Origin of the sequence: Leptospira terpstrae serovar Hualin str. LT 11-33 = ATCC 700639 (assembly GCF_000332495.1) — a bacterium.
GTDB classification, from domain to species: Bacteria; Spirochaetota; Leptospiria; order Leptospirales; family Leptospiraceae; genus Leptospira_A; species Leptospira_A terpstrae.
In genome coordinates, this window is sequence record NZ_AOGW02000006.1 from 686,301 (window position 1) to 727,616 (window position 41,316).

A 41,316-nucleotide genomic window follows, 5' to 3' on the forward strand; every position below is an offset into this window, starting at 1 on the left:
TTGGGAACGACAATCGATGAGGAAGTCACCAGGTTCTATTTCGGTTTTAAGAAAGTTCCAGTTCAAAAAAGTATTCTCCTATTTCTTACATTACTTTTCCCCCCCATGAATTTTTGAAAGTCTGAAAACCAAAAAAAAAGTTCATCCGAGGTTCGAGACATAATGAGAAAAGAAATCAATGGGAAGCCAGTTGATTCTACGGGGTAGATAAGCCGATAATCACCATAATCGGTAATCCATGATTAGGCAGTTATACATACACTTCGCATTGATTTTGTTTCTTTTTCTGTCTGGTCTCGTTTTTGCGGACCGCACAAAGACAAACCTGTCGTTACAAACGCTCGCGACGGAAATGGAAGCTTGGAAAGAGAGAAAACCATCTTCACTAATCCGAAAACAGATCCAAAGCAACCAAAGTTTTCCCATTGATGATGGGAATTGCCATTTAGAACCTGCCTCTCGCATTTCCTCTGTCACATACTTTCGATTTAGTTGCCAGAGAGATTCGGAACCGATGTTGATTCAATTCCAATCTCATCAAAAAAAGAAGTTAGATTCAGATAAGTTTCGATTAAGGGCTGTTCATCGAATTGGAAAAAAACAATACTTAGAAATTGAAACTGGTATCGGTATGGCTGAAACAAAACCGGTTTCAAAAGTGAGTACGGACGATACGGACTTAGACTATCCAATCAAAAAACCTACCACGGTTGTTCCCGAAGGAAGATCTGTAGTAAAAACATACAAACCCATTCAAAATCCGAACTTGTTCTATTTTAAGTCGATTACGGAAAACCCACGCCGAAGAAAAGAAGTTCCTGGTAACATTGAAGTGTTTTTTGATTCCTCTTGTCCTTTGGAGTTTATCGAAAAAGATGAGAGTTTTTATTGGGACCAAACGGTATCATTTGTTTTTCGCATAACGTGCATTCGTGATTCGGCTTATAGTTTGATCCGAGTGCCGTCCTCTTCTTCGGGGGAATTGGTCGCATCAAATACTATATGGAAAAATCCAAAACCTGGGGACCGAGTTTTAGGAAATGCAGTCCTAAAAAAAATCACAGAAACTCAAACCTTTTGGGAGAAAATCGTTATCTATTATGAATAAATTATTTAAAACATACATTTTATTTTTTGTATTGAGTCAGTCTTTACTTGCTCAAGTGGATACTGAGCCGGCTGTGGATTCTATTTTTCGATCTGTGGTTCTCATTCGAAATGAAGGATTTAATACTGAAAACAAAACTCAACCATGGATGAAAAAAAACTTGTACACAGGATTTGGATCGGGACTTGTTTTATCCAACCAAACTATATTAACAAATGCTCATGTGGTGCGTGATGCCAAAAGAATCCTGGTTAAAAGTAGTTTTACTAAGAAGGAATATTTAGCCGACGTTAAGTTTATTGGATATGATTGTGATTTGGCATTATTACAAGTTACAGATCCCGATTTTTCAGAACAAACTACATCGTTATCGTTTTTGGAGGGAATTCCGAATTTAGGTTCTGATTTATTGCTTCTTGGTTTTCCCAATGGAAACGATAGTCTTTCTGTTGAAAAAGGTTCCGTCCTTCGGTTTGAAAAAAATCGTTACACCTATTCCGGGTTAGATTATAGAAATGTATTAAAAATCACAGCCAATATCCAACCGGGAAACTCTGGCGGACCTGCTGTACAAAACGGAAAAGTAGTGGGTCTAGTGTTTCAAATTAGTACTTTAGAACAAGGGATTGCCTATTTGATATCGAATGATATCATTCGTCATTTTTTAGAAGATATAAATGACGGAAAGTATGATGGGTTTCCCAATATAGGATTTACATTTCAAAACGGAAATCCCAAGAGTTTGAAACAAGCAATGAAGGTTCCATCGGACCAGACAGGAATTTTTGTGAATCGAATTTATCCTTCATCGACATTTTCAAAAGTATTAAAAGAAAAAGATTTTGTAACAGCAGTAGATAGTTTACCTCTCACTAATGATGGAGAAATTTCTCAGTCCAATAAAAAAGAATTTATCATCGATTGGATTGAAAACAAACAACTCAACTCCAAAGTGACTATAAGCTATTACCGAGCCGGAAAACGATACGATGCAGAAGTAAATCTTCAAAAAAATTATGCATTGGATTTGTATAGAGATTCTACAGAAGACTATTTTTTACAGGCAGGGTTTGTATTCCAACCAATCACTCGGTCATTTTTTCATTCCGAAGATGGAGACTTGGATAGTTCTTTAAAATACCATTATAGTTACTTTATTCAAGATCTCTTGTATCGATATACAACTCGGGACATTGTTTTGAGTTATACGTTTAATGATCCCGAAACATCTAAATACAAAAAGTATAAATACAAAGTAGTAGAATCGATTAATGGCCGTGTACCGAAAGATTTAAATGAATTTAAAACCATTTGGAAAGATGGAAAAAAGGGATTTATTGTTCTCAGGTTTCGAGGGATGGACTTACCGATTGTACTAAGGCCTGAATCTGTTTACCAGATGAACCAACGTGTTAAAAAAAGATATGGTGCAAATTATGAAGAGTTTTAAATTTATTTTAGTAATTTTCTTAGTATTTGCCACCTTATTTCCGATTGGTGCTGAAGACTTCGAAGACAAACGAGTTATCGAATCTAGAATTACATTTCAAAAAACAAGTCACCAAAATCCTTGGCTTGTGGGAGAACCATTCTCTCGTAAGTTAAATTTGATTTATTTAGGCAAAGGTCTTTTTTTTGGAGTTACACTTCCCAAACAAAATCCTGTATTTGCTGAATTTGAATCTTTTGATTATTCCGTTCCCAAACTAGGAATTAAATCTTATGATGAAGAAACGGGTTTTCTGCTTTTGGAAACAAAAGAGATGCCAAAACTTCCGAAACCAGTTGTTTTGGATGCTAAAACTTCAAATAAACATTGTCCAAGCGGGAAGTCACGTTATGTATTTCTTCCTTTTTCTAAAACGCCAATCAAAGTTTTTCTTCTTGAAAAAAAAGGTTCCGAAGAATCTGATTTTTCCTTCAAAAATCAACTGTTATGTGGGGTTACCATTTCTGAGTATTTAATTCCAACAGATTATGTGGAAACCTTCTTTAAAACAGGAGGAAAACCATTTCCACATCCTGGTTTGGTTTTTGATATCAACCTAACCCCTTCGGAACGTGAGTATTATTCAAAAAGTATTTCCAATCCACTTCTTGTGACTGAAGTGATTCCTGGAGTTGGACCAGCATACAATTTGTTTCCTGGAGATTTAATCACGGAGATTAATTCTATTCCTCTCACTAAAATCGACGATTGGGATCGTACGGACAAAGTTTATGACTTAATTTTGCGAAAATCAGATGGTAGCTTACGTGAGTTAGGTGAAACAATCAAATTGAAGTTACATCGGAATTTTCAAAACCAAGATGTAGGTTACGATTTAAGAGCATATGACTCCAATGATTTTTTAATACCGGAAGAAGCTAAAAAACGAAAGCCCCTTTATTTGATTGTTGGCGGTTTTTTCTTTACTGAACTTACCAATGCGTATTTGAAAGAGTTTGGTTCGGAATACCGGGTCAAATCTGAAAAGAAGTTAGTTTATCTTTCGGATTACTATCAGAAAAAAGTGCACCCAGTTCGTGAAAAGATCGTGATCTTGAGTCGTGTTTTTCCCCTAGAAGGGAACCTAGGATACCAGGAATTCCAGGATTTAGTATTAGAGAAGGTAAACGGAACACGGGTCACATCCCTCAGTCAATTGAAAACTCTATTACAGTCTGAGGACACCACCTATTATGCGTTTGAGCTTTCTGGTGGAAAGATCGCTTTTTTTACGCGTAGAGAGATTTTGGACCTCCAACAAGAGTTACAACTGACTTATAAATTGGGCCGTTCTTACAACTTAGAAGACTAAATTTCAAAAATAGATTTACAATTGTTATAGATTGGAGTTCCCTTTACTCTAAGACTCCACTCTATGAAAATCCTTTTTGTTGATGACGAAGAGACAATCCGCGAATTGTTCTGGGAATACTTCAAAGATGAATTTAATGTCACTCTTGCTTCTGATGGACTAGAAGCACTCACGATCTCAAATCAAAATACATTCGATCTCATTATTTCTGACATCAGCTTACCAAAATTAAATGGAATCCAATTTATACAAAAACTAAGAGCCGATGGAAACCAAACTCCGTTTTTGGTGATTACCGGCGATAGTGACATTCAAATTGCCATTGATGTTTTTCGAATGGGTGCTGTTGATTTTTTTCTTAAACCATTTCGAATGGAAGCCCTCCGTTCTCGCATTAAAAAATTTGAAAATGCAGATGTAGATTTAACTCTCCTCTTTAATAGCGGTGAGATCATTCAGTTTAGTGCAGATTGTAAAATTAAACTTCGTCCCCAAATCAAAAAATTAAATTCTTATATTGCATTTATAGTGAAACAAATCTTGAACTCTCCATTGGCGACTCAGGAAGATTTAATTTCCATTAAGATTGTATTGTATGAACTTTTAGCTAATGCCATTGAACATGGTGTTGCTGGTGTGAGTTATACGGAAAAACAAGAATGTTTAGAAGCAAATGAAGATTATTTTAAGTTAGTTGATTCTCGTTGTGCAGAGAATAACACTTCTGTGTTCGTGGAAATTTCCATGGATGATGTTGGAATTACAATTGTCATTCGTGACGAAGGAAGTGGATTTGCCGTAAGCCAAATTCCTAATCCAGTGGTGAACCCTGCTGCCAACTTAGTAAGTGGAAGAGGGATATTTCTTGCTAAGATGAATATTGATTCCATTGTTTTTAATGAAAAAGGCAACGAAGTTCGATTTTTCAAAACTTGGCATAAGTTGATGTAGTCTTAAAATTGAACTCCTAAGGAAATATAAAAACGAATGTATTCTTTTTTGGGTTCTGATTCTGTGAAAGGTTCTGTGATCCAAACACGTGTTTTGTTTGGGTCCATCAGAGTGTAAGATGCACTCAATTGGGCAAATAATTTACCGTAATCATTGGTTGAAAAACTAAGTTTCCCAATCACTTCGTTTCCTTTTCCGAGTAAAGAATCCGACCGATTGAAAAAGAGATCAGTTCGAAAAAAAGGAAACCAATCCCAGCCCATTTGAATTCCAAACATACGATTCCCTTTGTTTTCAAAGTTAGGAATGTCTTTAGAGGGAACATCTCGAAATTGTGGTGGATACACCAAATCTAACGATTGGTATAAAAGAAAAGAAGAATATCCTCCTAAAACTCGAGGTTCTGCAAAATTAGACGCATAACCATTGCTATTTGAATCTAACCGATCTTTTGTATCTTTTTTAGTCACAAGACCTGCTAAAGCAAAACTAAATTTTTCCCCTTGAGAATGAAGGGATAAATATCCCAAGTAGGAATTGGTTGCAATTTTTTCTTCTGACCACGGATTGGAGGAAGATTTGGATTCTCCCAAAAGTCGAATTCCGACGAGATCAATGGCCCAGGTGTCCCAAAATTTACGTGATTGGAATTCCATTCCGCTATAAGAATAACGCCCAGACCTCCTTTGGCCTGAAAGGATTTGCCCATTGGAATTGTGATTCGGGTCGGAATATAAATAATGGAAAAATCGAAACTCTTCCCAGAATAATGTTTTTTCGGAACTAATGAGCCCTCCATAAATTTCTCTACGGTAGCCACTCCAAGGAGGCCCAAACCAGTTTTCTAATTCTGGTTTTGCGTTTAACTGAATTCCTGTTATGCGAAAGCCCGAAGAATGGGAAATTGATACAGATCCATAATTGGCCATCCCGACAAAGAAAAAACCATACCGATCCAACCTGTTGAAACCACGGCCTACTTCGAATGCCACTTTGATTCCGGAAATTTCTTTGGAAAGAAGTGCTGTAGCTTCGGAATCATAAACAGTGCGAACTTCCTTATTCACCACTTGGGCTTCCGAGAGAACCACCCTGGGTGCCAAAAGGAATCCTAAATTCCAACCTTGGCCTGCGTAGTAAAAGAGAGTGGGGGTGGTTAAAATGCCTTGTGTGTAATGACGATTGGCTTTTTCAGAATCCAATCCTCCTTTTTGTGATTGGAACCTACCTCCACTGATGAGCTCTGTTTGAACGCCAAAACCCGTATTTTCAGAAGCCTTCGGTATCTTTTGAATCCGTTCTCCCACAACCACTCGGCCAAAATTACGATTGGCACGGTCGTCATCCATTACGGAGTCAGAATAAGACTGGGAGGAAAGAGCAGAAAAAAAAGAAAGAAAGAGAAGAGAAACTATCCCGATACTTGTAGGGATGAAGAAAATACTTTTGAAATACAGACATGGATTTCTTCTCATTTTCCCTCTTCTGTTGGTTATTTTTTCTTATCAGGAAGCTGACACTCGTTTTTCTCAGGATTTGAGTCGGTTTTTTGAAAAGACGGACCATAGCAAAGAAGAAGCCGTAATTTATGTTTATTTAACAGAAGTTGAAAAAACGAATTTTTCTGTTCGTCGAAGAAAAGAACTCTCCAGAGCGATCGTTCGATTTTCGCAAAAGTTACAATTCCCTGATGGAAATTTGTTAGGTGGATACACACCTAATCCTTCTTTGTTTTTACTCGCTTGGGCAAAAACAAGATCAGAGTTTCAAAACAATCATGGAGAGGGTTATGGAATTTTACGATTGCCAGAAATTTTTGTTCGGGAATTTGAAATGTCTTCTGGAACTAAAATCAATCGAGACTACGATATACAAAACGATTCGATCCAATTGAAAATGGTCATCCTCAAACTAAAGGAATTTCTTGCGGAAGGGAAAACAGTTAAGGATGCTTATTTAAAATTATATGGAAACAATGTTTCTCCTCGTGAATGGGAAACATTGGAAACAAACTATAAAAAAATGTATGAGTTTGTCACTTCCGAAAGTAAGCCATAAAATAACCGGTCAAGAGTAACCAAGAAACAATCTGACCAAGAAATAATGAGATCGCGGCACCATTGGCACCCCAATCGGGAATGATCCAATAATCAAAAATAGCTCCGAACATGAGTCGGAGTAGTGCAAGTCCCGCCAAAAGCCTTGGTAATCCAAGGGCAAAGAGAGCTGTTCCCAAGGGAGCAAATACCAATTGTAATAAAAAGTTTGGGTATAGGATTTTGAATACCGAAATGGAATTGGTATATTTTGTCCCAAATAACAATGTTAAGATGGGTTCTGCGAGTAGAATTCCTGGTGATAAGGCAACGGCTATCATGCCACCTAAAAAAACTGATTTTTTTAGGACTGTAGGAAATTCTTCAGTGTCAGCAAGTCGAGCTAATTTTGGATAAATGATGGAATTAAAAGTAGCTAGAATGATAATGAATCCACTAAACAACTGCAATGCGGTACCATAGTCAGCAACAATTTCCGGAGGATGGAATTGGTTTAAAAAGAAAATCTCCAACCGATCAGAAAGGATAGCAAATATAGAAGCGCCAAAAGCCCAAAGATTAAAGAGTAAAAGTTTTTTTTCGTTTGTCCGAATCTCCGACGATTCTGCGGTGAAAGAAATCTCTTCTTTGCCAAAAAAGAAAAAGAATAAAAATAAAACAAAGATTGGTGCGATACAAAAAATAGCAAGAATGTCCATGTATGTCAATGGATGGACACTCGACTCAGACAAATAAATTAATAATAAAAGTCTTACTACGTTTGGAAGTGGATTCCATAGAGACAAAGATTTGTATTTACGATAAGAGACAAAAAGACTTTCGAAGTAGGAGATAAACGAAATTATTATCCCACCGAATAACAAAAGTAATAAAACAAAATAGTTTTCATCACCAGTAATGTAAGCGACCAAACATACTAATGATAAAAATACGAAGGAATAAAATTTGATCCTGAGAGATGCATTGAGTATGGCTCCTGGATTTTCCTTTCTTTCAGCCATGGGAGAGATGTATTTAATGAGAGCATTCGGCAGTCCAAATTCTGCGACTGCCAAAACAACAGGTAAAAAACCTAAAAAGTATTGGAGTTTTCCGTTCTCTGCTTTGCTTAGCAAATTCACGGAATAAATCATAAACACCAAATTGGTGATAGCGGATAAAGCTTTAGAAGTACTGACAAAGAAGGAGTTTTTGAGGACTCCTTCTTTCATCAGCTCTACTTTTAGAATCTGAAATATTTTTTTTAATTTTTGCATGTATTAGTTTTGCAAAAACTTACCTTTTTGGATTTTTTGCAAAACCAAAGGAACGAAGAAAACAAGGCCAAATCCTACAACTAAGTAACGGATATATCTCAAAAACAAATCATCTTTCCAAATAGATTTTTTGATAAGAATCCCTGGCAGTACATAGAGGAACGAGATCACTATGACTAATACTAACGAACGAACAAGAACCGTATTCCAAAAAATGCGGAATTCCTTCGTGCCATAGGAGAAACTGAATGGAGGAAGAGACCAATCCAAAAACTCCGGTTTGCTAAATCTTGGATAAAAAAGAATGCCAAGCCAAAAGCCGGCAAGAGCACCGCTCGCCATAAGCACACCAGACAAACTATGGTGGTGTTCCACAGAAAGAAAAGGGGAATCTAAAACAATTGGGGACAGAGTGATTACAATTCCAAATAGACTCAAAGTGCGATAGTTTTCTGTATGTAGGAAAGTTTTTATGGATTCCTTAGGATAGAATCGGTTCAGCAAAAGTAAAAGGATTGTTAAATGAATCACACCCAAGGCAAAACCTAAACTGACATCTCCTAAATAATGAACTTTAAGATACATTCTGGAAAATGGCATAAAGACAATGATAAGAATGGATAAAATCCGAAACCAAAGTTTTGGAATTCGAAAAGCTAACAATCCCCAAACGACAACTGCAGAATAAACATGTCCAGAGGGTAAACCAAATGCCTTTTCATCAAATGCTTCGGGGTAAGGAAAGGGTCTAGGGCTTTCTAGGTAAAATTTTAAAAAGGAAACCATCACCGCAGATGTCAGAAGCCCTAGCGAAAGTTCAAAGGCGAGTTTGGGTCGAAAGTAAATATAAACAAAAGAAATCAGACCAAGGAAAAAACTACTTCCACCTAAGAAATGGCAGATCGTAGAAATCAAAAGGAAAACTCCACCAAAGGATGGATCCCAAATATGTAGGGAATCTAAGGTTTGGGAGGAGAACCAAAGGGAGTTCTGTGCAAGAAGGAGTTCTTTCATAGGAATTTCCATCTAAGATGAAAATCGAACTTGATTTCATAAAGTTTTATTTTGAAATATGTGATGTTTCTATGGATTCAAACCAAAACGCCTCTGATATATTAGAAAGTCTCTTTGTCATTCCCCGGGAAGTTCCCAAAACCATCCTTCGTAACCTCCTGGAGCTGATTTATGATGTCAAAGTGGCTGGATCAGAAAACATTCCTGAATCCGGTGGGGCCCTCATTATATCCAACCACACAGATTATTTGGACATTCCCGTCCAAGGAGCCTTTGCCGATCGTAAAATTGTCTATTTGGGCAAATATGAACTCTTCCATCCCCAAGAAGAGATCATGGCCATCATCAATCACAAAAACTCTCCCTTCCAATACCCACCCTTAAGCCTGACAAAACCCGTCATTGAGATATTGTTAAATTCTCTTGGGGGAGTGGTGAAAAAAAACCTAATCAATTGGGGAAGTATGCCCATCATTCGTAATGCTGCTAAGGATTCGGAAATGGACAAACGCGCGGCTATGGATTACTACGAAAAATTGGAAACGTATATGGTGGATCTGATGAAAGAAGGTGAACTCCTTTCAATCTATCCAGAAGGTTCGCGTTCGGAAACTGGAGAATTGCAGTCTTTCCGAGCGATGGCAGCAAAACTTGCCATCCGCGCTGGGGTTCCGATCATACCTTCCGGAATCGTTGGGGCGACCAATATGTCCAAACCCAAAGCCTTCTTAACGGGGGATGCATTCAAAACCAAAATTCGCTACCAGATCGGAAAACCTATCCTACCTTCTGAATTTCCCACGGGACCTGAGAAAAAAGCGGCCAAAGAGCTGACAGAAATTCTGGAAAATCGGGTGCGGGAGCTAATGAAACAGGCGGAATCCATACTTTAGTCTCGACCTTTCGGAAAAAATATGGCATAGTTTCAAAAGCTATGTCATTCCCGTCACATTTTACAATTGAATCTCCACCAATCATTCTAGAACGTTGTTCTCTATGACGACCGAAATCCTTGCCTACACTCCCCAAAACAAAATTCGCTTTGTGACGGCGGCCTCTCTCTTTGATGGCCACGATGCTTCGATCAATATTATGCGAAGGATTTTGCAACAGAGTGGGGTGGAAGTGATCCACTTGGGACACAACCGGAGTGTTCAAGAAATTGTCCAGTGTGCCATCCAAGAAGACGTGCAAGGAATTGCTATCACCAGTTATCAAGGTGGGCATGTGGAATACTTTCAATACATGATTGACCTTTTACAAAAGGAAGGGGCGGGTCATATACGCGTGTTTGGTGGTGGTGGTGGAACCATTTTGCCTTCAGAAATTGAAATCCTTCATAAATATGGTGTGGCTCATATTTATTCGCCTGATGAAGGAAGGACTCTCGGCCTGCAAGGCATGATCAATGATGTGGTCAAAAAATCCGATTTTCCTACACCACTATCATTTAACGGAGATTTGGCGTCCCAAATCCAAAAGAAAAATTATTTAGCACTCGGGCAGGCCATCACACAGATGGAATTTTCTCTCCTGCAAGAAAAAACAAACTACTCCATAAATTTAGAATTTCCCTCACCAAAAAAAACCATTCCTGTTCTAGGAATTACCGGAACAGGTGGTGCAGGTAAATCTTCTTTGACAGATGAACTGGTTCGTCGTTATCTGCATGACTTTCCAGACCAAACGATCGCTATTTTATCAGTAGATCCATCCAAACGAAAAACAGGTGGGGCACTCTTGGGTGACCGGATTCGTATGAATTCGATTTTTAATGAAAAAGTGTATATGAGATCCTTTGCGACAAGAGAAGCAAACATTGCCCTCAATCGCAGTGTCAAAGGTGCGATTCAAATTTTAAAGTCGGCAGGTTATGACCTCATTATAGTGGAAACAGCAGGGATTGGACAAAGTGATTCAGAAATTACCGAAGTCGCCGATGTTTCGTTATACGTTATGACACCAGAATATGGTGCAGCCACTCAGTTAGAAAAAATCGATATGATCGATTATGCGGATGTAATTTCCATCAACAAATTTGATAAACGAGGAGCTCTCGATGCTCTCCGCGATGTGAAAAAACAATACCAACGTTCTCGTAATTTATTCAACGATCCGATTGATGTGATGCCAGTATATGGAACCATCGCATCTCAGTTCCAGGATGCCGGGACAGATGAACTCTATGCACATTTGATTGGTGTTGTAATCACAAAATGCCAATTGGATTGGAAATCAAAGTATTTAAAAAACCAAATAGGAAGAGAAGCATCAGTAGTCCTTCCTCCAGACCGTGTTCGGTATTTGACAGAAATCAAAGAAGAAATTGATCGTAATGCAGATTGGATTGCAAAAGAAGCGGAGACGGCAAGATCCGCCTATCAATTGAAAGGTGCGATATCCATTCTTTCTAAAAAAGGAAAACAAACTACAGAATTAGAATCCGAATACCAACTCTTGTGGGATTCCTTATCTGCGGATTCAAGAAACATTCTGGATACCTGGTTAGAAAAAATAGAATCCTTTCGTAAGGAACAGTATTCTTATTTTGTCCGTGGCAAAGAAATCAAAGTAGATAATTATACTGTTTCTTTAAGTCACTTAAAAATTCCAAAAATTGCCACACCCCGTTTTGTAGATTGGGGGGATATTTTACAATGGTCTTACCAAGAAAACTTTCCCGGATTTTTTCCCTATACAGCAGGTGTGTATCCGTACAAACGAAGTGGAGAAGATCCAACTCGAATGTTTGCTGGAGAAGGTGGGCCAGAAAGAACGAACCGTCGTTTCCATTATTTGAGTTCTGGAATGCCTGCAAAACGTTTGTCTACTGCATTCGACTCAGTTACGTTATACGGGGAAGATCCAGATATTCGGCCTGATATTTATGGCAAAATTGGAAACTCCGGTGTGAACGTAGCCACTCTCGATGATGCCAAAAAACTTTACTCTGGATTTGATCTTTGTGATCCATCCACTTCTGTATCGATGACGATCAATGGACCTGCGCCCATGGTTCTTGCCTTCTTTTTGAATGCAGCCATCGATCAGGCATGTGAAAAGTACATTCGAGCCGAAGGCAAAACTGATGAGATAAAAGCAAAAATCAAAAAAATATATGAATCCAAAGGACAATCGGTTCCAAGTTTTGATGGGCCTTTACCGGAAACTAACGATGGTTTGGGGCTACTTTTGCTAGGAGCGACTGGTGATGAAGTTTTACCATTGGAAGTTTATGCAAAACTAAAAAAGGATGCTCTATCGCAAGTACGCGGAACAGTACAAGCAGACATTCTAAAAGAAGACCAAGCCCAAAATACTTGTATTTTCTCCACAGAATTTGCTTTAAAAATGATGGGGGACATCCAACAACATTTCATTCAAAATGCCGTTCGAAATTTTTATTCGGTTTCGATTAGTGGGTATCATATTGCTGAGGCAGGTGCCAATCCTATCACCCAAGTTGCATTTACGCTCGCCAATGGGTTTACATATGTAGAATATTATTTAAGTCGAGGAATGGACATCAATGAGTTTGCTCCAAACCTTTCTTTCTTTTTTTCAAATGGAATCGATCCTGAATATTCTGTGATTGGTCGAGTAGCAAGAAGGATTTGGGCTAAAGCTATGAAGTTCAAATATCGTGCGAATGAACGTTCCCAAATGTTAAAATACCATATCCAAACTTCGGGTCGGTCACTCCACTCACAAGAAATTGATTTTAATGATATTAGAACCACACTACAGGCGTTATATGCAATTTATGACAATTGTAATTCACTACATACCAATGCATATGATGAGGCAATTACGACACCAACGGAAGAATCGGTTCGCCGTGCTGTTGCTATCCAACTGATCATCAATCGTGAGTTAGGTCTTGCTAAAAATGAAAATCCATTACAAGGTGCCTTTATCATTGAAGAACTTACGAACTTAGTGGAAGAGGCTATCTTAACGGAATTCAACCGATTGACGGAAAGGGGCGGAGTGCTTGGTGCGATGGAGAGAATGTACCAAAGGAATAAAATCCAAGAAGAATCCCTTCATTATGAAACTTTAAAACATACGGGTGAATATCCTATCATCGGTGTGAATACATTTTTAAACAGTAAGGGATCGCCCACTGTCATCCCAGGGGAAGTCATTCGTTCGACAGATGAGGAGAAACAACTACAAATTGGAAATTTAAAGGCGTTTCAAAAACGAAATGAAGTCAAAACAGATGATGCCATTACAAAATTAAAACAAGTGGCTCGTGCAAAAGAAAATATCTTTCACGAGTTACTGGAAACAGTGAAAGTGGCGTCCTTAGGGCAGATCTCTCATGCTTTGTATGAAGTGGGAGGTCAGTACCGCCGTAACATGTAAACAGAGGAAAGGGTAGTACGCTACCCTTGGTGACTTTATGATTTCTTGGGATTTGATCAAAAAACACAAACTTGGAATACCTTTACTTTGGGACATAACCATGGTCTTTGTAGTCCTTGGTAACTTGGCTCTCATTGTTTTTGATCTGAGTTATTTGAGCCTGCGGCCATTTTACTTTCACAAGTTTCCAGAAATTTTAGAGTTGTACGACAAACCAATCCTCGGGATTGAAGCTCATCGAACTACAACGGCTTACACTGATTTGGTGGACGATTTAAAATATCTCACACAACTGCGAGATGATAGTTTTAGAGAAAACCAAAGAAAAATCACAAGAGAAGATATTTATAAAATTCTCACTTCTTTAAAATCCCAAGTATCAAATGAAAAATTTGATTCTTTATATGCAAACTTTGAATCAGCGTTACAAATCGAAGATGTTCAACTTCGTAGAAAAAAAGTAGAAGAAACCTTAGTCCAACTGAATGATTTTTTTAGTGTTTTGGAAGAGACAGATGAAATCACAACTCTCAGTGAATTATCTGAAAAATATGCTTTTATCAATCGCTTAAGTGTTGAGTCAAACGAGTCAAAAGAAATTACCTCCATCTTACAAAGGATGGACAAACGGATGTTAGAGATCGTGGAATCAAATCCTTTTGCGATGTCAGGGCAAACTCACTTTTTATCTGAAATTCAAACAAGTATTAAAACGGAATACCAAACACATAAAACAAAAGCCCGTGATATCAAACTTAGACAAGAATTGGATCCGGTGTTAAATCGAGATCGAATTCCTTCGACAGTGGTTGCTTTTGCTTGGTTTTGGCGGGACCAGAATCGCTCTCTAGAACAAAAAATTGATTTTTTTAATTCACACTTTAAAGAGTATTTTGCACTAAATTATTATAGGGCAATATCTTCGGATGGAAGTCCAGTAAATCACTATTTGTTGTTAGATGCCCCGTTTCTCTTTTTCTTTTTGGCAGAATTTATCATTAGTTGGCTCATTGCAATTCGCAATAAAACCTATATCGCTTGGTTTTTGTATCCCATTTACCATTGGTATGATGTTTTAGGACTCATTCCTTTAGTAGAATTTAGATTTTTTCGATTGGTGCGTGTATATAAAATTTATTTAATGTTACAGACCAATCAATTCACTCGCATTTTAGGAAATGATTTGATTAGTAAAACTTTAAGGTATTATTCTAATATCATTAAAGAAGAAATCTCTGACATTGTCACAATCCAAATTCTCACAGAAACACAAAACGAAGTAAAGTCGGGAAACTCACTAGACCAACTGGTGAATGCGATTGATCAAAACAGAGATGAATTAAAAAAAGTAGCTATTAAAAATATAGCTAAATCGGCACAAAACCCCAACTTACAGGCATTAATTCAAAACTTGGTAACTGAAGTCTCGGAACGTGTTTCTGCCAATATGAAACCCATTTCGCTTCTCCCCAAAGAGATGCAGGCAAATTTAACCAAACAAATTAGTTTAACAATTTATTCTGCTATCTCACAAGCGACAGTGGCGATGGCAACAGATCCATCGGGAAAAAAGTCAATCGAAAACTTAATTGATTATCTGATTGATGAGATGATTCTCATTGCTCAAGATCCTGACATGGTAAAACTCAATACCAATATCACAGTGGCTCTCATTGAAAATATGAAAAAGTCAATTGGCGAGAAAAAATGGCTGAAAGCAGAAATTGGGAGTAGTTAGAATTAGAATCATAAGTTTCCATTCATCGTTCGAACACTGTTTTCCCACAAAAAAAGTCTTGTTTTCGTAAGAAAACAAGATGAGATCGATCCACTTTGATTTCGTTCACAAAAGTTTCTATTGTCTTCTGTTTGGTTTTGTTTCCGGGATTTTTGGCTGTGGCAAATCCCAAAACGAAAAAACTCCAAACACATGGATGGAATCTAAAAAATCAAAAAGGGAATTGGAAACCAATGGAACTTGTTTGGGAAGAAAGTTCAGGTGCAGTGGCTCCCGAATTCCGGTTTGGAAAACAATATAAACTGGTTGCAGGACAGAAAAAAGTTTTACTCACACGTAAAATGTTTCGTGCAAACCAACAAATACTGAATGAAACTAAAGAAATTCCAGCTAAAGTTTATGAGTCCTGGATGCAAAAACTATCCAAAACAGGAATTGAAACTTTTCCTTTTGAATCTCCACCCTCAGAAACAATTACAGGTGTGAGTTATAACTTTGTTTCATTTGAGTTAGGTTCCACCAAATCGAAGTTTTATTATCACTTGGAGGAACGTAAAGATCCAAGTTGGAAACAGAAAAATAGTATCATAAATATCATAGAAGGGATGAAGCCATGAATTTAAAACTTAGCAGAATGATTTTCGGAATGTTACTCTTATTTACAACTGCAATTCTTGCAGAAGAATTTGATCCGAGTAGTGTTCGGTCTCCTGGATGCAAACCGGGAACTTTCTCATGTGGTTATATTCCTAGTTCCAAAGAAATTCAAGATAGTATTCCGCTCAAAAGAGATTTTAATTCTTTTGATGAATTGCCGAAGTCTATTGATTTATCCTCAATGATGCCTCCAGTAGGAAATCAAGGAAGACAAAATAGTTGTGTAGCATGGGCTACTGGTTATGCGATCAAGTCCTATCTCTTAAAAAACAAAGGACAAGTTTCAGAATATGATCCACCATTTGCTGGTGGAAAGGGGAATTATGTTTTTTCTCCCGCTTTTATTTACAACCAACAAAATGGGGGAGAAGATAAAGGTTTGTATTATTACAAAACAATGGAGTTTTTAAAAACAAGCGGTGTTGCTCCTTGGAGTAGTATGCCCTATACGGATAAAGATTATTTATCCCAACCTTCTCAAAGTTCTAAAAAAGAAGCCCTTAAATATAAAATCAAATCTTTCTCTCGGTTAAACTTTAAAAATCCTGATGAAATTAAGCGGGTGTTAGCTGGGAAAAACGTAGTTATGGTTGGAATGATCATAGACGATGCGTTTTATAAATTGAAAGGTTCTGCTATTTATGATGAAAATGGTGGCCAAAGTTATGGCGGTCATGCAATGACTATCGTAGGATATGATGACAATAAAAAATCCAAATCTGGAAAAAAGGGTGCGTTTAAATTACAAAACTCCTGGGGAACGAATTGGGGTGATAAAGGTTTTGGTTGGGTTTCCTATTCAATTCTTGCAAAAGTAGGACAAGAAACTTATGCTATCGTAGATGAGCCAGCTTCACAAAACATACCATCGGTGGTAGTACCAGTAAAGAAACCAATTCTTCCACCAACAGAAATCAAAGTTTCCAAAGGAGAATTTGATACAAAAATTCTATTAACATGGAATCAACAAGACTTAGCTGTTGCCTATTTGGTTCAAAGAAAAGAAGAATCCGATTTTTATGATCTTGGATATTCGGATAAACCTAGTTTTACTGATCTAAATGTTTCACCTAACTCTACCTATGTGTATAGAATCATTTCTGTTGGTTCAGAAGAAGTATCCGTTTCCTCATTGGAGGTGGAAGGATTTACTGCTACCGAATCTCAATCAGAGGGAAACATAGGCCAAGTGGCTGGCCTTTTGGGTACGGTTTACGTGAATGGAAATACACCTAACGTGGAACTAAGTTGGTCTGAATTAGAAGGGGCAACAAGTTATACAATTTCTCGTTCTGATTCCTCTCTAAAATGGAAAAATATTGGAACAAGTAAAACTACGAGTTTTATTGATCCTTCTCCCAAATTAGGAGAATCCAATTTTTATAGAGTGAATGCAGCTACACAATCGAAACCATCAGGGGAGTGGAGTGAAACAGTAGCCATCGATGTTGCTGATCAAACCTTGTTACCAAATCAAGTGAGTCATCTTACTGCGACTAGCGGAGACTATGCGAATAAAATAGTTTTAAATTGGAATGCCGCTCCTGGTGCAAAAACTTATTTTTTATATCGATTTGATGAAAGAGCCGAACCGTCTGGGCAGTTTGAAATTTCGGGAACTAGTTATACAGATTCAGATCCAGCCATTCAGAATGGTAACCAATATTTGTATACTATCATTGCTGCCAATGATCTTGGTTATGCGGAGCCTAGTCAGGTAGCCTTTGGAAAAACTGATCCTGGACTTACCAAAAGAGCAGGTGGTGTGACTTTATCTCCCCCAAAACAATTAACTTCCAATCTTGTTGGCAAAGACAAAGTCATCACTCTGAGATGGGATTCTGTGAAAGATAGTTTTGAATATTATATTTACCGAAAACAGATGAAAGGTGGAAAGCCGGGGAAATCGGAATTTGTTTCAAACGTTGATGCGAAGAAAACTACATTCAGCGAAAATTTCCCAGGAAACTCAGGTGATTTGTTTTTATATTCCGTACGCTCTAAATCAGAATTTGGTTCGGAGTCGAAAGACTCAAATTTTGTTTCTGTATTCTGGAATGAACCTAAGGCCCAAGTAAAAAAGAGAGCCATGTCTTTGGAAGAACTTCCTGCTTCTTTTGTGGGAAAATGGTCGTCTATGTATTGGAATCCCAAATCAGGTCCACAATCAGTTTTAGTAGATATTCAAGGTAATGGACAAGATTTTGTCGCAAAATTAAAGTTAAATGATAAAGAAATCCGAGAATTTAAAGGTTCTTGGTCTCCAGGTAGTCATACTTTAAAAACAAAGGGATTTTTGTTTGAGTTGTCAAAATCAATGGAAGGCAACTCATTAGCTCAGTTCCAAACAATCAAAGATTTTAGTGATGGTACGGAACTGAGTTTTACTAAAGAATAAAAAAGTAGAGCTTACTAAAAATGCTATAGAGTCATAATAGTTTATATCGTTTGTAGATACAACCAAAGCGCTTTTAGTTCAGTATCAGTCAATTGGCCTAAACTTTTCCATGGCATAGGGAATTTCATTTCTGAACCATCTGGACGTTTTCCTGTTCTGACGGTTTGGATAAAACTAGATTCTGTGTAATGTGTTAGACCATTTTTGCTGATATCTTGCGCAGGTGGCCATTCAGGAGGAGCTCCTTGGATTGGACCACCTTTCAAACTAAAACCATGGCATCCAGTACATGTAGTGGCAACATACTTACCATATTCTAAAGACACAGTAGGTGTAATGTTTGCTAAGTGTGTAGTTTCATGGTTGATAACTTCTGCTGATAGAAAAACAGGAATTTCTCCAATTAAAAAAAGAAATCTTCCCAGTGGACCTGCTTTGAGGTCTCCTTGAGGTTTATCTACAGAAGGTAAAGATCGGAGGAATGCGATTAATTTTCCGACATCTTCATTTGTCATTCCTTGGAAATCTGTCGATGGCATAAACAACAATGCCCTTCCGTTTTTGCCAACACCATGACGAATCGCAATGGCAAGTTCTTCATCAGTTCTTTCAGTAATGATTCCTCCTTTACCTGATGTTAGGTTAGCGCCAGAAAGTGTCCCGAGGGCAGGATCTTCAATAAATGTCCTACCACTTCCATCGACGTCGTGGCAATCTCCACAACCTCGTGATTGGTAGAGTCTTTTCCCCTCAGCAATGTCTGCATGTTTAGCGAACTTAGGTATGGGAACAGATTTTACTTCGTACGTTTTGTTCATACGTGTTGAACTTAACGCATAAATAGTCGTGACTAACACTACAAGAATGCCCAATAAAGATAGAAAGGTGATCGTAAGAATACGAGAAATTTTTTTCATACGTGGGCAAAGAGATCGGGGAAGTTGATTTTGGTCAAGGGAGAATTGGGTAAAGCTGGTAGTACTGTGGGAACAGATTGGATATTTGTATCCCCGCCCGATTAGGGAGGGGAACTAGGACCGCCACCGATCGCAGTGGAAATCCTTTCCCGGAGGGAAAGATTGGAACGGAGAGCGGGATCGCCTTATGTATAGTAGTCGGATTATCAGTCGAATGCGAGGCGCCCTGATTTACCAACTAAATATTGTTAGGATATGGCATGGTTACAAATCCTTTAAAACCTTCTTGGTATACTGCCAAATATAATTTATCTTTTCCTGGCACGACGACAATAATATGGGAAAACAAACTACCGTCATGCATAGTGAAATATATGGGCTTATTTCCGTTAGGTGAAAGTGCAAGGATTCCTGTTTTTTTGGAAACTGGAAGTAGACTTTCCGGTATGTATAGAACAAGACGTTTTAACGATGGGTGTTTATGCAACCAAGTGATTAATTTAGATCTTTCTACTGGGATTGCGATCCAAATTCTGCCGCTAGAATCTCTATCCATTCCGTCAGGAAAACCGGGAAGTCCTTCGATAACAATTTCATCCTTTCCTTTTTTATCACCAGTTAGGTGTAAGCGAATGAGTCTTGATTTAGATAATTCATTTAAAAGAATGGAAGATTCGATTTCTCCTTGCGAGTATTCTAATAAAATTCCATCTAAATATGTGTATTGATGAGCGATTAAACTTGCGGTGTTATCTTTCAGATCATATTTCCAAAGATGTCCATTACGTCCTAATGTAAGCACTTCATGTTTTGATTGTGAACTCACTCCAAGAATAGAATTGGGGTGGTCATATGGTTCAGTAAAATAAATTCTTTCTCCATCATTACTAATTGTTAAATCATCTGCTTTTTCTACGTTGCGACTGTTGGTATCATTAAGTTGTGAGATAGGAATCTTTGTTTCTTTCCCGAAAGGGTAAAAGACTCCAATTTGATCATCTGACGGTTCTTTGGTTTTATCTGTAATGGGAACACGAGTACCAATTTTACGCAGATGTTTTGTTGATATTGTTAATTCGTAAATTCCAGGTCCATCATTAAGAATTGTATCATGTTGTTTTCCGCGAGATAAACACATATATATGATATCATTATTTTTAGGATGAATTACCATCCCCCCAGGTAAAAGCGGAGTTTTGACAAATGGCTCCGAGGTATTATTTGTTAAATCTACTTTCCAAATCCAACCATCGATCGAAGCAACAAAAGCTCTGCCTAAATCTTCTTGCAGAAGAATTTCATCTTGAGCAGGTAAAGTGGATCCGCCGATTGTCACCATTTGTTTGATGGGATCTCCATCGGATTTAATGGAAGTTATTGTTGGATGGTAAGGAAGTTCGATTGGACCTTTGATTTGATTCTTAAAATATTCTTCTGGTGTTCGACAGGATATTAAAATCAAAAGTAAACTGAAAGCCGGAACTAAAAAGAAATTCGTATGAACTTGAAATGATAGTTGATTGAGTTTTGTTTTCATTGAATTATTCACCTAACTCAAAATTAGCTGCCGGAATCGAATATAATCCTCTAGATGAAGTATCGAATGAAGGAAAATACACCGAATCTAAGTTTGGAACTGCAACGGAGATGTCTTTAATTTTTGATCCATCATGCATAGAGTAGTAGAGTGCTTTTTTACCGGAAGAATCAAGAACCATGATTCCTGTTTTTTTTGCAATCGGTAGGATTCGTTGTGGGAGTGATAAAAGAAATGGTTTGAGCCATGGGTTGTTATGGATAATGTTCACAAGACCAGAGCGAGGTTTGATGATACCAACCCAAATTCTACCTTTTGAATCTCTCTCCAAACCGTCCGCTAGACCAGGAAGGTTTTCAAATAAAACTTCAAAAGTACCTTCTTTTTTTCCATTGATGTTTGCTTTGATAATTCTAAATTTTGTTGTCTCAGTAATAATGACAGATTCTTCTTTTGATTTTGAATGATCTGCAATGATGATTCCATCGACAAAAGTAAATCCACTCATGACTAATGAAATCGTATTTTTTTGTCTGTCAAACATCCAAAGTTTACCATGAGGATAGAGTCCGATTGCTTCTGGCACCGCACCACTTCCCATAGCAGCATCAGACCTTTCAAACGGTTCAGAGATATAGATTCTGTTACCATCGTTGGAAACAGCGAGATCATTGCATAAGGAAAAGACTCTTGAGTTTGTTTCGTTTAAGTTTTTTAATTCAAATGTTGGTCGTTTGGATTCTGAATATACAATTTCAAAATCGGAGATTTCTATTTTTGGTAATGTTAGTACAAGAGGTACAACCGATTTTGATTTTATGTTTACTTCATACAAACCAACTCGTTGTGTTTCTTCGTAAGTTACACCGCCAAGTCGCGATGCGCAAACTAAAATGGATTCGTTCTTTTTGTTTGCAAATTGTAAACCAGCAGGATTCACAGGTGGTTTAACCCAAGCAGTAGCCGAATTTGAATTCAAATCTAATTTCCAAATCCAACCATCCATGCCAGAGGCAAATGCGATTTGGTTTTTATTGTCAAAAATGAGGTCATCGTGACCAGGTAACTCTTGTATGTTGACCTTAAGGTTACTTAAAAATGGATCTGGTTTGCTTACGTCCTGAATAGAGACAGGTACATTACCCAACTTGTAGGCGTTTCCAATTTTGATATTACCAGTATTACATCCAATGGACATTAAAGAGAATAAGACTATATATTGATATTTTTTCGTTTTCATATAAATTCCTTCGTGGTTTTGTATTTTTTTACATGAGGGACATCGTCGTCTAACCAGTAGGCTTTGTTTTCTTCCACAACCAATATTTCTTCGAACTTAAATCCAGTTTTTCCTCTACCTAAATGTGGTTCGATCGCCCATAATCCAACTTTATTTCCTTCGTGATCTGGTGTTAAAAGTTCTGGCAAAACTTTATGGGATAAAAATTCATATGACCCTTGTAAGCTGAACCAACTAGCAAAGCTTATCGGTAACAAAGGAAAAGAAATGTTCGGAAGGTTTACCTTATACACTCTATGCCCAAGCACTGCAAATGGATACAATGCATGGACATTATCGTAACCTAATTCTTTTGCATCTGAATCAATTTTCCACCAAATCTCTGAAGAAGTCATGGAAGAGCTAAAGTATTTTGGAATTTCTTCGCGAAGTTGTATTAGGTAATCCATTCCTTTATCGAGCTCAGAATTTTTAATTAAAGAAGATGAATAACCTATATCACCAATATAACCTTCTACAACAGGAGATACATCCAGTATAAATGATTCTTCTTCCGTTAATTTCTTTTTACCAGGATGGAATTGAGTAAATCGTTTGTATCCATCAAACCTTGCATGTTCACCAAACCAAGCAAAGGGTCTATGTAAAAAAACTTTCACGCCATGATCACGTAAGTACTCATCCATACGTTTGGCTGTTTGTTTTTCAGTCCACCCAGGTTTCATTTCCTTTTCAATTGTTGTTACACAATCATATGCCAATCTTTGAGCTTTTAAAAAACCGGATTTCTCTTCTAACGATGGAATTTTGATCGATTCGGAATTGAATTTTGAAAACTTTGAGGATAATTTAGATAACAATCCTCTTTCTTTTGTTATGGGCATAAGTTTTTCTTTTCCTTGGTAGAGAAAGAGAATAACAAATTATAAAAATCTGTGCTTGAATGATTCCGGTATTTTTAAGATTTAATGAAGATTTTAATCAGGTTCGCAGAACCGGACTTCCGCTGTTTTGAGATGGCCAAAAAATAAAGAAGGTATAAATCCAAAGTTTTCTTTAAAGGTTCTGGAAAAATGGGCAGAATCAGAAAAACCCGCAGCATGGGCTGCATCCGTAAGATTCTTGCCAGCTTTCAATTCTTTCACTGCACGTAAAATTCGAACCCATAACAAATACCTTCGCAGGGGAATTCCAAGATTTTCTTTAAATAGGCGAATTAAACGATCTTCTGAAATAGAAAAATTTTTTCCAATTTCTTTCATGCGAATGCTATTCGGAACTTCCATCCGGATTCTTTTTGCTATCTTTTGAATTCTTGGGTCTACGGAAGTTTTTAATGTATCAAATGGATAAACAGTACGAAGTAAATTTAATTGTAATTCAGTGGCTTCGTGATCACTTAAATTTCCATAATATAAAGACCAAAGAGTTTCGATTAAAGGTAAAAAATTTTGAATATCTAATCTTTTCACTTCACCAGAAGAAATTGATTCAGCTATAGAACCAAACTCATAGGTTTCTGGATCAATGAGTAAAGCTACCATTTCTATACCTGGAGAAATAGTTCGATGGTAAGTATTTGGACCAACTAATGCAACCCTGTAATCTTCCTTGCCTAAATCAGTTTCAATGGTAATATTTTTTTCTAAGGAAATAGCAAGTGTTGCAGCATAATGAGAGTGAAAGTCGGTTTGCATACTATTGGTTGCAAACATAACACGACTATTCCATAAATATAGAATACTTTTGCTTTCAAACTCCATCTATAAGCCTTTCTCTGCAATATAGAATAATTTCACAGTTAAAATAGAAAGTAGTAATACCGAAGAAATAATAACTCTTCATTCATGATTTGGTTTAGATTTTTTTTTTTGAATTCTTTTCTTAGTTTTTTCTAAGTTTTCGTTAACTCGAAACTTTACGATTTTTTTAATCAAACCATAGGGAATCGGTTCATTCAACGGAAATTGAATGGATCCTTTCCCAAATTTATATTTTGATATTTCTTTCTGGAAGGCTATGTTTCCTGAAGGAAGTGCATAAAATCCGATATGTTTTGCATATGCCGCAAAATGTACCAAGGTTCCATTTAAAACAAATGTTGGCATTGCATAACTAATTGTTTCCGTTGCTTCTGGCACTTCCTTTTGAATAGTACTTCGAATCGTTTGAAGGATTTGTTGTACTTCGTTTGGGAAGTTCTTTATATATTCATCAATTGATTTAGGAATCTTTGAGTTCATTGCAAATATTCTCTATACTTTCGTTTGTTTCCAATTACCTTTCGTGAATAACCATAGAGTAAAGATTCCAACCGACGATTCAGAAATCATGATAGCCCAAAACACACCTGTTGGTCCATAAGCTAAATGTTTTCCTAAAACATAGGCAAGTGGGATCTGGATTAACCAAAAGAATACTACATTGATTTTCGTAGGTGTAATGGTATCACCTGCACCATTAAACGCCTGTCCTGCGGCCATCCACCAGGCATAAATGAAATAGGAATAGGATACAATTTGTAACCATTCTCCACCTATTTTTATCACTTCTGCATCCTCAGTAAAAATTGAAATTAAACTGTCGCTCCAAAAGTAATAAACTATGGAAACAATTATCAAATATCCCATGTTACAGAAGCCAGTAAACCATACGGATTGTTCTGCTCGTTCGGGTTTCCCGGCTCCTAAATTTTGGCCTACTAAGGTCGCTACTGCATTGGACATCCCCCAGGAAGGCATCAAGGTAAACATCATTGTTCTTATTGCAATAGTAGCACCTGCCACTGTTTGGCTTCCAAATTCGGAAAGAATCCTCATAATAAAAATCCAAGAGGTCATAGCAACGATCATCTGCCCAATTCCACCAAGTGAAGTTTTTAAAATCCCGAGTATGGTTTCCCATTCTATTTTCAGATGTGAACTTAGGATTTTAATGTGTTTGCCACCTTGAAATAACAACCATAACTGAAACATCACTCCTATTCCTCGGCCTAGGTTTGTTGCAATGGCTGCACCAGTAATTCCATAAGCAGGAATTGGTCCCCATCCAAATATAAAAATGGGATCTAAAACAATATTTAATCCGTTGGAAATCCACAAAACTCTCATGGAAATTGCGGCATCACCTGCACCTCGAAAAACTGCATTGATAAGAAATAGCAGAACGATCACAATATTTCCACCTAACATCCATTGCATATAGTGGTAACCTTCTGTTAATACCCACTCATCTCCCCCCATAAGCATCAGGAGTTCTTTTGAAAAAAATATTCCAGCGATAGCGAAAGGAATGGACGCAATGATTGCGATCCAAATGGACTGAATTGCAGCAACACCAGCTTTATCTTTTTCTTTTTCTCCAATCCTTCTGGCAACAATAGCTGTGACAGAAAAAGATAGACCCATCGCTACAGAATACAAAAGAAATAAATAAGTTTCGGTAAGTCCCACAGTTGCAATGGCAGAAGCACCTAAGGCACCGACGAAGTAAATATCCACAACTGCAAATACAGACTCTAATACTAGCTCCAAAACCATTGGAACAGAGAGCAGAAACACTGCTTTTCGAATGCTAACTTCGGTGTAATCTTCTTCGGAACCAGCTAGAGCTTTCTTTAAATCTTCCCATAAACTAGCACTTGTCATTTGGAGTTTCCTGTTGATACATAAAGTTTACCACCTAAGTAAGCGATTGGTGGGGTGAGTATGACTAAGGACCACGAATACCACCATGGACCTAAATGTCCTGCCAGGATGGCTCCTGTAATACCTAAGACCAAACCGATTCCACCCAAAATATAAGCATGTTTCATCGGGTTTTGAGGGGCTAATCTTGCGGTTAAATAACATCCGAAAATACTGAAAATGATCCTATAACCTAATACAAATAAAACAATAGGTGTTGCTACAAACATATGATCATAAGGAAGGATATTCATTACTTTAAGAATTGTATCAAATAAGATGGAAAGAACAACGTTTGATATTAAACCAACGAAGATTGCAATTGCACTTTTTAACATGTTTATTGATTTCCTTTGGCTGCTTTCTCTAGAACAGCTATAATTATTTTTTTCATCGCCAAAAAAGCTTTATAAACGCTTCCCACTTTTTCAGATTTTTTGTAAGATAACAATTCTATTAATTGAGTTAGTGTAATTTGCCAAGACAAACCAATCTTATTTTGAACCCAGACGAACGGCATTTTTTTATATAGATTCATTTTATTTCTCCAGATATTGGTTGAGTCTCGAAAGTGTTTGATGTCCGCTTTCAATAGCTCCAAATGCTATCACCGCATTTCGAACGTTTGTATCAGGAAAAGTCATTTGCATCTTTACTAATGTTTGGTTCTTATCGAGTGCAATTAGATATACGTTAACTAAAAAATCATCATTTTTATTTTCTTCGCCAGAACCATGTAAGTATTCTAAGTAGTCGAATTTTCTAATTTCCTTATATTGAATAGTGTTTGGCCATACCTTTCCATCTGGACCAACCATTGTAAAGACCCATTTCCCACCTACTTTAAAATCCATAGTTTTTGTTGTAGTTTTAAATCCGCTCGGACCCCACCAAGTATCTATCGTCAGCGGGTTTGCAAATGCATTAAATACCAATTCTTGCGAGTGTTTTAACTTTTTTTCTAAGCTGATTTGGTTTGGGTTAGGTAATGCGTTAGCTTCTAATTTTTCGAAACTTTCTGACCAACCTTCTTTCATACCAGAATTAGCAAATCCATCTCTGATTTGGTTGTTTGCAAATTCAGTAATGAGAACCACCTTTGTTTTTCCTTCATTCTCTTCGAATAATACTCTTAATTTTGAATTTAAAATTTCTCGGTCTCCAGTAATACCCGCCATCTTTTGAACTTCTTTTACCCATTCATCTGGATGTTCATCAACTAAATCACTGATCACAAAACTTTGAAAAGGTGTGATTTCTAAAAATTTTCCAATGATTGGATAATCGACACCTTCAGGTGATCGCATCACGATTCGATATGATCCACCTACTTTAAAATCAAAGTTTACTGTTGGATTTGTAAACCCTTTCGGTCCCCACCATTTTTCAATATGAACGGGATTGGTCCATACTTCCCAAACAAGTTGGATAGGAGCATCAAACAGTCGTTCAATGCGAACGATATTTTCTTCTAGTGTGACAATTGGATCAGCTTTAAACATTCTTAATTTTTTCCTTTTTGTAGTTCTGTTAGATACGCATCCAAACGATCTAATCGTTCTTCCCATAGTTTTTTGTATTGCTCCAACCATTGGTTGGCTTCTTGGAGCGCTTCTACTTTCAGACGGCATGGTCTAAATTGGGCAGCCTTGCCTTTTTCAATGAGTCCAGCCTTTTCCAAAACCTTTAGGTGTTTGGAAATTCCCGGAAGGCTCATTTGGAAGGGTTCCGCCAATTGAAGGACAGTCGCCTCGCCAGAAACAAGTTGCATTAATATCTGCCGGCGTGTTGGATCTGCCAATGCCTGGAAAGTGGCATTTAGAGCTTCCTCGGATTCCAGTAATTTAACCATATAGATAATTAACCATTTGGTTAAATTGGATGCCTATCCAAATGTTGTCAAGGGAATTCTGGATTTTGGGGGCGGGTGGTATAGAATGGATATTTGTATCCCCGCCCGATTAGGGATGGGAACTAGACCCGCCACCCAATGAGATCCACCTACCACACAATCCTTAGTTTTCCCAGTAAATCTTTATAAATCGAAAATATTCTCAATAAAAGTTCATAGTTGGACTAGGGCATAGAACAAACTTTCATTGTAATATGGTTGTTTGGAATGGGAACTGGAGAGTAAACGAAAAGAAGAAGGCTACTAACTATTCAGCAGTATCATCATTAGCAACAATTAGGTGCTTATATTTTTCTGGTTGGTTTGTCTTTAAATAAAATTCCAAAATGGTCTCTACGTCGGCTTCCGTTTTCATAGAAAACCATTTGCCTTCGGGGTATGACACTTGGATGGGACCGAGTTCACACCGATCCAAACAACCAGACTTTTGCACTCGAAATTTGTATTGGATTCCAGCTTTGGCTGCTTTTAGTTTTAGAAGTTTTAATAATTCGATAGAACCTTGGTTTCCACAAGACACCCGTTCGCCGGGTGCTCTTTGGTTTTCACAAACAAAAATATGTTTTTCGTAAAACATATACTCTGGTATTTCCTAAACTGCGTAGTCTTCCATAGGGATACATGAGCAAACTAAATTCCTGTCACCATAGACGTTGTCTACTCGGCCAACACTTGGCCAAAATTTACGTGTACGTAACCAAGGAAGTGGATAGGCCGCTCTCTCTCTTGGATAAGAATGGTTCCATGAATCACTAATGACCATGTCCGCAGTGTGAGGAGAATTTTTAAGAGGATTGTCTTCTTTCGAAAGAACACCTGATTCGATGTCTTTGATTTCTCCAGCAATGGCTAACATAGAATCAATGAATCTATCGAGTTCCTCTTTGGATTCAGATTCTGTTGGTTCTACCATTAATGTTCCTGGAACAGGAAATGACATCGTAGGAGAATGGAAACCATAGTCAATCAGTCGTTTGGCGATGTCTTCTACTTCGACTCCGCTACCTTTTTTGAATCCACGCATATCCAAAATACATTCATGGGCCACAAGGCCTTTGTTTCCGCGATACAATACAGGAAAAGAGGACTCTAATTTTTTTGCGATATAGTTTGCATTGAGAATTGCAACCTTAGTTGCGAATTGTAATCCTTCGAAACCAAGCATGGCAATGTAAGCCCAAGAGATCACAATGATCGAAGCAGATCCCCAAGGAGCTGCAGACACCGCCCACTGGCTGTTATTCGACCCATTTTCCACAAGGCTATGCCCAGGAAGAAATGGTGCTAAATGTTCAGCAACACCAATGGGTCCAACTCCTGGTCCACCACCACCGTGAGGGATACAGAATGTTTTGTGTAGGTTTAAGTGACAAACATCGGCGCCGATATCTCCAGGTCTAGTGAGTCCTACTTGGGCATTCATATTGGCTCCATCCATATACACCTGACCACCGTTATCATGAATGGTTTGGCAAATTTCTTTGATAGAAGCTTCAAACACTCCATGTGTAGATGGATAAGTTACCATAAGAGCACCTAAACTATCTTTGTATTCGGTTGCTTTTTTCTTAAGGTCGGCGACATCAATATTTCCGTTTGTATCACAATTCACAGGTACCACTTTGAATCCTGCCATCACTGCGGATGCAGGGTTGGTTCCATGTGCAGAGATGGGGATGAGACAAATGTCCCTATGCATTTCGTTACGGCTTTGGTGGAAATTACGAATGGCAAGTAAACCTGCATACTCTCCCTGCGAACCAGCATTAGGTTGGAGTGATACTTCTGCAAAACCTGTGATTTCACATAGCCATTTTTCTAGTTGGCTAAAAAGAGTTCTGTATCCTTCCGTTTGGTTTTCTGGAACAAAAGGATGGATGTTCGCAAGCTCAGGCCAAGTGACAGGATACATCTCTGTTGATGCATTGAGCTTCATCGTACAAGAACCAAGAGCAATCATGGAAGTGGTGAGAGATAAATCTTTTGCTTCGAGTCTACGAATGTAACGCAACATCTCTGTTTCTGTATGGAAACTATTGAATACGGGATGTGTCAGGTATTCAGACTTTCTTTCCATGATTTCTGGAATTTTCCATTCTTCTTTGGCTGTTAGGTCTTCTAACTGAAAATGAAGTGCTTTGTTTTCGTTAAAAATTTCAAGAAGGTCTTTGATATCTTTTAGATTGGTAGTTTCATCTAAAGAGATACTGATCACATGGCCAGAAACTTGTCTGATGTTGATCTCTCTTTCTTCTGCGTAGTGAATGATTTCCGCAGAGGATATTTTAGACAATTCCACACGGATGGTATCAAAGTAAGGATTGGAAATGATTTTGTATCCGAGTTTTTCAAGGCCAGTCGCAAGGATGGTTGTCATCCTGTGTACGCGCGAAGCGATTTGTTTTAAACCTTTTGGTCCATGATACACAGCATACATAGAAGATAATACGGCGAGTAGAACTTGCGCCGTACAGATATTAGATGTAGCTTTGTCTCGACGAATGTGTTGTTCCCTTGTTTGTAAACTTAGGCGGTACCCAGGTTTACCTTGGGAATCTTTGGAGACACCAATGAGACGACCAGGCATGTTTCGTTTGTATTCTTCTTTAGTTGCGAAGTATCCTGCATGAGGTCCACCAAATCCAAGTGGCAATCCAAATCTTTGTGTACTACCTACAACCACATCGGCATCCATTTCTCCAGGTGCTTTTAAAATGGTGAGTGCCAAAAGATCAGCAGCTACGACTGTTTTTGCTCCGACTTTGTGTAGGCTTTCAATAAATTCACTAAAGTCGAAAATGGTTCCATCTGTAGATGGGTATTGGACAATTGCTCCAAAAAAATCATCGGAAGGAACCATCTTTTTAAAAGATCCCACAACAATATTGATTCCGAGTGGAATGGCACGTGTGCGGATCACATCTAAGGTTTGAGGATGAACCGATTGAGAAACAAAGAATGATTTTCCTTGTGTATCTTCTTTTAAAGAGAAGAGCATATTCATTGCTTCGGCAGCAGCTGTCCCTTCATCAAGTAAGGAAGCATTGGCAATTTGCATTCCAGTAAGATCAGTGATCATAGTTTGGAAGTTGATCAGAGCTTCCATACGACCTTGTGCAATTTCTGCTTGGTAAGGAGTGTAAGCAGTATACCAACCCGGGTTTTCTAAAATATTTCTTTGGATCACGGCAGGAGTGATACAAGAGTAATATCCAAGTCCCAAGTAAGATCTATAGATCTTATTTTTAGATACGATTTTCTTTAGTTCTCTTTGTAAAGCATACTCACCAATGGGTTTAGGTAGAGCGAGTTCCTTTCGCAAACGAATGTTTTCAGGAACCGCATCATTGATAAGGTTGTCCAATTCCTTGTAACCAATGGTCGTAAGCATGGCGGTAACAGTTTCTTCTGTCACACCGACATGACGGCGTAAAAAAGTATCGCTTGGTTCCAATGATTCTTCGTAAGGGGAATGGAGAGGTGATGTAGGTTTTACGGAACTCACTTTAGAAAAACTCCTATTAATCCAGTTTGGATACGTATTCTTTATATTGTGCGCTTGTGAGAAGGCTTCCGAGTTCGGAAGTTTGGATGTTTTTTAATTTTACCATCCAGGTATCAAAAGGTTCTGCATTCACGGCTGCTGGATTGGAACCAAGAGCTGCATTTGTCTCTACCACTTCGCCAGAAATAGGAGAATATAAATCTTCCGCAGCTTTTACGGATTCAATCGTTCCTAAACTGTCTTTGGCTTTGATTTGTTTTCCTGGTTTTGGTAAGTCGATAAACACAATGTCACCGAGCGCGTTCTGAGCAAAGTCTGTGATTCCAATCAGAGCAACATCGCCCTCAATCTTTACCCACTCATGTTTTTCTGTGTAATAATAACCGTCTTTTGCTTGTGTATCTGCCATGGTTTTTCCTCTTCTTCTATGCTCTCAGATTAGCGATTGTTTCGAACACTGCCCTGGATGAAGGCCCCAGTCTCTACTTTTGCCAATTTCTTTTGTCCACGAATCTCCACAAATACTTCCGTTTGGTTTTTAGTGAATTCGGTTTCGAGAATGGCAAGACCAAGGGATTCTTTACGGCTGGGAGAGTGGGTCCCTGAGGTGGATTTGCCAATTTCTTTCCCATCACTCGAGAAAATCGGGAAATTTTCTCGTAAAACACCCGGTTCCATAAGGCGAATTCCGACAATTTTACGTTTTGGACCATTCTTTTTGTCAGCGATGATTCGTTCATATCCCAAATAGGGAGCAGGTTTTTCTTTGACGATAAAGTTAATTCCGGATTCCACGGGGGTCCATTCTGCATTCAGTTCATGGCCATAGAGTGGGTATTTTGCTTCAAGTCTCAGTGTGTCGCGTGCACCAAGACCCACTGCTACAAGACCAAAGTCTTTTCCTATTTCTAATAAATCTTTCCAAAGAGTCACACCAAGAGTATTGGATGTATAAATTTCAAATCCATCTTCTCCCGTATAACCAGTGCGAGATACGATGATTGTTTCTCCTTTCCAATTCATTTCTTCGAAATGATAATAAAGGATCGAACTTAAATCCTTACCTAGGTATTTCGAAAAAATTGCATCTGCATTGGGACCTTGTAATGCAATTTGATGCCAGTTTTTACTATCATCAACGACGGTTACCTTTCCATTGTTGTATTTTACTAAATGTTTTGTTACCGCAGGGTAGTTGGAGGCATTGGAACAGATCATATATTTGGATTCGTTGAATTTATAGACAGTGATGTCGTCAACAAGCCCACCATCTTCATTGACCACAGCATTGTACTGCACTTGGCCTGTTTTCATACTGGCAATGGTGTTGCATGTGACTGATTCTAAAAAATTGAGAAGATCTTCTTCTTTTCCGGTCACAAAAATTTCGCCCATATGCGAAACATCAAATAGTCCCGCAGCCGATCTTGTGGCTAAATGTTCTTGGATGATCCCAGTATATTGAACAGGCATGTCCCATCCGCCAAAAGGAACCATCTTGGCTCCCATTTCTTTATGAATTGTGTGTAAAGGGGTTTGTTTTAGTTCCACGGCTTTCTCTCGATCAGACTCTGGAACCATTGAAAAATGGTTTCATGGATATGGAATTGAATTTTTTCTAAGATATTATGTTAAGAGAAGTCTATCGCATCGAAAAAACCGGATCTATTGATCACCTCCATCGGAAAAAAGAACTCTTAAGACCACCGGAAGGTGATGAAGTTACCATAGAAGTGAAAGCGATTGGCCTTAACTTCGCTGATGTATTTTCGATTTATGGTTTGTACTCAGCAACTCCTAAAGGAAGTTTCATTCCTGGTTTAGAATTTGCAGGAAAAATCGTTAAAATAGGCCCAAATGTTAAGGATTTTGAGGTCGGAGATTCAGTGTTTGGTGCAACAAGGTTCGGTGCATACACAACTCATCTTAACATTTCAGAAAAAACAGTTTTTGCTCTTCCTAAAGGTTGGTCGATGCAAGATGGTGCAGCATTTGTTGTACAAGCACTCACTGCATACTATGCTCTTGTTCCACTCGGACAAGTGAAAGAAGGAGATCATGTCCTAATCCATAGTGCTGCAGGTGGTGTAGGTATCATGGCAGGACACATTGCGAAGAAAAAAAAAGCAATCCCAATCGGACTTGTAGGTGATTCCGTTAAGTTTTCGATCTTAAAAGAGGTTGGTTATGATTATTTTCTCACAAGGTCTCCTAATTTTAAACAAGAGATGAAGAAAATATTATCAGAACATCCATTAAAAATAGTTTTAGAATGTTTAGGTGGTCGTTATTTTCACGACAGTTATGATCTTATGGCACCAATGGGAAGACTTGTTACTTATGGTAGTGCGAACTTCACACCATCACATTCATTCCGAAATTGGCTTTCAATCGCATATTCTTACCTCTCACGACCAAAAATTGATCCATTATCCATGATTTCAGACAATAAATCAGTGATGGGATTCAATTTAATATGGTTGTGGAATGAAATTGATGAATTACGAAAACATTTTTCCGATTTAATGATGTTATCATTACCAAAACAAACCATCGGACATGAGTTTGCGTTCGAAAAAATACACGATGCACTCCGTACATTTCAATCGGGACAAACAATTGGTAAGATAGTTATCAATGTTCCGTAGAATGAGTATTAGTCTGTTTTTTTATTTTGAATAAAAATTCATGCAAAAAATAAAATTTCTTTACATTAAAAATGATATGATTTAATTATGTCGTATCAATTCACTCTCTGTTTGCCAAGGACAGCCGTGTTTTGAAATCAAAAGATAAGGACGATCACAATGGTTGCTAAAAAGAAAGCCGCAAAAAAGAAAGCCGCTAAGAAAAAAGCTGCAAAGAAAAAAGCTAAGAAATAAGCTTAGCCTTAATTCTTCCTTCGATCTATCGAAGTAAGATTTGTGTGAACCCGCAAGACCTGCGGGTTTTTTCATTTATAGGCATAAGTTCCGAGAAAAATTAGGCAATTGCCCTTGTAAAACCCCTTCGACTCATCGAAAATCCCGATTTTTTATCAGAATTGAGTCTTTCCAAACCAATAAATTGGAAATGGTCCTTCTTATTGATCGAATCAAAGAGTGATTTCATCAGCGATTCAATGTTAGGATGGATCACATTTTTATAACTTTTGCGTGAATGGTCCTTACTCCAGATTTCTAAATGGTCTGATTCAGGCATCTTTAGGATGAGTGAGGGGAGATCGTATCGTTTCATGAGAACATTGCATACATCTTCAAAACCATATTCAGTAATGGAGTTAAAATCAAAAAAAACAAGTAAGTAGAGGATATTGGTAGGTTCTAAGCGGCCATTTTCATCAGAAATTTTTTGAACCCCATCCAAAACTACATAACGCAGATTTTTTGTTTGGATCCAAAGTTTTTGATCTTCATGACGTTTGAGGTTCACTTCTTCCGAAAACCGTTTTTGAAATACAGTAGAGAGGAAAAATCCGGTGGAATCTTGTCTTTCTTCGAGAATGCGCTCTAAGGAAAACGGTTCAAACTCTAAATTGAAGTACTTTGTATACGTCTCTGCCATATCATATAGAGTAACGGTCAGATTTTAGAGTTTGAATCGGATTTTTTTTGAAAAATAAAATCTAGAATTCTAACATTCTTCGTTCGCTGTCGTGAAAGAAACTATATCCTTCCTTTTTCCAGGTCTCCCAAAACTGAAAGGAACCTTCTCGCATAAAACAAATTCGTTCTTCTGTTGCAATCGGCGTTAAGAAAAGAAAATTTGCACGTTTTCCGTTCTCTGTGAGGAGTCCATGAAGATTTGGTAGAGTTTCTTTGGAACCCTGCTCTATTTCCTCTGTGACGTTACGTAGAACGAACCAGTTGAAGTCTAGATAGAGTTGGTCGGGATCTTTTCTTGGATTTTGTATTGTATGCGAATGTCCAAACCAAATTCCTGTGTTCCAAGGGAACTTTACCATCTCTCCAAGAACATGTTGGATCCATTTTTCCGATTTATCTTCTGTATCTTTCAAAAGTTGAATCGCAAAGACAAGTTCGATACGAGAAAAGTTTTCATAATCTTTGTGGTAGAGTTCTATAGAAGGTTGATTTTGTACACTCATCCCAATTGTAGAAAAGATTTTGATACCAGGAAATTCTTTTGGTAAAAATGATGCGATCCCTAGCGAAGGATACTTTCCACCATCTGCTGACCAATAAGTTTGGTGTTTACCAAGTTTTGATTCTAAAAAATCCAATCGAAGTTGTTGTGCTTTTTTCCAATGATCTTTTTCGGCAACGGCTTCCCAAAACTTACGATTGGTTCTGACTCGTTCTGCGATCACACCGTTTTCTGGATCTCCGAGAGGTGAGGCAGTTGGTGCTTCTTCTTTTGCAAATTTTGCATAACCATGAACACCTTTGATCCCGGACCAAGAAGGCAAATAGGCTTGTAGTTCTTCCTCTACAAATAAAGCTACAGCATCACCTTCCTCTGACCAAATAAAATGAATTTGCTCTTCTATAAGTGAACTTTGTGCTTTTGGATCTGTAATTTCAGATTTGGTCAACACAGGCGCAAGGCCAAGATCAAAATCTTCTTCCACACGTGAATCAGGTGCATCAATTAAGTTACGCACCCAAAGTGTTTTCATTGGCCACTCAGGATTGTTATGTGATTGTAGGTAAAGGTAAATGGTTCTTCCGTCATCTTCTAAAAATGCAGTAAAAGAACCGTAGGGATTTGCTTCTTGGTATAAAACTTTAGGGGTACTGGGATTCATTAAAATTTATGGGGGACAACTCTCTCTTGGAATTTTGCAAGTAGTTTTGCAATGGTATCATCCATTCCTACTTCAAAATAAATATCTGGATAATAACCAGAGGCATTCCTTAGACCGATTAGTTCTGGTTCATTCCATTTCCTGTATCCTTTCAATGAGTTCCAAACTTCTTCCGAAGGGGAAAGGTTTTCCTTTTTTGCGTCGATGAATGATTGAATCGTGCGAGTTGGGGTCATACTATCGTATAGATTCTTTGGTCTGGAAGGGAATCCAACTAAAATTTTAGACGACCTGGACTGTCAGTGTGGATTTTCATTGGATTTCTTTGGTCAGTGGGTGAAAAATTACAGTGACTTACTTTTTTCAGGTGGGCGATTTCGAAATCCATGCAATTATTCCAAAGGTCTGAATCGGAAAATCTCCTCCCCTATGACGGAGTTTTATTGTACATTCCTCATTTTCTCCCAACAGAAGAATCCCATCGGATCTTTGGATCCCTAATGGATGAGATTGAATGGAAACCGGATGAAGCAATACTTTATGGAAAACATATCACCACCAAACGAAGTGTCGCATGGTATGCGGAAAAAGGTTTTTCCTATCGTTATTCGGGAACAACTAAAACAGCTCTTCCTTGGTCTCCACTCTTATTAGAATTAAAATCAAAAGTAGAAGGTGTAACCAAGGAAGTTTTCAATTCTTGTTTGTTGAATTTATATCATGATGGGAGTGAAGGGATGGCTTGGCATAGTGATGATGAAACTTCTTTACGTCCTAATTCAACAATTGCTTCCGTAAGTTTTGGGGCAGAACGAATCTTTCGATACAAACATAAAAAAACTGGTGAACAAGTGGAGTTACAGTTGGAACACGGAAGTTTACTTTTAATGAAAGATGTCATCCAAAGGCATTGGTTGCATTCCCTTCCAAAAGCGATGAAGGTCAAACGACCGAGAATCAATTTAACCTTTCGTCAGTTTGGATTGATTTGAAATCCTTTTTGGGAGAGTAATTCTCGAAACTGTTCATCAGTTTTTTGGTTCCATTGGAGAAGGATTTTGTAAGGATCTCCTTTCAAATCCAAAACTTTACAAAAAGCAGGTTCTGTTTTGATTCCTTGCTTTTTTAGATTTCTAATTTCTTCTCGGAATGTTGGATCTGCCAATGTTAAAAACCGATTTTCAACTATCATATGAATCCAACCATACTGTTCAGTAGGTTCGATTGCCTGTCCAAAAATTTCATATTGAAACTTTTTTGTTTCAAAGCGACAAACTAGCGTTACGCGAAGTGAAATTGTTTTTTCTGAAAAACTATAATTTGGTAGATTGCGAAATTTGGCATAACAAATCTTTTGTAAGTGGGAAAGAATGTTAAATTTTACCAGGATATCCACATCGCTTGAATCTGTATCAATATTTAAGGGGATTGTGCCAGCAAGTGTTGGTTTGAAACCATGTAAGCATTTTAGAATTTTCCATTCTTCTAAATCTCGAAACAATTCTTGTTGTTTGGCTGTCCCAAATTGTAAGTAGTCAGTGCCGAGGAACGAATTGGATGGGAGGGAATGCATATTATGTCTCGTGGGTTCGGTCTCGGCCCCCACCCTGAATGGGTGGTGGAGGTGGGCTTGTGGGAGTTCATTCCCGGCCCAACTCCTACCATAAAACATAATACCTGTCTCTTGGAAATCGAATCTCTTAAAAAATTCTAACGAAAACTTCGCAGTTTCAACAAAACCCTCTGAGAGTTCTTTTGAATCAACTTATAACAAACCTGAACTTTCCATTTGGTTCACATGATCCACAAAAGTTTCTTTGAGCGAACGATAGGTTAAACCTAAATCAGTTTTACTATACTGGTGATTATAATTGAGTGGTTGACCAATATTATTTTTTGTATATCCCCAACTCAAACCAAAGAATGGACCAATCACGTATACAAGTGCTTTAGGTAAATTTCCAGTAGGAACAGAATAACGATTCCCAAAATTTTCTTTAATGATTTTAGCAACACCTAACATCGGCATCACTTCGGCGGATGTGATATGTCTTCCTTTCGCGTTCGGAGTAAATCCTGCTAAGATATGTGCCTTTGCCACATCCCTTACATCTACAAATCCCATCTTCGTATCGGGAACACCTGTGCGAAACACTCCCTTCAGCATATTTTTCATAAACTCAACACTGGTTCCATCAAGTCTTTTGGAAAGTGAAGGACCCATCACAAAGGAAGGATTGATCACAACTAAATCCCAACGTGTTTGTTGTTTTTGGATTTCCCAAGCTTCCTTTTCTGCTAAAGTTTTTGAATAAGCATAAGGTTGGTGATTGAGTGAACTTGTTGTGTTCCAATCTTCTTCCGTAAAGGTGTTGTTGGAAACTTTTAAAGAATCAATATTATCACTGTGAATGGATGCAACACTTGAAGTTAATACAACTCGTTTTACGGTAGATATGCGATTGCAGGCTAAAAGAACATTTCTCGTACCTTGCAGTGCTGGTTCAACCAGTTGTTTTTTTGCATCCTTAATTCCTGCAACAAAAAAAGGAGAGGCGGTATGAATCACAAGTTCAGCACCTTCAATCGCTTTATCAAAACTTCCTTCAGTTAATAAATCAGCTTCGAATAACGTAAGTTTGTCTTTGAACTGATTTTGTAATTCTAGTAGGTGTTCAATTTTTTTTGTATCTTTTAAACTACGAACCGTAGTTCGCACTGACTTACCGTCTTCTAACAGATATTTAACGATCCAAGAAGCAATGTATCCGGATCCTCCCGTTACAACAACGGGCAACTCTGAGTTGATTGTTTTCATATTATTTCTTAGACTCATCTTTCCTTATAGAAAACAGCCAATAAAACCGAAACAAAACGCCTCTTTGTATTCTTTTGTTTGGCGAGACCCTTCGGGTCCGGGCTTTTCCGGAGTCCGCGTTCGCTCCCGTCTCCGGCCTATCGTCCGGAGACCAAGTCCTGCAAATCCCTCTCGCATGTGAAAATCCAAACGTTTATAAGATTGGAAATGGTTTGCCAAAGATTTTTGATTTTGTTAATTTTTATCGTTATGCCAACCAAACCGAGTCTTTATCAGAAACTGAATCAATCCTTACCCAAATTATTTTTTTTACTCATTCTTTTTTGTTCTCATTGTGCCTTTCGTCCTTCTGGGAATCTGGGTCATTACAATTCTTATTTTCCCCACGAGAATCTTCCGAACCCGATTCCCAAAGGAAAAATCCGTGCCACCTTTCTTGGAACCACATCCATCCTGTTAGATGATGGAGAAACCCAAATCATAACGGATGCTTTTTTTTCTAGGCCTTCTTTATGGAAAACGGCATTTTCCAAAATAGAATCAGATCCATCCACAGTTCAATCTGTAATCACCAAAGCGAAAATCGACAGACTGAGAGCAATTTTTGTCTGCCATTCTCATTATGATCATGTAATGGATGCACCCCTTGTCGCCAAACAAACAAAGGCGAAGTTATTTGGTTCTTCCTCGACACTCAATGTGGGGCTTGGAGGAGACCTCTCTCCAAACCAAATGGAAAAATTCCAACCAGGAAAACCGGTCCAAATAGGAAAGTTTACGATTACCGTTTTAGAATCCAAACACACACCACCCTTTCGAATTTTTGGAAAAACAAACGCAACGGATCCGAACCACCCCAACATCGAATCGCCACTAAGCCAACCAATCAAAGCAACTGACTATATCGAAGGAGGAACCTTTGATTTTTTCATCCAACATGGTAAAAATAAAATTCTGATCAAAAGTAGTACTAATTTTGTAGAAGGGGCATTAGACAAAATCCAAGTAGATGTTTTGTTTTTGGGAATTGCGCAACTTTCATTACAACCTGTTTCCTTCCAAGATACTTTCTACAAACAAACTGTCCAAACGACAAAACCCAAACTTTTGATTCCTATCCATTGGGATAATTTTTTCAAACCACTGTCGGAACCATTGGAACCAAATCTCCAACTCGGAGATGATTTTGAATCTAATATGAAATACATTTTGAAACAAACCGAAAAAGATAAGGTAGAAGTACAATTGTTGCAAGGCTTTGAAACAATTGATTTGTTTTGAAACTAAAAACAAAAAACTAAGCCACAGGTTAAGTGGGAATCCTAAAATTTGTAAATTTTAACTTAGGTTAAAATAGAAGTATGATTTTAAACACTCTATTCAAAGAGTCCCCGTCAGTATGATTGATTGGTGGGGACCAATTCAAAAGGGAAGTGAGTGAAATTTATATGTCGAATCCAACTTGGATCTTAAACAAGTTACTATTGCAATTGATCAAGGTTAAACAAAACCTAATCAAAATTCTTTTTGTGAGCAGGATGATCAATTTACAAATGTTTGTATTTCTTGGTTTTGTTCTTTTGCAGACACCTATCTTTGGTTTACCAAAACCAAAAGTATTAATCGTAATGAGTGCAGCCGATACCATTTTGTTAGATGAAAATCATAAACATCCCACTGGTGTATTTGCCAATGAATTGATGCATCCAGTGATAGCCTTAGAGAACACTGGGATTGAATTAGTATTTGCCACTCCAGGTGCAAAGCGCGCTACTCTGGATCCAGAAAGCCTAAAAGATAAATATTGGAATTCTAAAGAAGAAAAAGCGGAAGCCATTCAGTTTTTAAATTCTAATACGTCCTTTCTAAATCCAATTTCCTTAGAGGTGGCAGTCAAAGATCAAAACAAATTCGTAGCAATCTTAATACCGGGAGGACTGAGTGTACTCGTACATCCTTTACAGTTTTGTCTCAATACATACTTTACATAAAGATGCATTAAAATCCTGATTCAGACGGTAATGAGGATTGCATTGGATTTTTAAAATGCAACAACTTTCCCGTATACAAATCGATCACACCAAGGCTAACTCCATAAAAATGAATCTTTACATGCCTGTCCGAGATTTCCTCTAAACCAACTTCTTCATCTGCTAACGCGGAAGATAGAAAGATCCGATGGCCTTCAATATGAAGATTCCCTATGTCATTGATTTCTCCAATCATGATGTTTGTTGGATAAGAAGCTTTTACAATCCGTTTTGGGAATTTCCTTTTCGACTTTTGGTAATGGTTAGCAGGAAAAGAATTTTGAATTCCTTCATGTGGTCTTAGGTAATTGAATTCTTTCTGAAAATCTCGAAATGCTTTTTGTTGTGTCTCTAAGCTAGACCTTGGAGGCAAAGCCGTTTCTTCCTTTAAGGTTTTATGCATTCTTTCATGCCTACCATTTTGTTGTGGTTTGCCTGGTTCAATCCGCTCCAACTTGATTCCCAGTTTGATCCACCATACAGAAAGTTTACTAAGCCCTGCCAGCGCATTCGAGGCAAATGGTGGACCGTTGTCAGTTCGAGTGTGTGCGT

At 37.9% G+C, this 41,316-nt stretch carries 39 protein-coding genes (1 of these 39 cut by a window edge); 14 read left to right on the forward strand and 25 right to left on the reverse strand.

What is annotated here, in order from left to right; genetic code table 11:
* Positions 1–66, reverse strand: partial view of a sulfurtransferase gene (locus LEP1GSC203_RS05300; RefSeq protein WP_002972857.1) — the start only. The gene continues 786 nt to the left of window position 1, outside the view; the window shows 66 of its 852 coding nt (coding positions 1–66); the start codon lies at positions 64–66; the stop codon falls past the left edge of the window.
* Between the two features lie 202 nt (positions 67–268).
* Between LEP1GSC203_RS05300 and LEP1GSC203_RS05305 the strand changes: the two genes are divergently transcribed.
* The 4 genes from LEP1GSC203_RS05305 to LEP1GSC203_RS05320 all read left to right on the forward strand — a co-directional run bounded on the left by LEP1GSC203_RS05305 (position 269) and on the right by LEP1GSC203_RS05320 (position 4,860).
* The gene (locus LEP1GSC203_RS05305; RefSeq protein WP_039937262.1) at positions 269–1,108 is read left to right on the forward strand and encodes an LIC11113 family protein; all 840 of its coding nucleotides are present in this window, start codon (positions 269–271) and stop codon (positions 1,106–1,108) included.
* Positions 1,101–2,558, forward strand: coding sequence for a S1C family serine protease (locus LEP1GSC203_RS05310; RefSeq protein ID WP_002972837.1), 1,458 nt, complete (start codon positions 1,101–1,103; stop codon positions 2,556–2,558). The genes LEP1GSC203_RS05305 and LEP1GSC203_RS05310 overlap by 8 nt, the downstream gene beginning before the upstream one ends.
* On the forward strand, positions 2,545–3,909 hold the full coding sequence (locus tag LEP1GSC203_RS05315; protein ID WP_039937265.1) for a PDZ domain-containing protein: 1,365 nt from the start codon (positions 2,545–2,547) through the stop codon (positions 3,907–3,909). Before LEP1GSC203_RS05310 ends, LEP1GSC203_RS05315 begins: the two co-directional genes overlap by 14 nt.
* Before the next feature lie 63 nt (positions 3,910–3,972).
* On the forward strand, positions 3,973–4,860 hold the full coding sequence (locus LEP1GSC203_RS05320; protein ID WP_002972320.1) for an ATP-binding response regulator: 888 nt from the start codon (positions 3,973–3,975) through the stop codon (positions 4,858–4,860).
* 2 nt (positions 4,861–4,862) lie between these two features.
* Here LEP1GSC203_RS05320 and LEP1GSC203_RS05325 read toward each other — a convergent pair whose 3' ends face one another.
* Positions 4,863–6,209 carry a hypothetical protein gene (locus LEP1GSC203_RS05325; protein WP_002972429.1) on the reverse strand — a complete coding sequence of 449 codons (1,347 nt, stop codon included), beginning with the start codon at positions 6,207–6,209 and terminating at the stop codon, positions 4,863–4,865.
* A gap of 82 nt (positions 6,210–6,291) precedes the next feature.
* Between LEP1GSC203_RS05325 and LEP1GSC203_RS05330 the strand changes: the two genes are divergently transcribed.
* A complete protein-coding gene (locus tag LEP1GSC203_RS05330) occupies positions 6,292–6,918 on the forward strand; it encodes a hypothetical protein (protein ID WP_002972807.1) in 627 nt (208 codons plus the stop codon).
* On the opposite strand, the gene LEP1GSC203_RS05335 is transcribed toward LEP1GSC203_RS05330, so the two are convergent.
* Positions 6,896–8,173, reverse strand: a complete 1,278-nt coding sequence (locus LEP1GSC203_RS05335; RefSeq protein WP_002972945.1) for an oligosaccharide flippase family protein — start codon at positions 8,171–8,173, stop codon at positions 6,896–6,898. The genes LEP1GSC203_RS05330 and LEP1GSC203_RS05335 overlap by 23 nt on opposite strands.
* A gap of 3 nt (positions 8,174–8,176) precedes the next feature.
* Complete coding sequence (locus LEP1GSC203_RS05340) at positions 8,177–9,187, reverse strand: phosphatase PAP2 family protein (RefSeq protein ID WP_002972609.1); 1,011 nt, start codon at positions 9,185–9,187, stop codon at positions 8,177–8,179.
* 71 nt (positions 9,188–9,258) lie between these two features.
* On the opposite strand from LEP1GSC203_RS05340, the gene LEP1GSC203_RS05345 reads away from it, so the two are divergent.
* From LEP1GSC203_RS05345 to LEP1GSC203_RS05365, 5 genes are all read left to right on the forward strand, one after another.
* Positions 9,259–10,080, forward strand: coding sequence for a lysophospholipid acyltransferase family protein (locus LEP1GSC203_RS05345; protein ID WP_198008560.1), 822 nt, complete (start codon positions 9,259–9,261; stop codon positions 10,078–10,080).
* Between the two features lie 103 nt (positions 10,081–10,183).
* Positions 10,184–13,558 (forward strand): methylmalonyl-CoA mutase family protein, encoded by a 3,375-nt coding sequence (locus tag LEP1GSC203_RS05350; protein WP_002972446.1) that lies wholly within the window; start codon positions 10,184–10,186, stop codon positions 13,556–13,558.
* 37 nt (positions 13,559–13,595) lie between these two features.
* On the forward strand, positions 13,596–15,296 hold the full coding sequence (locus tag LEP1GSC203_RS05355; protein ID WP_002972513.1) for a hypothetical protein: 1,701 nt from the start codon (positions 13,596–13,598) through the stop codon (positions 15,294–15,296).
* Positions 15,297–15,454: 158 nt separating this feature from the next.
* Positions 15,455–15,913, forward strand: a complete 459-nt coding sequence (locus LEP1GSC203_RS05360; RefSeq protein ID WP_002972829.1) for a hypothetical protein — start codon at positions 15,455–15,457, stop codon at positions 15,911–15,913.
* The gene (locus LEP1GSC203_RS05365; RefSeq protein ID WP_002972595.1) at positions 15,910–18,351 is read left to right on the forward strand and encodes a C1 family peptidase; all 2,442 of its coding nucleotides are present in this window, start codon (positions 15,910–15,912) and stop codon (positions 18,349–18,351) included. The genes LEP1GSC203_RS05360 and LEP1GSC203_RS05365 overlap by 4 nt, the downstream gene beginning before the upstream one ends.
* Before the next feature lie 41 nt (positions 18,352–18,392).
* Here the strand turns inward: LEP1GSC203_RS05365 and LEP1GSC203_RS05370 are convergent, their stop codons facing one another.
* The 15 genes from LEP1GSC203_RS05370 to gcvT form a co-directional block, all read right to left on the reverse strand.
* Entirely contained in the window at positions 18,393–19,169 is a 777-nt protein-coding gene (locus LEP1GSC203_RS05370; protein WP_002972648.1) for a c-type cytochrome, read from the reverse strand.
* Positions 19,170–19,506: 337 nt separating this feature from the next.
* Positions 19,507–20,805, reverse strand: coding sequence for an SMP-30/gluconolactonase/LRE family protein (locus tag LEP1GSC203_RS05375; protein WP_002972723.1), 1,299 nt, complete (start codon positions 20,803–20,805; stop codon positions 19,507–19,509).
* A 4-nt stretch (positions 20,806–20,809) separates the two neighbouring features.
* Positions 20,810–22,045 carry an SMP-30/gluconolactonase/LRE family protein gene (locus LEP1GSC203_RS05380; protein WP_039937180.1) on the reverse strand — a complete coding sequence of 412 codons (1,236 nt, stop codon included), beginning with the start codon at positions 22,043–22,045 and terminating at the stop codon, positions 20,810–20,812.
* Positions 22,042–22,929, reverse strand: a complete 888-nt coding sequence (locus tag LEP1GSC203_RS05385; RefSeq protein ID WP_002972929.1) for a M24 family metallopeptidase — start codon at positions 22,927–22,929, stop codon at positions 22,042–22,044. The genes LEP1GSC203_RS05380 and LEP1GSC203_RS05385 overlap by 4 nt, the downstream gene beginning before the upstream one ends.
* A 93-nt stretch (positions 22,930–23,022) precedes the next feature.
* A complete protein-coding gene (locus LEP1GSC203_RS05390) occupies positions 23,023–23,760 on the reverse strand; it encodes a helix-turn-helix transcriptional regulator (protein WP_002972642.1) in 738 nt (245 codons plus the stop codon).
* A gap of 126 nt (positions 23,761–23,886) precedes the next feature.
* On the reverse strand, positions 23,887–24,288 hold the full coding sequence (locus tag LEP1GSC203_RS05395; RefSeq protein WP_002972145.1) for an iron chaperone: 402 nt from the start codon (positions 24,286–24,288) through the stop codon (positions 23,887–23,889).
* Positions 24,289–24,300: 12 nt separating this feature from the next.
* Positions 24,301–25,692, reverse strand: coding sequence for an MATE family efflux transporter (locus LEP1GSC203_RS05400; RefSeq protein WP_002972290.1), 1,392 nt, complete (start codon positions 25,690–25,692; stop codon positions 24,301–24,303).
* Positions 25,689–26,069, reverse strand: coding sequence for a hypothetical protein (locus LEP1GSC203_RS05405; RefSeq protein WP_002972250.1), 381 nt, complete (start codon positions 26,067–26,069; stop codon positions 25,689–25,691). Before LEP1GSC203_RS05405 ends, LEP1GSC203_RS05400 begins: the two co-directional genes overlap by 4 nt.
* Positions 26,070–26,071: 2 nt before the next feature.
* A complete protein-coding gene (locus tag LEP1GSC203_RS05410; RefSeq protein ID WP_002972360.1) occupies positions 26,072–26,269 on the reverse strand; it encodes a hypothetical protein in 198 nt (65 codons plus the stop codon).
* A gap of 1 nt (position 26,270) precedes the next feature.
* Positions 26,271–27,233 carry an SRPBCC family protein gene (locus LEP1GSC203_RS05415; RefSeq protein WP_002972741.1) on the reverse strand — a complete coding sequence of 321 codons (963 nt, stop codon included), beginning with the start codon at positions 27,231–27,233 and terminating at the stop codon, positions 26,271–26,273.
* Between the two features lie 2 nt (positions 27,234–27,235).
* Positions 27,236–27,583 carry an ArsR/SmtB family transcription factor gene (locus tag LEP1GSC203_RS05420; protein ID WP_039937184.1) on the reverse strand — a complete coding sequence of 116 codons (348 nt, stop codon included), beginning with the start codon at positions 27,581–27,583 and terminating at the stop codon, positions 27,236–27,238.
* Positions 27,584–27,890: 307 nt separating this feature from the next.
* Positions 27,891–28,220: a (2Fe-2S) ferredoxin domain-containing protein gene (locus LEP1GSC203_RS05425; RefSeq protein ID WP_002972850.1), complete on the reverse strand. Its 330-nt coding sequence runs from the start codon at positions 28,218–28,220 to the stop codon at positions 27,891–27,893.
* A gap of 15 nt (positions 28,221–28,235) precedes the next feature.
* On the reverse strand, positions 28,236–31,148 hold the full coding sequence (gene gcvP / locus LEP1GSC203_RS05430; RefSeq protein ID WP_002972410.1) for an aminomethyl-transferring glycine dehydrogenase: 2,913 nt from the start codon (positions 31,146–31,148) through the stop codon (positions 28,236–28,238).
* 16 nt (positions 31,149–31,164) lie between these two features.
* Positions 31,165–31,557 carry a glycine cleavage system protein GcvH gene (gene gcvH / locus LEP1GSC203_RS05435; protein WP_002972557.1) on the reverse strand — a complete coding sequence of 131 codons (393 nt, stop codon included), beginning with the start codon at positions 31,555–31,557 and terminating at the stop codon, positions 31,165–31,167.
* Positions 31,558–31,586: 29 nt separating this feature from the next.
* Entirely contained in the window at positions 31,587–32,729 is a 1,143-nt protein-coding gene (gene gcvT, locus LEP1GSC203_RS05440) for a glycine cleavage system aminomethyltransferase GcvT (RefSeq protein ID WP_002972625.1), read from the reverse strand.
* A gap of 47 nt (positions 32,730–32,776) precedes the next feature.
* Here gcvT and LEP1GSC203_RS05445 point away from each other — a divergent pair, with 47 nt between their 5' ends.
* Entirely contained in the window at positions 32,777–33,796 is a 1,020-nt protein-coding gene (locus LEP1GSC203_RS05445; protein WP_002972442.1) for a synaptic vesicle VAT-1 family membrane protein, read from the forward strand.
* Between the two features lie 334 nt (positions 33,797–34,130).
* Here LEP1GSC203_RS05445 and LEP1GSC203_RS05450 read toward each other — a convergent pair whose 3' ends face one another.
* The 3 genes from LEP1GSC203_RS05450 to LEP1GSC203_RS05460 all read right to left on the reverse strand — a co-directional run bounded on the left by LEP1GSC203_RS05450 (position 34,131) and on the right by LEP1GSC203_RS05460 (position 36,152).
* Complete coding sequence (locus LEP1GSC203_RS05450) at positions 34,131–34,712, reverse strand: hypothetical protein (protein WP_002972873.1); 582 nt, start codon at positions 34,710–34,712, stop codon at positions 34,131–34,133.
* A gap of 61 nt (positions 34,713–34,773) precedes the next feature.
* The gene (locus tag LEP1GSC203_RS05455) at positions 34,774–35,916 is read right to left on the reverse strand and encodes a suppressor of fused domain protein (RefSeq protein WP_002972607.1); all 1,143 of its coding nucleotides are present in this window, start codon (positions 35,914–35,916) and stop codon (positions 34,774–34,776) included.
* Positions 35,916–36,152 (reverse strand): hypothetical protein, encoded by a 237-nt coding sequence (locus tag LEP1GSC203_RS05460; RefSeq protein WP_002972378.1) that lies wholly within the window; start codon positions 36,150–36,152, stop codon positions 35,916–35,918. Before LEP1GSC203_RS05460 ends, LEP1GSC203_RS05455 begins: the two co-directional genes overlap by 1 nt.
* A gap of 150 nt (positions 36,153–36,302) precedes the next feature.
* On the opposite strand from LEP1GSC203_RS05460, the gene LEP1GSC203_RS05465 reads away from it, so the two are divergent.
* Complete coding sequence (locus LEP1GSC203_RS05465) at positions 36,303–36,908, forward strand: alpha-ketoglutarate-dependent dioxygenase AlkB family protein (protein WP_002972770.1); 606 nt, start codon at positions 36,303–36,305, stop codon at positions 36,906–36,908.
* Here the strand turns inward: LEP1GSC203_RS05465 and LEP1GSC203_RS05470 are convergent.
* Both LEP1GSC203_RS05470 and LEP1GSC203_RS05475 read right to left on the reverse strand, forming a co-directional pair.
* Complete coding sequence (locus tag LEP1GSC203_RS05470; protein WP_002972669.1) at positions 36,890–37,489, reverse strand: DUF4269 domain-containing protein; 600 nt, start codon at positions 37,487–37,489, stop codon at positions 36,890–36,892. The genes LEP1GSC203_RS05465 and LEP1GSC203_RS05470 overlap by 19 nt on opposite strands.
* Before the next feature lie 192 nt (positions 37,490–37,681).
* Positions 37,682–38,734, reverse strand: coding sequence for an SDR family oxidoreductase (locus LEP1GSC203_RS05475; protein WP_002972803.1), 1,053 nt, complete (start codon positions 38,732–38,734; stop codon positions 37,682–37,684).
* A 249-nt stretch (positions 38,735–38,983) separates the two neighbouring features.
* Here LEP1GSC203_RS05475 and LEP1GSC203_RS05480 point away from each other — a divergent pair, with 249 nt between their 5' ends.
* Together LEP1GSC203_RS05480 and LEP1GSC203_RS05485 are read left to right on the forward strand one after the other, a co-directional pair.
* On the forward strand, positions 38,984–40,015 hold the full coding sequence (locus tag LEP1GSC203_RS05480; RefSeq protein WP_051064143.1) for an MBL fold metallo-hydrolase: 1,032 nt from the start codon (positions 38,984–38,986) through the stop codon (positions 40,013–40,015).
* A 167-nt stretch (positions 40,016–40,182) separates the two neighbouring features.
* On the forward strand, positions 40,183–40,725 hold the full coding sequence (locus LEP1GSC203_RS05485) for a type 1 glutamine amidotransferase family protein (protein ID WP_156808562.1): 543 nt from the start codon (positions 40,183–40,185) through the stop codon (positions 40,723–40,725).
* Between the two features lie 7 nt (positions 40,726–40,732).
* Here LEP1GSC203_RS05485 and LEP1GSC203_RS05490 read toward each other — a convergent pair.
* Positions 40,733–41,316, reverse strand: a 584-nt coding sequence (locus LEP1GSC203_RS05490) for an integrase core domain-containing protein (RefSeq protein ID WP_002972554.1), incomplete at its 5' end; no start/stop codon positions are given.

What these genes read in the sequence shown, in the direction of transcription:
- LEP1GSC203_RS05310 (WP_002972837.1), top strand. Translation starts at nt 1,101, where the DNA reads ATGAATAAATTATTTAAAACATACATTTTATTTTTTGTATTGAGTCAG.
- LEP1GSC203_RS05315 (WP_039937265.1), top strand. Translation starts at nt 2,545, where the DNA reads ATGAAGAGTTTTAAATTTATTTTAGTAATTTTCTTAGTATTTGCCACC.
- LEP1GSC203_RS05320 (WP_002972320.1), top strand. Translation starts at nt 3,973, where the DNA reads ATGAAAATCCTTTTTGTTGATGACGAAGAGACAATCCGCGAATTGTTC.
- LEP1GSC203_RS05325 (WP_002972429.1), bottom strand. Translation starts at nt 6,209, where the DNA reads ATGGATGACGACCGTGCCAATCGTAATTTTGGCCGAGTGGTTGTGGGA.
- LEP1GSC203_RS05330 (WP_002972807.1), top strand. Translation starts at nt 6,292, where the DNA reads ATGAAGAAAATACTTTTGAAATACAGACATGGATTTCTTCTCATTTTC.
- LEP1GSC203_RS05335 (WP_002972945.1), bottom strand. Translation starts at nt 8,173, where the DNA reads ATGCAAAAATTAAAAAAAATATTTCAGATTCTAAAAGTAGAGCTGATG.
- LEP1GSC203_RS05340 (WP_002972609.1), bottom strand. Translation starts at nt 9,187, where the DNA reads ATGAAAGAACTCCTTCTTGCACAGAACTCCCTTTGGTTCTCCTCCCAA.
- LEP1GSC203_RS05345 (WP_198008560.1), top strand. Translation starts at nt 9,259, where the DNA reads ATGGATTCAAACCAAAACGCCTCTGATATATTAGAAAGTCTCTTTGTC.
- LEP1GSC203_RS05350 (WP_002972446.1), top strand. Translation starts at nt 10,184, where the DNA reads ATGACGACCGAAATCCTTGCCTACACTCCCCAAAACAAAATTCGCTTT.
- LEP1GSC203_RS05355 (WP_002972513.1), top strand. Translation starts at nt 13,596, where the DNA reads ATGATTTCTTGGGATTTGATCAAAAAACACAAACTTGGAATACCTTTA.
- LEP1GSC203_RS05365 (WP_002972595.1), top strand. Translation starts at nt 15,910, where the DNA reads ATGAATTTAAAACTTAGCAGAATGATTTTCGGAATGTTACTCTTATTT.
- LEP1GSC203_RS05370 (WP_002972648.1), bottom strand. Translation starts at nt 19,169, where the DNA reads ATGAACAAAACGTACGAAGTAAAATCTGTTCCCATACCTAAGTTCGCT.
- LEP1GSC203_RS05375 (WP_002972723.1), bottom strand. Translation starts at nt 20,805, where the DNA reads ATGAAAACAAAACTCAATCAACTATCATTTCAAGTTCATACGAATTTC.
- LEP1GSC203_RS05380 (WP_039937180.1), bottom strand. Translation starts at nt 22,045, where the DNA reads ATGAAAACGAAAAAATATCAATATATAGTCTTATTCTCTTTAATGTCC.
- LEP1GSC203_RS05385 (WP_002972929.1), bottom strand. Translation starts at nt 22,929, where the DNA reads ATGCCCATAACAAAAGAAAGAGGATTGTTATCTAAATTATCCTCAAAG.
- LEP1GSC203_RS05390 (WP_002972642.1), bottom strand. Translation starts at nt 23,760, where the DNA reads ATGTTTGCAACCAATAGTATGCAAACCGACTTTCACTCTCATTATGCT.
- LEP1GSC203_RS05395 (WP_002972145.1), bottom strand. Translation starts at nt 24,288, where the DNA reads ATGAACTCAAAGATTCCTAAATCAATTGATGAATATATAAAGAACTTC.
- LEP1GSC203_RS05400 (WP_002972290.1), bottom strand. Translation starts at nt 25,692, where the DNA reads ATGACAAGTGCTAGTTTATGGGAAGATTTAAAGAAAGCTCTAGCTGGT.
- LEP1GSC203_RS05405 (WP_002972250.1), bottom strand. Translation starts at nt 26,069, where the DNA reads ATGTTAAAAAGTGCAATTGCAATCTTCGTTGGTTTAATATCAAACGTT.
- LEP1GSC203_RS05410 (WP_002972360.1), bottom strand. Translation starts at nt 26,269, where the DNA reads ATGAATCTATATAAAAAAATGCCGTTCGTCTGGGTTCAAAATAAGATT.
- LEP1GSC203_RS05415 (WP_002972741.1), bottom strand. Translation starts at nt 27,233, where the DNA reads ATGTTTAAAGCTGATCCAATTGTCACACTAGAAGAAAATATCGTTCGC.
- LEP1GSC203_RS05420 (WP_039937184.1), bottom strand. Translation starts at nt 27,583, where the DNA reads ATGGTTAAATTACTGGAATCCGAGGAAGCTCTAAATGCCACTTTCCAG.
- LEP1GSC203_RS05425 (WP_002972850.1), bottom strand. Translation starts at nt 28,220, where the DNA reads ATGTTTTACGAAAAACATATTTTTGTTTGTGAAAACCAAAGAGCACCC.
- gcvH (WP_002972557.1), bottom strand. Translation starts at nt 31,557, where the DNA reads ATGGCAGATACACAAGCAAAAGACGGTTATTATTACACAGAAAAACAT.
- gcvT (WP_002972625.1), bottom strand. Translation starts at nt 32,729, where the DNA reads ATGGTTCCAGAGTCTGATCGAGAGAAAGCCGTGGAACTAAAACAAACC.
- LEP1GSC203_RS05445 (WP_002972442.1), top strand. Translation starts at nt 32,777, where the DNA reads ATGTTAAGAGAAGTCTATCGCATCGAAAAAACCGGATCTATTGATCAC.
- LEP1GSC203_RS05450 (WP_002972873.1), bottom strand. Translation starts at nt 34,712, where the DNA reads ATGGCAGAGACGTATACAAAGTACTTCAATTTAGAGTTTGAACCGTTT.
- LEP1GSC203_RS05455 (WP_002972607.1), bottom strand. Translation starts at nt 35,916, where the DNA reads ATGAATCCCAGTACCCCTAAAGTTTTATACCAAGAAGCAAATCCCTAC.
- LEP1GSC203_RS05460 (WP_002972378.1), bottom strand. Translation starts at nt 36,152, where the DNA reads ATGACCCCAACTCGCACGATTCAATCATTCATCGACGCAAAAAAGGAA.
- LEP1GSC203_RS05465 (WP_002972770.1), top strand. Translation starts at nt 36,303, where the DNA reads ATGCAATTATTCCAAAGGTCTGAATCGGAAAATCTCCTCCCCTATGAC.
- LEP1GSC203_RS05470 (WP_002972669.1), bottom strand. Translation starts at nt 37,489, where the DNA reads ATGCATTCCCTCCCATCCAATTCGTTCCTCGGCACTGACTACTTACAA.
- LEP1GSC203_RS05475 (WP_002972803.1), bottom strand. Translation starts at nt 38,734, where the DNA reads ATGAAAACAATCAACTCAGAGTTGCCCGTTGTTGTAACGGGAGGATCC.
- LEP1GSC203_RS05480 (WP_051064143.1), top strand. Translation starts at nt 38,984, where the DNA reads ATGCCAACCAAACCGAGTCTTTATCAGAAACTGAATCAATCCTTACCC.
- LEP1GSC203_RS05485 (WP_156808562.1), top strand. Translation starts at nt 40,183, where the DNA reads ATGTCGAATCCAACTTGGATCTTAAACAAGTTACTATTGCAATTGATC.